At 61.1% G+C, this 55,878-nt stretch carries 41 protein-coding genes; 26 read left to right on the plus strand and 15 right to left on the minus strand.

Annotated elements, in window-relative coordinates; genetic code table 11:
• From DDD64_RS08750 to DDD64_RS04530, 4 genes are all read left to right on the plus strand, one after another.
• Positions 1-1,503 (plus strand): MiiA motif-containing surface protein (locus tag DDD64_RS08750; RefSeq protein ID WP_206435383.1); only part of this gene is annotated, 1,503 nt, incomplete at its 5' end.
• A 154-nt stretch (positions 1,504-1,657) separates the two neighbouring features.
• Positions 1,658-2,050 (plus strand): hypothetical protein, encoded by a 393-nt coding sequence (locus tag DDD64_RS04520; protein WP_126135225.1) that lies wholly within the window; start codon positions 1,658-1,660, stop codon positions 2,048-2,050.
• 45 nt (positions 2,051-2,095) lie between these two features.
• Entirely contained in the window at positions 2,096-2,362 is a 267-nt protein-coding gene (locus DDD64_RS04525; RefSeq protein ID WP_206435384.1) for a hypothetical protein, read from the plus strand.
• Positions 2,359-3,234, plus strand: coding sequence for a hypothetical protein (locus DDD64_RS04530; protein ID WP_126135226.1), 876 nt, complete (start codon positions 2,359-2,361; stop codon positions 3,232-3,234). Before DDD64_RS04525 ends, DDD64_RS04530 begins: the two co-directional genes overlap by 4 nt.
• 22 nt (positions 3,235-3,256) lie before the next feature.
• Here DDD64_RS04530 and DDD64_RS04535 read toward each other — a convergent pair whose 3' ends face one another.
• The 5 genes from DDD64_RS04535 to DDD64_RS04555 form a co-directional block, all read right to left on the minus strand.
• Positions 3,257-3,832, minus strand: a complete 576-nt coding sequence (locus DDD64_RS04535; protein WP_126135227.1) for an anthranilate synthase component II — start codon at positions 3,830-3,832, stop codon at positions 3,257-3,259.
• The gene (locus tag DDD64_RS04540) at positions 3,832-5,295 is read right to left on the minus strand and encodes an anthranilate synthase component I family protein (protein ID WP_126135228.1); all 1,464 of its coding nucleotides are present in this window, start codon (positions 5,293-5,295) and stop codon (positions 3,832-3,834) included. Before DDD64_RS04540 ends, DDD64_RS04535 begins: the two co-directional genes overlap by 1 nt.
• 153 nt (positions 5,296-5,448) lie before the next feature.
• Complete coding sequence (locus DDD64_RS04545) at positions 5,449-6,981, minus strand: ABC transporter ATP-binding protein (protein WP_126135229.1); 1,533 nt, start codon at positions 6,979-6,981, stop codon at positions 5,449-5,451.
• Positions 6,978-7,838 carry an energy-coupling factor transporter transmembrane component T family protein gene (locus tag DDD64_RS04550; RefSeq protein WP_126135230.1) on the minus strand — a complete coding sequence of 287 codons (861 nt, stop codon included), beginning with the start codon at positions 7,836-7,838 and terminating at the stop codon, positions 6,978-6,980. The genes DDD64_RS04545 and DDD64_RS04550 overlap by 4 nt, the downstream gene beginning before the upstream one ends.
• A 15-nt stretch (positions 7,839-7,853) precedes the next feature.
• Positions 7,854-8,420, minus strand: a complete 567-nt coding sequence (locus DDD64_RS04555; protein ID WP_126135231.1) for an MptD family putative ECF transporter S component — start codon at positions 8,418-8,420, stop codon at positions 7,854-7,856.
• A gap of 333 nt (positions 8,421-8,753) precedes the next feature.
• Here DDD64_RS04555 and DDD64_RS04560 point away from each other — a divergent pair, with 333 nt between their 5' ends.
• The 17 genes from DDD64_RS04560 (at position 8,754) to DDD64_RS04640 (ending at position 31,231) form a co-directional block, all read left to right on the plus strand.
• Positions 8,754-11,384, plus strand: a complete 2,631-nt coding sequence (locus DDD64_RS04560) for a Cna B-type domain-containing protein (RefSeq protein ID WP_164545913.1) — start codon at positions 8,754-8,756, stop codon at positions 11,382-11,384.
• 204 nt (positions 11,385-11,588) lie between these two features.
• Entirely contained in the window at positions 11,589-12,974 is a 1,386-nt protein-coding gene (gene codB, locus DDD64_RS04565; RefSeq protein ID WP_126135233.1) for a cytosine permease, read from the plus strand.
• Between the two features lie 45 nt (positions 12,975-13,019).
• Positions 13,020-14,300, plus strand: a complete 1,281-nt coding sequence (gene codA, locus DDD64_RS04570; RefSeq protein ID WP_126135234.1) for a cytosine deaminase — start codon at positions 13,020-13,022, stop codon at positions 14,298-14,300.
• 933 nt (positions 14,301-15,233) lie between these two features.
• Positions 15,234-16,046: a TetR/AcrR family transcriptional regulator gene (locus tag DDD64_RS04575; protein ID WP_164545914.1), complete on the plus strand. Its 813-nt coding sequence runs from the start codon at positions 15,234-15,236 to the stop codon at positions 16,044-16,046.
• Positions 16,043-18,514 (plus strand): YhgE/Pip domain-containing protein, encoded by a 2,472-nt coding sequence (locus DDD64_RS04580; RefSeq protein ID WP_126135236.1) that lies wholly within the window; start codon positions 16,043-16,045, stop codon positions 18,512-18,514. The genes DDD64_RS04575 and DDD64_RS04580 overlap by 4 nt, the downstream gene beginning before the upstream one ends.
• A gap of 100 nt (positions 18,515-18,614) precedes the next feature.
• Positions 18,615-20,489, plus strand: a complete 1,875-nt coding sequence (locus DDD64_RS04585) for an ABC transporter ATP-binding protein (protein ID WP_126135237.1) — start codon at positions 18,615-18,617, stop codon at positions 20,487-20,489.
• Complete coding sequence (locus DDD64_RS04590; RefSeq protein ID WP_241227375.1) at positions 20,482-22,356, plus strand: ABC transporter ATP-binding protein; 1,875 nt, start codon at positions 20,482-20,484, stop codon at positions 22,354-22,356. Before DDD64_RS04585 ends, DDD64_RS04590 begins: the two co-directional genes overlap by 8 nt.
• A gap of 184 nt (positions 22,357-22,540) precedes the next feature.
• Complete coding sequence (locus DDD64_RS04595; protein WP_126135238.1) at positions 22,541-23,809, plus strand: ATP-binding protein; 1,269 nt, start codon at positions 22,541-22,543, stop codon at positions 23,807-23,809.
• Between the two features lie 190 nt (positions 23,810-23,999).
• On the plus strand, positions 24,000-25,154 hold the full coding sequence (locus DDD64_RS04600) for an ABC transporter substrate-binding protein (RefSeq protein ID WP_126135239.1): 1,155 nt from the start codon (positions 24,000-24,002) through the stop codon (positions 25,152-25,154).
• Positions 25,138-26,286 carry a FecCD family ABC transporter permease gene (locus DDD64_RS04605; RefSeq protein WP_126135240.1) on the plus strand — a complete coding sequence of 383 codons (1,149 nt, stop codon included), beginning with the start codon at positions 25,138-25,140 and terminating at the stop codon, positions 26,284-26,286. The genes DDD64_RS04600 and DDD64_RS04605 overlap by 17 nt, the downstream gene beginning before the upstream one ends.
• The gene (locus tag DDD64_RS04610; protein WP_126135241.1) at positions 26,279-27,079 is read left to right on the plus strand and encodes an ABC transporter ATP-binding protein; all 801 of its coding nucleotides are present in this window, start codon (positions 26,279-26,281) and stop codon (positions 27,077-27,079) included. The genes DDD64_RS04605 and DDD64_RS04610 overlap by 8 nt, the downstream gene beginning before the upstream one ends.
• Positions 27,072-27,683 (plus strand): hypothetical protein, encoded by a 612-nt coding sequence (locus DDD64_RS04615; RefSeq protein ID WP_126135242.1) that lies wholly within the window; start codon positions 27,072-27,074, stop codon positions 27,681-27,683. The genes DDD64_RS04610 and DDD64_RS04615 overlap by 8 nt, the downstream gene beginning before the upstream one ends.
• A gap of 2 nt (positions 27,684-27,685) precedes the next feature.
• The gene (locus tag DDD64_RS04620) at positions 27,686-28,345 is read left to right on the plus strand and encodes a hypothetical protein (protein ID WP_126135243.1); all 660 of its coding nucleotides are present in this window, start codon (positions 27,686-27,688) and stop codon (positions 28,343-28,345) included.
• A gap of 187 nt (positions 28,346-28,532) precedes the next feature.
• Positions 28,533-29,570: an HNH endonuclease gene (locus tag DDD64_RS04625; protein ID WP_126135244.1), complete on the plus strand. Its 1,038-nt coding sequence runs from the start codon at positions 28,533-28,535 to the stop codon at positions 29,568-29,570.
• A 97-nt stretch (positions 29,571-29,667) separates the two neighbouring features.
• Positions 29,668-30,048 (plus strand): hypothetical protein, encoded by a 381-nt coding sequence (locus DDD64_RS04630; RefSeq protein WP_126135245.1) that lies wholly within the window; start codon positions 29,668-29,670, stop codon positions 30,046-30,048.
• A 68-nt stretch (positions 30,049-30,116) separates the two neighbouring features.
• Positions 30,117-30,689, plus strand: a complete 573-nt coding sequence (locus DDD64_RS04635; RefSeq protein WP_164545915.1) for a Panacea domain-containing protein — start codon at positions 30,117-30,119, stop codon at positions 30,687-30,689.
• Positions 30,674-31,231 carry a hypothetical protein gene (locus tag DDD64_RS04640; protein ID WP_126135247.1) on the plus strand — a complete coding sequence of 186 codons (558 nt, stop codon included), beginning with the start codon at positions 30,674-30,676 and terminating at the stop codon, positions 31,229-31,231. The genes DDD64_RS04635 and DDD64_RS04640 overlap by 16 nt, the downstream gene beginning before the upstream one ends.
• 31 nt (positions 31,232-31,262) lie before the next feature.
• On the opposite strand, the gene DDD64_RS04645 is transcribed toward DDD64_RS04640, so the two are convergent.
• The 9 genes from DDD64_RS04645 to DDD64_RS04685 all read right to left on the minus strand — a co-directional run bounded on the left by DDD64_RS04645 (position 31,263) and on the right by DDD64_RS04685 (position 46,951).
• Complete coding sequence (locus DDD64_RS04645) at positions 31,263-31,628, minus strand: SdpI family protein (RefSeq protein WP_126135248.1); 366 nt, start codon at positions 31,626-31,628, stop codon at positions 31,263-31,265.
• A gap of 195 nt (positions 31,629-31,823) precedes the next feature.
• On the minus strand, positions 31,824-33,581 hold the full coding sequence (locus DDD64_RS04650; protein ID WP_126135249.1) for an ABC transporter ATP-binding protein: 1,758 nt from the start codon (positions 33,579-33,581) through the stop codon (positions 31,824-31,826).
• Entirely contained in the window at positions 33,575-35,353 is a 1,779-nt protein-coding gene (locus DDD64_RS04655) for an ABC transporter ATP-binding protein (RefSeq protein WP_126135250.1), read from the minus strand. The genes DDD64_RS04650 and DDD64_RS04655 overlap by 7 nt, the downstream gene beginning before the upstream one ends.
• Positions 35,354-35,365: 12 nt before the next feature.
• Complete coding sequence (locus tag DDD64_RS04660) at positions 35,366-36,049, minus strand: TetR/AcrR family transcriptional regulator (protein ID WP_126135251.1); 684 nt, start codon at positions 36,047-36,049, stop codon at positions 35,366-35,368.
• Between the two features lie 111 nt (positions 36,050-36,160).
• On the minus strand, positions 36,161-36,988 hold the full coding sequence (locus DDD64_RS04665) for a Fic family protein (protein ID WP_126135252.1): 828 nt from the start codon (positions 36,986-36,988) through the stop codon (positions 36,161-36,163).
• A 166-nt stretch (positions 36,989-37,154) separates the two neighbouring features.
• Positions 37,155-42,497: a Rib/alpha-like domain-containing protein gene (locus DDD64_RS04670; RefSeq protein WP_126135253.1), complete on the minus strand. Its 5,343-nt coding sequence runs from the start codon at positions 42,495-42,497 to the stop codon at positions 37,155-37,157.
• Between the two features lie 706 nt (positions 42,498-43,203).
• Positions 43,204-44,244 carry a class 1b ribonucleoside-diphosphate reductase subunit beta gene (gene nrdF / locus DDD64_RS04675; protein WP_276330028.1) on the minus strand — a complete coding sequence of 347 codons (1,041 nt, stop codon included), beginning with the start codon at positions 44,242-44,244 and terminating at the stop codon, positions 43,204-43,206.
• 205 nt (positions 44,245-44,449) lie between these two features.
• Positions 44,450-45,001: an NADPH-dependent FMN reductase gene (locus DDD64_RS04680; protein WP_407706497.1), complete on the minus strand. Its 552-nt coding sequence runs from the start codon at positions 44,999-45,001 to the stop codon at positions 44,450-44,452.
• Positions 45,002-45,094: 93 nt separating this feature from the next.
• The gene (locus DDD64_RS04685) at positions 45,095-46,951 is read right to left on the minus strand and encodes a choice-of-anchor M domain-containing protein (RefSeq protein ID WP_126135254.1); all 1,857 of its coding nucleotides are present in this window, start codon (positions 46,949-46,951) and stop codon (positions 45,095-45,097) included.
• A gap of 125 nt (positions 46,952-47,076) precedes the next feature.
• Here DDD64_RS04685 and DDD64_RS04690 point away from each other — a divergent pair, with 125 nt between their 5' ends.
• From DDD64_RS04690 to DDD64_RS04710, 5 genes are all read left to right on the plus strand, one after another.
• Positions 47,077-50,133, plus strand: a complete 3,057-nt coding sequence (locus DDD64_RS04690) for a choice-of-anchor M domain-containing protein (protein WP_126135255.1) — start codon at positions 47,077-47,079, stop codon at positions 50,131-50,133.
• Between the two features lie 133 nt (positions 50,134-50,266).
• On the plus strand, positions 50,267-51,049 hold the full coding sequence (locus tag DDD64_RS04695; protein ID WP_126135256.1) for a carboxymuconolactone decarboxylase family protein: 783 nt from the start codon (positions 50,267-50,269) through the stop codon (positions 51,047-51,049).
• Positions 51,050-51,254: 205 nt separating this feature from the next.
• A complete protein-coding gene (locus DDD64_RS04700) occupies positions 51,255-52,016 on the plus strand; it encodes an ATP-binding cassette domain-containing protein (RefSeq protein ID WP_276330029.1) in 762 nt (253 codons plus the stop codon).
• Positions 52,013-53,230: a DUF7224 domain-containing protein gene (locus DDD64_RS04705; protein ID WP_126135258.1), complete on the plus strand. Its 1,218-nt coding sequence runs from the start codon at positions 52,013-52,015 to the stop codon at positions 53,228-53,230. Before DDD64_RS04700 ends, DDD64_RS04705 begins: the two co-directional genes overlap by 4 nt.
• Before the next feature lie 4 nt (positions 53,231-53,234).
• The gene (locus DDD64_RS04710; RefSeq protein WP_126135259.1) at positions 53,235-53,831 is read left to right on the plus strand and encodes a hypothetical protein; all 597 of its coding nucleotides are present in this window, start codon (positions 53,235-53,237) and stop codon (positions 53,829-53,831) included.
• Between the two features lie 203 nt (positions 53,832-54,034).
• Here DDD64_RS04710 and DDD64_RS04715 read toward each other — a convergent pair whose 3' ends face one another.
• Positions 54,035-55,711, minus strand: coding sequence for an MFS transporter (locus tag DDD64_RS04715; protein ID WP_126135260.1), 1,677 nt, complete (start codon positions 55,709-55,711; stop codon positions 54,035-54,037).
• Between the last annotated feature and the right edge of the window lie 167 nt (positions 55,712-55,878).

Genomic DNA, 55,878 nt, shown 5'->3' on the forward strand with positions numbered 1-55,878 from the left:
CTCACCGATCCGGAACGCGACCAGGTCAAGGATAAGGTCAAGAAGGCCAACCCGGATCTGCCGGAGAACACCGAAGTGACTGTCGGCAAGGACGGAACCGTAACCGTCACCTTCCCCGACGGCTCCGAAACCCAAATCCCGGCCGACAAGACCGTCCGCAAGCTCAAGGACAACGAGAAGACCAAGATCAACGACCCCGAGGTAACCGGCGTTGTTGATGTCAACAAGCTCACCGATCCCGAACGTGAACAGGTTAAGAAGGCCGTCGAAAAGAAGAACCCGGATCTTCCGACGGGCACCACGATCACCGTTTCCGAAAACGGAACCGTGACCGTGACCTTCCCGGACAAGTCCACGACCACGATCACTCCCGACAAGACCGTCCGCAAGCTCAAGGACAACGAGAAGACCAAGATCAACGACCCCGAGGTAACCGGTGTTGTGGATCCGAACAAGCTCACCGATCCGGAACGCGACCAGGTCAAGGATAAGGTCAAGAAGGCCAACCCGGATCTGCCGGAGAACACCGAAGTGACTGTCGGCAAGGACGGAACCGTAACCGTCACCTTCCCCGACGGCTCCGAAACCCAAATCCCGGCCGACAAGACCGTCCGCAAGCTCAAGGACAACGAGAAGACCAAGATCAACGACCCCGAGGTAACCGGCGTTGTTGATGTCAACAAGCTCACCGATCCCGAACGTGAACAGGTTAAGAAGGCCGTCGAAAAGAAGAACCCGGATCTTCCGACGGGCACCACGATCACCGTTTCCGAAAACGGAACCGTGACCGTGACCTTCCCGGACAAGTCCACGACCACGATCACTCCCGACAAGACCGTCCGCAAGCTCAAGAACAACGAGAAGATCACTCTCAAGGATCCTGAGGTAACCGGCGTCGTCGAGCCGAACAACCTCACGCCCGAGGAACAGGACCAGGTCAAGGACAAGGTCAAGAAAGCCAACCCCGACCTCCCCGACAACACCCAAGTAACTGTCGGTAAGGACGGAACCGTAACCGTCACCTTCCCCGACGGCTCCGAAACCCAAATCCCAGCCGACAAGACCGTCCGCAAGCTCAAGGACAACGAGAAGACCAAGATCAACGACCCCGAAATCACCGGCGTCGTCGATCCCAACAACCTCACGCCCGAGGAACAGGAGCAGGTCAAGGACAAGGTCAAGAAAGCCAACCCCGACCTCCCCGACAACACCCAAGTGACTGTCGGTAAGGACGGAACCGTAACCGTCACCTTCCCCGACGGCTCCGAAACCCAAATCCCAGCCGAGAAGACTGTCAAGCTTCTCGTCCCGGCCGATAACGGCAACAACGGAAATGCTGATAAGGGCGATAAGGGTAACAAGCCGGATGCCTCCAAGCCCACCAAGATCAAGAAGGTCAAGAAGCTGCAGCACACCGGTGCTGATGCGACACTTGGGCTCTTGGCCGCGGCCGCTGCGGTGGCTGCCGGTGGGGCCCTGGTCGCTGGGCGTCGTCGTCGCTAAAAAGTTTCACGAACGTGATCGTGTGATTACGTAGAAACGAAAACTAACGCTCCCCGGGATCGGCTGAAATTTCAGCCTTTCCCGGGGAGCGTTGTATTCACAGCCACATCCGCACCCGCATCAGTAAAATATCTCACGAGGAGTTTTCGCTACCATGCACACCGCAGCCCGCTACGGATCGCTCGCAAGTTCTTTCGTTTTACTCACGCTATGCCTCGGCACCCTAGCTCTCAACCTGACGGACACCTGGCACTTCACACCCGGAACCGCCACGCCCGCGGTTTTTGTTGCGGCCACACTCCTGCTGGCCGCCGCGGGCACCGGCTCCACCTTCGCCCTCGCCGGCAGGACCCGAGCCAGTATCGCCTACGCACTATGCGCGGTAGCGCTCTGCGCGGGCGTCGTTTCGTTGTGGCTCGCGAGCGGCCCCGAAACACTTAACCTCATCGGCGCCGCAGCCTGGATAGTCGGCTCCCTGGGCGTCTGCGCTTCAGCACTCCGCGCCTGCCGCTCCACTCGGCCCGGGGCCTGTGCACCGCGGGCGTAGTGTCCCTTGCCCCACACATTAGCGTCAGCATATACTGACGCCGCGGTGGTTGAGTCTCAGCAAAGCGTACGGCCGCAGGCGGGTGATTCCGCAGCAGTTTCCCCAGCCGATCCTGCCGTGATAGCGGAAAAGCTGCGCGCGGCCCACGCCATGCGGGTGGAGGCTGATCGCATCACGAAATACTACGTCGAGGAAGCGGTGCGCGCGGGCATGTCCTGGAGCGATATTGGCCGTTGCCTCGGGGTAACCAAACAATCAGCCCGTCGCAAATACGCGGCGGGGCTGCCGCGCGACCTAAGGAACCCGTCATGAAACTCCCCGCCGCCGCTGCCCTGCAGCTCATCCAAAACTCCGCTTTCGAAGCGCGCCGTGCCTGGCGTGAGGAAATCACCCTCGTTGATGCTTTCCTCGCCTTGCTCGCCAGTGGTGGCAGCGCCAGCCGCGTCTGCGCCCGTGCCGGCCTCACCCTGCGCGCCGCGCGTGAACACGCTAGTCAGCTCCACGCGCAGCGCCTCGAAGAATTTGGGTTACCGCCCGTGCAGTTACGTGAACGCACCCGAACTGAGATTTTCGACGACGCCGCAGAGCTCGCCCCACCCGCGGACCTACAGAAATTCCTCAGTGGAAAATTCCCGGGCAATGATTATCACTGTGGGGTGGCCGTCCGCTTGCTTCGCGATGAAGCATCGTGCCGCGAGATTGTGGAACGCGCTGGAATTAACCTTGAGCAACTCATTGCCGCGCTTGATGCAGCCGAACCTCTAGCCCAGCCCCACCGCGTGAGCGGCACACAACGGCTGCGGATCTACCTGCCAACCAGCGCCCGCAAAGTACGCGAATACGCCGCTTCCCTGGAATTCGCCGCATCCAATTTTGCTGATGTGTCCCACGATGGATCTGACTGGGTGCTCCGCTACGCGGGCGCGGAAGGACAGCCTACCGTCTGGGAATATTCCGGAACGCAGAAACCTCCCAAGCAACAGTCCCGCCGCTTCGCTCTGCTCGCAGAAAATGATCCGGAAGCAGCATCAAGTGCTACCGGTGAAGGCTGCTTCGTCACCCTGACAGAGAGTTTCGGGCAGCGCGGCTTTCTTTCCCGAATCCTCTTTCGGATGTTCCTCGGCACGATGATTCTTACAAACCAAGCTAATTACCTAGCAGATCGAGTGGCACGCTCCGAGTAACGGGCGGGGTACGACGCCGCAGCTACCGACACCGCGCGAGGAAATTCGCCATGATTGTGCGCCCGCAGGGGGTGAGGATCGATTCGGGATGGAATTGCACCCCGAATACCGGGAAGCGGCGGTGCTCCACCGCCATGACTTCCCCGTCCCCCACACAGCGCGCGGTTACGGCCAGGTCATTACCGAGGGTATCGTCCTTGACGGCAAGGGAATGGTAGCGGGCCACCATTTCTTTCTCCTCGCACCCCGCAAAAAGCGTGCTGGACGTATCCATGCGCGCCGGCCGGGCGATGCCGTGCACCACTTCCGCGGCGTAGGTCACGGTAGCTCCGAAGGCTTCACATATAGCCTGGTGCCCCAGGCACACCCCGAGGATGGGGTATTTTCCGGCCAGCTGTTCCACCAGCGGCATGGATACCCCGGCGTCGCGGGGGAAACCCGGGCCGGGGGAAATAATAATTCCGTCCGGAGCCAGCGCGTCAATCTCCGCCACACTCAGGGCGTCGTTGCGAACCACCTTGACATCCGGGCGGAAAGTTCCGACCAGCTGCACCAGGTTGTAGGTGAATGAATCGTAGTTATCAATGATGAGGATCATTAGCATTCCTCCAGCTGGGCGGCGTCGTGCAAAGCTTCCAAAACGGCCGCGGCCTTATTGAGTGTTTCTTGGTATTCGGTGGCAGCTACGGAATCCTGGACGATGCCCGCGCCGCTACGCGCGTAAACCGTGTTCCCGATTTTGTAGGCGATGCGGATACCGATGCAGGTATCGAGGTTCCCGGAAAAATCGAGGTAGCCGATGGCCCCGCCATAAATACCGCGTTTATTTCCTTCGAGGTCGTTAATGAGCTGGCAGGCGCGAATCTTCGGTGCCCCGCTCAGGGTGCCGGCCGGGAGAATTGAGGCGACGGCGTCGAGGGCATCGAACTCCGGGCGGATTTTCCCGCTCACCGTGGAACCAATATGCATCACGTGAGAGAAACGCACCACGTCATGGAAGCGATCCACATTGACAGTGCCAAATTGTGCCAGGCGCCCGATATCGTTACGCCCCAAATCCACGAGCATATTGTGTTCGGCTAATTCTTTCGGATCCGCCAGCAATTCCTCTTCCAAGCGGGCATCCTCCGCGGGGGTGGCCCCGCGCGGGCGGGTACCGGCCAGCGGGAAGGTGAAGAGGGTGCCGTCCTCCAATTTCACCAGGGTTTCCGGGGAGGCCCCCGCCACCTCAATATTGTGCCCGCTGAAATAGAACATATACGGAGAAGGATTAATAGTGCGCAGCACCCGGTAGGTATCAATAAGGGAACCGGTGAATTCCGCGCGCAAACAATTGGAGAGCACGATCTGGAAAATATCACCCTCGTGAATATAGTGCTTGGCGCGTTCCACCATCGCCACAAACTCCGCCTCGTTAAGCACGGGAGTGATCGGCCCGGTCAGCTGCCCGGACGTATCGGCCACCGGCTCACCGTGCAGAAGCAGCTGGGCCAAGTCACGTAATTCTTCAGTAGCGCGCGGGTAGTCTTCCTCGAGGTTATCGAGCCCCACCACTTTGATTAATATGATTTTTTGGCGGAAGTTATCGAACGCAATAACGGTGTCGAAAAGCATGAGATCGACATCATTAAAACCCTCGTCGTTAGGGGCATCGAGCCGCAGGGTCGGTTCGGCATATTTCACGTAGTCATAAGAAAAATATCCCACGAGTCCACCGGCGAAAGGCGGCATCCCCGGGATTTTCGGGCTGCGGTAGCGGGCGAGAACCTCACGGATCGCATCCGACGGGGAATCATACACAGCTGGTTGATCATTAATCCGCACCTGCCCATCCACGCAGGTAATTTCGAGTTTCGGGTCATAGCCGAGGAACGTGTAGCGCCCCCATGTTTGATCCTGGCCTGCCGATTCGAGCATATAGACGTGATCGGAAACGTTTTTGAGGATCTTCAGGGCGGTGACGGGCGTGAGGGAATCGGAAAGAATTTCGGTGGCGACGGGCGCCGCGCGGTACTCGGATCCGAGAGCGCTCAGTTCAGCGAGGGCAGGGTAAAACTGCATAATTATCCTTTGTGATAACACTGCGGGTGGTCGTGAATTCTGGGGTCACGTCAGGCACGGTGCGCTAACGTGCGGGGAAGAAAAATTAGGCGCGCCATCGACGCCAGCCGGCGCCCAGCGCCGCAAGCTTTGCACAACCCGTATCCATACCCGTCACTTTAGCAGGCCGAATAGCTCCGCGCGCTGCGTTCCACTTTCCGGATCGCGCGGTTCAAGATGCAGCTCGTTATCGGCCACTTCGTTAATGAACTCCGGATCGTGGCTGATCACCAGCACCGTGGCTCCGCGCGCTGCAAGCGCGCGGATGTGAGTGGAGATGGAGCGGAGGTGCCGATAATCCACCCCGGATGTCGGTTCGTCAAAGACATAAAAGTCGGCATGGGCGACCGTAGCATTGGCGACGACGAGGCGCTGCTTCTGGCCGCCCGATAACGTCGCCGGATGCCGATCCACCACCTCGCCTAATCCGAGGTCGGCCAAGACCTGCTCGATGCGTTCTTCACTCACCCCAGAATTCCCCAGCGCCACTTCCCCGCGCACGGTTTCCGCGAAAAGCTGGCGGGTCACATCCTGCATCACCAAACTGGAATGGCGGAGCCGCTCACGCCCCCGGCATACTTTCCCGCCGAAAGAAATTCGCGCGCCCGATTCCGGATGGGCCAGGCCGATGAGCACCCGCGCCAGGGTAGTTTTCCCGGCCCCGTTAGGCCCCGTTAGCGCAGTGACCTGCCCAGCCGGAATCTCCACCCGCTCCAGATTAAGCACCTCGTGGGGGCCGTAAGCAAAGCGCACCGCCTCGGCTACCACGCCCGGGGTGCTAGGCGCGCCGGCAGCCGCGCCGGCGTCGTCGCCCTTCTTCCCGGTGGCGGGCACGCGCGCCGCGCATTCGGGGACCCGCAAGGTCCGCAGGCCCAAGCCAATCCGTTCCGTTTCTTCCATCGCGAAGAAATCCGCGGCCGGGTAACGCCCGGTGATGCGCCCGCCGTGCATGACGACGACGCGATCAGCCACGCCGCGCAGCGGATACAGGCGATGTTCAGCGATGATTGTGGTCCACCCGCGGCTCTTGAGTGCGCGGACGACCCGGGCGAACTGGCCGACCATCTCGGGGCTGAGATTGGAGGTTGGTTCGTCGAAAAGGAGGATACGATGCGGGCCTACCAGCGCGGCAGCACTCGCCACCAATTGCAATTCACCGCCGGACAGCGCGGCGAGACGCCGCGGGAGAAAACGCTCGATATTCCAGGTGGTGGCAGCCTGGGCGATGCGTTCCGCGATAAGATTCGGGGCGTCACCGGCATTTTCACCGGCGAAGGCAAGCTCTTCCAACACTTTCGCGGTGAAGAATTGCGCGCGCGGGTTTTGGAAAACGGTGCCGGCCGCGCGCCCGAGTTCCTGAATCGGGGTGGCGGTGGTGTCATGCCCGGCCAGGCGCACCGTGCCGTGCAACTCGCCGGGGTAAAGCTCCGGGATAAGGCCGTTGAGGAGTTTGAGAATCGTGGATTTCCCCGAACCCGATGGCCCGGTAATAAGGGTGCAGGAGCCTTCCGGAAAGTCGAGGTCAATATCGCACACCCCGCAGTCAGCGGCGGGAAGTTCGGGATCGCTCTGGTAGGTGAAAGTAACACCGCGCAGGTAGGTGGCGGCGGCCGCGGTTTCGGGGGCCGGTTTTTCAGGCACGCTCATCGCACTCCTCCCGGGGTGAAGCTGATATTGACGAGGTAGTAGCGCGCCACGATGAGAGCCGCGATCACCGCCAGCCACAGCGCATCCACCCAGGAGAACCGCAGGCGATGCAGCGAGGTGGGGCGCGTGCGCGATCCGAGGCCGCGCAGAGTTCCCGCGGCGGTCATATCGTCGGCAATGCGGGCGCAGGAGGAAAGGAGCGGGACCAGGATAAATTCCAGGTAGCGCAGCGGGTGGAACAGGGCACTCCAGCCCATAGCCAGGCCGCGCAGTGCCATCGCCTCGCGCACCGCTCGGTATTCGGAAACCACGATAGGTAGGAAACGCAGCAGCACCGTGACCGGAGCGGTGACCGCCACCGGGATATGGAGAGCGCGCAGCGCGGCCACTAGCTCGCCGGGCACCAGAACCGTGAGAGCATAGCCGGCCAGGGCCGCCGCCGCGCACAGCTTGAACATCCAGAAGCCCAGGGCCACGAAAAATGCGCCCGGGGCGGACGGCCCGATCAAACTCGGGAGGAAAATAAGGAAGATCCAGAAAGATTCCACCACGAGGACGCCCAGGGCCAGTTTCACCCGGCCATTGCTGATAAGCGCGAGCGCGGCAACCATCACCACGATGACGGCGAGCAAGAAACTGCCGCGCGTCATGACCAGCGCATTGCCTACCAGTACGAGGAGGAGAACAGTGCGCGGGTCTGGCCGCCAGCGCCGGCGCCGATCCAGACTCAGAATCGCGCCGGCATCGAGAACCGCGGGCACCCCGGTGCCGGGCAGTGCGGAAACGCCGGTAGCGGAAGCGAGCGGGCCGCGAGCGCGCGGGCCCGCGGCGTCGTCGTTAAAAACTGTGGAATCCACCGGAACCTCGCAGCGTTAGCGCGCGACGCCGGACGTGCGGAAATGGCGGCGCAGCACCGAATCGCCGAAGAAACCGCCGATAATTCCGAGCACGAACACAGCCACGCCCCACGTGGCAATCATCCCTGGGGAAAGGAACCAGCGTAGGCCGTCCGCGTATTCGGTGCCCATGGAGCCGGCGATGTACTGGTAGTAGCCTTCCGCGTCGGTGAGCACCGGGAACCACGGGGCGACGTACCACAGCGACATCAGTGCGTAGCCGAGGATCTTGAGGTACCGCTTACCACGCGTGAAGAGGTAATCGCCCAGCATCCCCAGGCCGAAGGTGAGCAGCACGGTTACCCAGGGATGGCCGGTGAGCACCATGAGCGCGCCTACGAGCAGCGCCATCAGCCCCAGGGTGCCGAATTTCGGGGCGCGTGCTTTGAAGAGGAAAACGACGACGCCGTTGGCGATAATCCCGAGCGCGTAGCCCACGAACATCATCGCCGGGTTGATCACGCCCAGCATCCCAAAGCCGAAAAGAACAACGAAATAGATGGCGGTAAAAACGCCAATATTAATAAAGTCTTTGGTTTTCACGGTGAGTCACTCCTGAACGAAGTAGTGAAGAACAACGCGCCCTGAGATTAGGGCACCCTAACTTAAACTTTCGGGGATTAACTGTAGCGCGATCTGAGCGTGCGTCAATAGGACGATCTGACCTATGAGCGCGATGGCGAACGCGGTGCCGAGCGCACCGGCAAGCACAACGGGGCATTTTCGCAGCCCCTTGTGGGACCTGCCGCGAAACACACCACATCACCCGCACCGCACCCGCACCGCACCAAGCGGAAGAGTATTCTGAGATATGTATAGTTTTTATTTAGAACGCGACTGGCGGCGTTTTTTATGACCACTCCGAAGGAGGCAGCTGTGGTCAGAAAATTCTCCGGCGCCCTGAGCGCCCTTATTATCGGCTTATTAGCGGTGATTGCACCGCTTCCTGCCGCACTTGGGGAACCTGGATCGGCCACTCCATCCACGTGGGCGGAGCTGGTCACCACAGGTTCCCAAGCGGGTGCGGTAAGTGCCACCGTTTCCAATAAGTTGACAGTTGCCGCGGATGCACCCGTGCTACGAGTTCCGGTCGGCACCCACCTCACCCTCACCGGGAGCGGCGAGGTGACCGGGGCGGATCTACCGGCCGTGCAGGTGGAGAAAGGCGGCACCCTCACACTGGCCGGCCCTTCATTCACCCGCACCCAATTCGTGGTAGAGGGCACGCTTGAGGTGAACGCAGGGTCGATTCACGATACGGCCCTCACCGGCCCGGTGGTCTTCGTGAAGGGCGGGGAACTGAATTTCAGCGGCACCGCTGATTTCTCGCGGAATTCCAGCGCGCCCCAGGGTGGTACGCTCGGGCCGAACGGCGTTGCCGCGGAAAAGTATGCACCGATTACCGCTTACGGCGGGTCTGTCACCATCAGCGGCGGCACAATCAGCCAGAATTCCGGCTTGCTTCGCGGTGGCGCCATTGGGGTGTGGGGCAGCGCGAAGCAGCCCGCGAAACTCACGATCAGCGGGGGCACTCTGAGCAAGAACACAGTCAGCAACCCAAGTTCCAACGGCTTTGGCGGGGCGGTCTTCACCAAAGGCTCCACGGTGGAACTGAGTGGCGGCACGCTCAGCGGTAATACCACTGAATACGGTGGAGCGCTCGCCCTCATGCAATCCACCTTCACTATGAACGGTGGGGAAATCAACGGAAACTCCAATGGCGAATACAAGGGCTTTGGCGGCGGTATTCTTATCGACGGTGGCAAGGCAACGTTCACTGGCGGCACCGTCTCCGGTAACACCGCTAACGGTTTCGGTGGCGGCCTCAATATCCTGAACGCCACCGCCTCGATCTCCGGACTAACCGTTACCGAGAACACCGCGCTGAAATCCGGTGGAGGTATCTCCTTCGGAGGCACTACCCGTGCCGTCATCAACGCGGCAATTATGCGCGGCAATACCGCCACGGGATTCTGGGGCGGCGGTGCCATTTACAATGACACCAAGGCACACCTCACGATGCACAACACCGTTATTCGCAATAACCACATCAAGGATATGCGCTTGGTTGGAGCCGGAAACCGCCCGCCCGGCGCTCAGGGCGGCGGGTTGTGGAACTGCCCCACCGGCACCACCACCATGCATATCACCCGGGGCGTGGCTATTTTCGATAATTCCGCACCCGATGCGGGCAAGGACAAGCAGTACAAGGGCGCTGGCGATGACTTCTTCAGTGTTGCCAAGCACGAATTCGATAACCCAACGCCCGTGGCTGGCCAGCCTGTTACCGTGACCGAGCGGATGCTGGGTGGCTCGCCGCGCGCCTGGTTCCAGGACGGCTCCGCCTACGGCATTCACGCTAATTGGCCAGCGGAGAAGCAGCTGCCGCGCTACCAGGAAGGCGGGCAGAATACCGCGATCCCCTTCGGCCAACCGATTACTGATAATAAAGCCTTCAAGTCGGTTCCTAGCGCGGAAGCGAAGTCCCTGGCGGGAGTATTGGCAAGCGTCATTATCGAAAATAACAATGCCACCAATGTAGGTATTAGCGGCGGCGGCATCACCAATAACGGCGAGCTGATTTTCGGTGAGGATGACATCTGGAAGCTGCGTGTCACGAAGGCATGGGAGGGCGACGACGCCGCCACCCGCCCCGAGTCCATCACACTAGACGTGCTGGTAGGCGGGCATAAACTCCAGGAGGTCACGCTCACCGCCGCGCAGCAGTGGACGGCCGATATCCCCAACTTCCCGAATCCGGCCACGCTTATCGACGCGGCGACCGGCAAGCAGCTCCCCATCGAATTCCGCGAACACGGCGCCGAAAATTCCCCGTACACGCTGCGCACCACCGCCACCACGGCGGATGACGGCGCGAAGCTGTACACGGTGGCGCTCACCAACACGATGTCCACCGAAGTTTCGGTGGCTAAGAAATGGAACGACGACGCCGCGCCTGCCGGCCTGCGCCCCGATAAGGTCACGGTCGAACTCCTTGATGTCGGCCAGCCGGTGGGCCAGAGCATTGAGCTGAGCGCCGCGAATGGTTGGACCGGGACCTTCACTGATCTCCCGGTCTATCGCGAGGGCCGCAAGGCGGTGTACTCGGTGCGCGAGGTGCCGGTTCCCGGCTACACCACCGTAATCAGCGGTGATGCGGCCAGCGGGTACGTGATTACTAATACCCATACACCTCCACCTCCGACTACGGAGCCTCCGACGCCGCCGACCACTCCCCCGGCGCCGCCCACCACGGAGCCACCCGCTCCGCCAACAACGCCGCCGGCTCCCCCAACGACGCCACCGAGTACACCTCCGGTGACTCCGCCGGCCAGCACACCTCCGGCTACGACTCCGCCGAACACACCTCCGGTAACTCCGCCGGCCAATCCGCCGCGGATTGTGCGCACCGGCAGCGACGCCCGTTCCGGGGTAGCCCTGGCGGGCACAGCACTGCTAGCGGGCCTCGGAATCCTGGCGTGGCGCCGGCTCCGCGCTGAGCGCTAACGAGCCCTGCGCCTTACCCACGGGGGTGGTACATCGCACCGCGATGTACCACCCCCGCCGTCGTCGTACCTTTAAATGCCAGCCACGCTACTGAGAGCCGTTTCACGCCGAAAAAATTTCCCTCCGGCGCGGGAGAGGAATATGCTATTGGCAATTTGAGCCAAAATCAGGAAGGCTCAGGAAAATTCGGAGGCACACGCACTTATGTCCGTGACGGAAACGACAACCACGACCGCCACTTACCCGATTGATCACCCTATCGATGGGAATCTCACCGTTCCCGCCAGTTCCGGCGTTTCCGGTGTTCCTGATTCCGCAGGAGTTAACAACCGGCCGGACGAGGATTTCTCATTCGGAGTTGTTCCCACTTCAAGCCGACGTTCCTTTTGGGCCGTCGGCTTTGTTATGCTCGGCTTCACTTTCTTCTCCGCGTCCATGTCGGTCGGAGCGAAGCTCGGCATCGGCCTAGACCTGGGCGGCTTCGTGGCCGCCGTCTCCATCGGCGGTGCCATCCTCGCCACCTTCACCGGGGCGCTGGCCTACGTGGGCGCGAAAACCGGGATGGGCGTGGACGAACTCGCCCGCCATTCCTTCGGCCGCTTCGGCTCCTTCCTTCCCTCCTTCCTCATCGCCTTCACCCAGATGGGCTGGTTCGGCGTGGGGGTGGCCATGTTCGCCATCCCCACCGCGGAAATCCTCAATATTAGTCCCTGGCCGATCGTGCTGATCGCCGGCGGCCTTATGACCGCCTCCGCCTACTACGGCATCAAGGCCATCGAGATCGTCTCCTTCATCTCCGTGCCGCTCATCGCCGGGCTGGGCACCTACTCGATGGTGACCGCCACGGTGGACGGCGGCGGCCTCACACGCATCTTCGCCAACACCAGCGGCATGCCGGTGATGGTGGGAGTTGGCCTGGTGGTCGGATCCTTCATCTCGGGCGGCTCGGCCACCCCGAACTTCACCCGCTTCGCCGGCTCCGCGAAATCCGCGGTTATCACCACCGTTATCGCCTTCCTCCTCGGCAACACCCTCATGTTCTCCTTCGGCGCGGTGGGCGGTGCCTTCACCGGCAAGGACGACATCTTCTACGTGATGATCGCTCAGGGGCTGGCTATCCCGGCCCTTATCGTGCTGGGCGCCAATATTTGGACCACGAATAACAACGCCCTCTACACCACCGGCCTGGGCTTCGCGAATATGACGAAGCGCCCCAAGAAGCCGCTGGTTATTATCGCCGGCATCCTCGGCACCCTGTGCGCGCTGTGGCTCTACGACAACTTCGTGGGCTGGCTGAGTTTCCTCAACGCCACCCTGCCCCCGATCGGCACCGTGCTGGTGGCCGACTACTTCGCTAACCGCCGCGCCTACCACGCCATTGTGGAGGCGGTGGAAACCGGTCGGATCTGCGCCGCGGATACCTCGAACACTTCAGCGACCCGCGCGGTGGCCTGGCCTGCGGTTATCGCGGTGGCTGCCGGGGCCCTGGTGGGCTGGACCATCCCGGTGGGGATTGCCTCGCTCAACGCTATCGTTGCCGCGCTGGCCGTGTATTTCGCTGGCCGCGGCGTCGTCGCCACAATGAAGTAACCGCCCGCGCACCGCACTGCACCCGCGCAACCGAAAGGAGCATCCGTGAGCACCCAGATTTTCCGGAATCTGCGCATCGAAAACGCTGACCACCTGTCCGATATCACCGTGACCGACGGCATCATCACCGCGATCACATCCGCAGCTTCGGCCCCCGCCCCCGTGTCCGGTACGACGGCGCAGCCGGGTCACGCGCCAGCCGTGCAAGTCCGCGACTTCGGCGGGCGCCTGGCCCTGCCCCCCATCGTGGAATCTCACGTCCACCTGGACACCACGATGACCGAGGGAGATCCGCATCCCAACGAATCGGGCACCCTCTTCGAGGGCATCGAGATCTGGTCGCAGCGCAAGGCAAAGCTCACGGTGGAGGACGTCAAGGAGCGGGCCATGCGGGCGATCCGCCAGCAGGTGCGTTTCGGGATCCAATACATCCGCTCCCACGTGGATATCAATGACCCCAAGCTCACCGCGCTGCACGCGCTACTCGAATTGCGCGAGGAATTGCGCGACCACGTGACCTTGCAGCTGGTGGCGTTCCCGCAGGAGGGCATTGAATCCTATCCGCACGGGCGCGAGCTACTGCGCACCGCCGCCGAGCTGGGTGTGGACGCCATCGGCGCCATCCCGCATTACGAATTCACCCGCGAATACTCGGTGAGCTCGCTGAATTACGCGGTGGGACTCGCGCAGGAATTCAACCTCCTCATGGACGTGCATTGTGATGAGATCGACGACGGCGCTTCGCGCGGCCTGGAAACCTTAGCAACTCGGGCCTACGAGGCGGGTATCGGGGAGAAAGTCACGGCCTCGCACACCACGGCCATGCATTCGTATAACAATGCCTATTTCATTCGGCTGCTGCGGCTGCTCAAGATGAGCGGAATCAATTTCGTCTCCAATCCGATGGTGAATACCCATCTGCAAGGCCGGACGGATACGTACCCGAAGCGCCGCGGCGTGACGCGGGTCAAGGAGCTGACGGAGGCGGGCATCAACGTGTCCTTCGGGCAAGACGATATCGTCGATCCGTGGAATCCCCTGGGCACGGGGTCGCTGCGCGATGTCACCCTCATCGGCCTGTACGTGACCCAGATGATGGGGGCGTCCCAGATCGATCAGTCCTACCGCTTCATCACCCATAACGGAGCGCGCACGCTCCACCTGCCTGATTACGGGATCAACGTGGGCAACCCGGCCAATTTCATTGTGCTGGGGGCGCAGTCCTGGCGTGAGGCCCTGGCGTTCCACGCGCCGGTGGTGGCTTCGTACCGGCGCGGCGAGCTGCTTTTCGAGTCCACCGAGCCGGAGCGCGCCTGGCATTTCTAAGCGCTTGCTTTGCGCGTGCGTGCGCGTGTGGCGAGCGCGTGTGCGTGTGGCGAGCGCGTGTGCGTGTGGCGAGCGCGTGTGCGCGTGTGCGCGCGTGGTTTTCCCGGACCCTCGGCCAAGTGACAGGCCGGGGGTTCGGTGAATTTAAGCCGGTGGCCGGTGGCCGACGGCCGGCGGGTGCTGAGCCACTCTCGGACAGCCTGCGGGCTGCCCGCTGCGATTTTCTGCGAGCATGGCAGTCAGCAAGTGGCAACCGCCGACCTCCAGATCACAAAATGCAACGGCAACTACATTAACTTTTCTAAATCATGCGCTGGTGTTGCTTTCTGTGAGCCCCTGCCTTGAGGTGTTGCTTTCTGTGAGCCCCCACGCTGAGGCGTTACATTCTGTAAAGCCCCGCGCCGAGGCGTCGCATTCCGAAAAGACCCCGTGATAAGACGTTGCTTTTCAGGAGACCTCGTACCAAGAGGTTGCATCTTGCGAGCCAAACTGTCGAGACGTTACTTTTTACGTGGCCCCATGCCGGGACGTTGCTTTCTATTCACTATCGCCACAGTGCGTTGCTTTTTGTGAAACCGACGGCGACACTAACCACGCACCATCACCCCAACTCACAAAGTGGTACTGGAGCTACAACCAACACCCGATTCCCTGTCAGCTAGTACCACTTCATAAAAGCCGATGTCGTACAGGACCACTGTGCCCTCACCTCACGGACCAGAAGTCCAGCCACCCCCAGCACCCCGCACAACCAGCCCTCCACACCAACTCGACACACCAACTCGACACGCAACTCGACCCACCAACCCACCACACCAGCGAAGCAGAGTCTTTTTCCAGGGTGTACTTCGCATGTACGACATCCGCACTACACCCCAGACAACACATACCACCCCCTTGCGCCGCCTATTTTACATGTGTAAATTAGATAACATGACAAAGGTACACGCAGACATTCCACGTGGCGGCACGAGCGGAACGCCGAACGCAAACCAACACGATACCCTCGGCCCCGCCGGGGACGACCCGCGCGCCCGGCGCTCCTACGAGGCCCTGGTGCACGCCGCCGCCTCCCTCATTGATAGCGGCGCCGCTATTGACGACCTCACCGTCTCCTGGATTACGCGGGAAGCCGGGGTCACCCGCCCCACCTTCTACCAGCATTTTTCCGGGATCAGCCAGCTGGTGCGCGCCGTCGTCCTCACGCGTCTCCACGCGATTTTTGACGCTACCCCGGTTCCCACCTCAGAAGAACCTTCGCTTGACGTGCAGCGGCAGGTACTCCTCCCCATGCTCACCACACTGCTTGAGCACCGCAACCTCATTGTCGCAACCCTCACCAGCTCCGCAGCTCTCGGTAGCGCAGCTCCGATTATCGCGGCCATTCGTGATCGCCTGCTCAGCGCCCCGGCCATTCGCGCCCGCGGCCGCGTCATGTTCGGCGCGTCTGCACCGGAGGCGCCGCGTCCGAACGGCAACGCGCCAGCGCACATAAGCACGCCAGCGCGAACAAGCGCACCAACGGTCCCGCCCGCACTGCCCGCGCCGCCCGCGCCGGCTGCCCAGCCCGGCTCCTATCCTCCGCCCTCGAAAGCGGAGATGGACTTTGCTTCTATGGTGGCCGCCGGCCTGCTCTGGCGCGTGCTCCACTGGATGACCGAAGAACCCGCAGATCCCCGGGATCTTCCCCGCCTCGCCACCGAAGTGGGCAGTTTTACCCGCGCCGCCTATGGAGAACACTCATGAGCAAATCACGAAGCACCACCGCGCAGCCCGGCACGCCGCGCGCAGCAACCGAAACAGCACCAACTCCGCAGCCGCTCGCGCAGCCTGCCCCTTCCCGTAGCTGGCGGGAGCGCATCCGCCCGGCGATTATCATGTTCGGGCTCGCCATTATTCCCATGATCTACGCGCTGATTCTCACCGGCGCCTACGATGACCCCCTCGGCAACCTCAGTGAGATCCCGGCCGCGATTGTGAACGAAGACCGCGGCACACAACTGGATGGATCCGAGGTGAATCTAGGCGCAACGATCACCACCAAGCTCCTGGAAACCGAGGAACGCCAGAACTTCCAGTGGCGGGAATACTCGGCCGCGGAAGCCACCCAGAAACTTGCAAATGGCGAGGTCTACGCGGTGCTCAGCATTCCGGCGTCGTTTTCCAACGATGCTACCTCGGTGGCGCGCGGCCCCGGCGCTGCCACCCGTGCCCGGCTTTCCTTCGTCACCGACGATGCCCTTAACTATATTGTCGGCAATGTAGGACGCGTCATCGCCTCCACCGCCACGGCGGCGGTTTCGGAGGAAGTGTCAGCCGAATACCTTGACGGCATCTATCTCTCCTTCGGGACGCTGAGCGAGCAGCTCCGCGCCGCGGCAGGCGGGGCCGGAGAGCTGGGTGCCGGGCTGCACGATGCTAGCCGCGGCGCAACCCGACTCACAGCTGGGGCCGACGAACTGGCCGAGGGTGCCGGGCGCCTCGCCACCGGAACGGAAACCGTGGCTGCCGGCGTGGGGCGTTTGAACGACGGCGCAGCTCAGCTCGCCGCCGGAGCGGGCGATGCCGCCGGCGGGGCGGGCGCCCTCAGCGAGGGAGTATCCCGGGTAGCCGAGGGGGCCAGTACTGCAAGCCTTGCGGCCGGCCAGCTCCGGGACGGAGCTACGCGCAGCGCCGCGGGCCTCGATACCCTGGCGGCCGGTAGCCGCGATCTGGCCGCGGGCAGCCAGAAAGTTGCGGAAGGGAACGCCGCGCTGGCGGAGGGCACTAGCCAGGCCCTAGCCGGAGCGCAGCAGCTGAGTGCCGGATCGGAGAAACTTACCGGCGGCCTGAGCACCCTCAATGACGGCCTGAGCACCCTTATCGCTATGTTCGATGTACTGCCCCCGGAAGTGGTGAAAGCCAAACTCTCCGAAGCGCAGGCCGGCACCGCGCGCCTTCTTGAGGGATCCACCCAGCTCCAGGGAGGAATCGCCACCCTCGTCGGCGGCGGGTCTGACGCGGGCCTTGGGCCTGACGCGGGCGGCGAGAGTGGCGGATTGACCGCGCTTGCCAGCGGGGCGCAGGCCGCGAGCGCCGGAGCGGCACAGCTCAAAGACGGCGCCGCCCAGCTGGCCGCGGGCACGGAGCGCGCCGCCGCGGGAGCCCAGCAAGCTCTTGCTGCCACCACGGAATTTGCCCAGCAGCTTGATACTCTCGCCACAGGAAGTACCCGGGCGGCCACCGGAGCCACCCGCCTCGCGGACGGGACCGCGCTTCTCGCCACCGGAAGTAGCGAACTGGCCAACCGCGCCCCCGAACTAGCCGCCGGGGCGCGGGCCGCCCACAGCGGGGCCGCCCAGGTGAGCAGCGGCGCCACCGCGCTTGCGAATAACCAGGGAACTCTGCGCGATGGCCTGCATACCCTGCGCGAGGGTGCCGCCACTCTAGAAGTGAAACTCTCTGAAGGCGCGGAAAAAATCCCGGTCTACACCCCGGGCGAATCGGAAACGATGCAGCGGGTGGGCGCCACCCCGGTGGAGTTGAGTACCACCCGCGCTCATCCCGTCAGCGATTTCGGTGCGGCAGTCGCCTGCTACTTCATCGCGCTGGCGATGTGGGTTGGCGCTATCGGCCTCTACCTCATGAGGCCCCCTCTCTCGCGCCGCCTCGCGGCGGCGCGAGTATCAGGGCTGACGCTCGGACTTGGTTCGGTTGCTATCGGGGCACTTATGGGAATCGTGCAGGCGGGCCTGCTGGTTGGGATACTGCACTTCTTCGGGAATGTGGACCTCATCAACCCCGGCGCCACCTTCGCTATCTGCATCACCTCTTCACTGGTGTATATCGCGATTAACCAGGCCCTCATTGCGCTCTTCGGAGCCCCGGGGCGGTTCATTGCGCTTCTCATGATCGTGATCCAGTTGGGAGCGGCTGGCGGCATCTACCCGGTGGAAACCGCCCCGGGCTTCTTCCGGGCCGTCCACCCGCTGCTGCCCGTCACTCACACTGTTAACGCGCTGCGGGCCGCGATTGCGGGTGGCCCGATTGATACCGGTACCTATGCGGGTGTGCTCGGGTTGTGGTTCGCCGCCTCGGTGTTGGCCACCGTCCTCGCCGCCATCATCACAAGACGGCGCACCGGCCACCCCGACACGTCCCGGCCCCGCGAGGCGAAAGTCGGTAGCGGCGTCGTCGTACCAAAAAATGAGGAGGCCCTCGCTACTGCCCAGTAATTTCTGAGTCCTATTTACCGCTAGGTAAGGGGAGCCTAATATGGAGGTGCTCCGCGGATCGCCCGCGGGGCACCTCTCCTACTGTTCGCGGAGGAATGGGATGACGGCTCAACTCACCCACGCAGATGCCGGCACCGCCCCGAACGGCGGCGCCGCCACGCGTGTCGATACGTATAAAGAAAAACGCGCGCAAGGACAGCGCGCCCTCAAAGAACTCATGGCACCGATTGCCCCGCGCCTGGCGCTCGGCCGCTTCGTAGCGGTGTGCTCCTCACTCGTGGCCGTGGCGCCTTTTATTGCGCTGGTGCGCATCGGTGACATTCTGCTGCCGGCCTGGCGCGCGGGAACCCCGATAGATAACGCGGCGCTCAGCTGGAATGTCAAACTTCTTGCCGGGGCTTTTTGCACCCAGCTTTTCCTCTATTTCCTGGCGCTGAGCATCACGCATTTCGCGGATCTCAAACTCCGCGGCCTGCTCCAAGAGCGCATTATCGCGCAGATTTCGCGCGCGCCGCTCTCGTGGTTCTCCCGGGCGCGTTCGGGGCAGATCCGCAAGGCGATTCAGGCCGACACCACCACGCTACACACCCTGGTGGCGCACGCCCCGGTGGAAACCACGGCCGCGGTGGCCACCCCGCTGGCCCTCGCCATTTTTGCCTTTACCGTGAATTGGCGGCTGGGGCTCCTCACCCTCATCCCGCTGCCTTTCTATTTCGCGGCGCAGATTTTCATGATGCGGGATATGGGCGAAAAGACCGCGGAGATGGATGACCGGCTCGGCTACCTCGCCGCGCGCGGGGTGGAATTCGTGGAAGGCATCCAGGTGGTCAAGAGCTTCGGCAAAGTCGGCCACGCACACCGCGCTTTCGCCCGCGCCGCCGATGATTTCGGGAATTTCTACTGGGACTGGTGCGGCCCGATGCTGAAAGGCTCCGCGCTGGCGATGTCCTTCATTTCCGCGCCGGTGGTGCTGCTTGTCAATATGGGGCTCGGCTCGCTGATTCTGGCCGCCGGCGCCGCCACCCTCCCCGAGGTCATCGCCTGCTCCCTCATCGGCCTCATCGTCCCGCTCACCTTCGACACCCTCTCCACCAGCATGTGGTCCTACCAGCTGGCCGGTAATTCCGCGCTGCGCATTATCGAGGTGACGAGCGTGGAGCAACTGCCCCGGCTAGAGGCCCCTACCGAAGAATCCGAAGCCCCAGCGGCCGCACCCACCCGGGAGGCCGCGGGCGGCGTCGCCCCCGCGCACGTGGTGTTCGACAACGTTAGCTATTCCTATCCGCGCGCCGGGCGCACCATCCAGGCCCTCGACGGCGTCTCCCTCACGCTGCGCCGCGGCACCGTGACTGCCCTGCTCGGCCCGTCCGGTTCGGGCAAATCCACCCTGGCGACCATGCTCGCGCGTTTCCGCGACCCGGATAGCGGGCGGGTGCTCCTCGACGGGCGTGACCTGCGCACACTCTCCGAAAAAGACCTGTACGCGCGGGTGGCTTTCGTGCTGCAAGACGCGCAAATGCTGCGCATGTCCGTGCGCGATAACATTCGCCTCGCGCGTCCCGATGCCGACGACGCCGCCATCGAGCACGCGGCCCGCGCCGCCAATATTTGGGAGGATATCTGCGCCCTTCCCGCGGGGCTGGACACCGTGCTCGGGGAAGATACCGCGATGTCCGGAGGTCAATATCAGCGCCTGGCTATCGCGCGGGCGCTGCTGGCCGACGCCGATCTGCTTATTTTGGATGAAGCGACCGTAGCCACCGATCCGCAGTGCGAAGCGGAAATCCAAAGCGCCCTCAATCGTCTGGTGGCCGGGCGCACCGTGCTCGTCATCGCCCACCACGCCGAATCGGTGCTCGGGGTGGATCAGGTGTGCATTTTGGAACAGGGGCGGATATCCGCCCTGGGTACCCCGGAGGACGTAGCCACGCATCCCTTCTGGGTGCGGCTCATGGAAGGACGCGAAGATGCCTAACGCGAAGAATCCTCACAACTCCCCCGCTACGAATACGTACGGCGGGCACACGCGCACCGGGCATACCGGACACACGCATACCGGGCACACGCACACCGGGCGTTTCTCCGATCCGCTCCTCGTGCACGCCTACGGCTCGGTCCTCACCGAGGAAGGCCACGGCTACTACCGCCGCTCCATTGCCCTGGTCATTCTGTCCGGAATGATCGAAGGACTCGCGCTGCTCACCGTGGTGCCCCTGGCGCTGACCTGGTCTACCGGCACCCCCACCCTCGGCCTCGGCGTGGGCGGCTGGATCAGCGTACTCGCCGCGCTCGCGGTCACCGGGCTACTCACCGCTTACGTCCAAGCGGTGATGGCCTACACCGCCGCGATGGACGTGATCCGGCACAGCCTGAGCCTGCTAGGCGACCAGCTCTCCCGCCTACCGCTGGGATGGTTCCGCTCCGGCTGGGCCGGCACGCTCTCCCGCCTCGTCACGGACGGACTTATGGCTATCGGCCAGGGCATCGCCCATTTCACCACCCCGATTATTCGCAATGCCACCGCCGCGCTGGTGCTGCTGGTGGGCATGTGGATCTGGCAGTGGCAGCTGGGACTCGCCCTCACGGTTGCTTTCCCACTGCTGTGCGCGCTGGCCGCCGCGGCACGGGTATTACGACGCCGCTCCGAGCTGGCCACCAGCACCACCGAAAGCGACCTGGCGGACCGGATCGTGGAATACGCCCGGTGCCAGCCCATCCTGCGGGCCACCGGCCAGGCCGCCACGTTCGCGCCGCTCCATACCGCCGTCAAGGCGAATCTCGCCGCCCAGCGCCGTTCGCTGTGGCTGGGCATCGCCGCTAACCTCCTTTCCGGGGTGGGCGCGCAGCTACTGGTGGTTAGCCTCATCGCGCTCGCGGTGCATCTGTGCACGGGCGGGCTTCTTAATCCGGCGGCCACCCTCGCCTTCCTCGGGGTAGCGCTGCGCTTCATGCGGAATCTGGAGGATTTCACCTCTTTCGTTATGGCAACGGAGGTGGCCCGCACTCCGCTCGAATCCATGCACGAGGTGCTTGATGCACCTGTGCCCAGCGAGCCGGCCAGCGACGTCGCCCTTCCCACGCCCGGCGAAGTTGCCCTCACGGACGTTCGTTTCGGGTACCGCGCGGATACCCCGGTGCTGAACGGCGTGAGTTTCACGGCCCAGCCGGGCACCCTCACCGCGATCGTGGGGCCGTCCGGGGCGGGCAAATCCACCCTCTTCCGCCTCATGTGCCGCTTCTGGGACGTGGACGGCGGCAGCGTAAAAATCGGCGGCGTGGATGTGCGCGATCAAACGACGGCGCAGCTCATGGCGCAGCTGTCCATGGTGTTCCAGGACGTGTACCTCTACGATGACACCCTCGAAGCGAATATCCGGGTGGGCCGCGAAAACGCCACGGATGCCGAAGTGCGAGCGGCGGCGGATATGGCCGGCGTGAGCGATATTGCCGCGCGGCTCCCCGGCGGCTGGGAGAGCCCGGTGGGTGAGCGCGGCGGAATGCTTTCCGGCGGGGAACGCCAACGAGTCTCCATCGCGCGGGCGCTCCTCAAGCACGCTCCCATCGTGCTTTTCGATGAGGCCACCTCGGCCCTCGATCCGGAAAATACCGCCGCTATCCGGGCCTGTATTCAGCAGCTGCGCCAGGAGGCAACGGTGCTGGTAATTGCCCATAAGCTGGAAACGGTGCAGGGTGCGGACCAGATCGTGGTGCTCGACGCGGGCGGTACCGTGCGCGAAGTGGGCACCCACGCACAATTGCTGGAAAGCGGCGGGCTCTACCGGAAATTCTGGGAGGATCGACGGCGCGCGGCCGGCTGGCAGCTGGGCGCCCCTGCGGAGTAACGCTGACTAGCCCGGGCGTAAAGCTCGCAGCCAGGCGGCAAGGTTCTGCGCCGCCTGGCTGCGGGCCCGCGGACCTGAATCCTACATTTTGCAACGTAGAGCACCTACAAATTGCAACGTAACCGCCCTACATTTTGCAACATAAACACTCTACATTTTGTAACACAACCTCTAAACTGAGGATATGGACACTGAAATCGTCGCGGGAATTCCCTATCTTCCCCGCACCTTAGATCGCCTGGTCGTGCGAGCCCTTGCTTCCTCACGAGCACTTGTTATTGAGGGTCCGCGCGGCTGCGGAAAGACGATGACGGCTTTGCGACACTGTGCATCCTCTATTTTTCTTGACACTCCTCAGGCACAGCAGCTCGCACAAATAGCCCCGGAAGCACTTTTAGAAGGCGAACGCCCCCGCTTGCTTGATGAATGGCAGGTCAATCCGAACCTGTGGAATATGGTGCGCCGGGCGGTGGATTTTTCCCCAGGCTTTGGACATTTCATTCTCACCGGCTCTTCCGTTCCGGCAGATGATATTACCCGCCACACCGGTGCCGGGCGCTTCACCCGCGTTCGCCAACGCACAATGACCTGGCAAGAAAAGGGATGCAGCTCAGGTGCAGTCTCCCTCGAAAAGCTCCTCGCGGGGGAAGGCATCACTACCGATGTGAGCACCTCTTCTCTCGATTCGGTTATCGCTTCTGTGCTGCGTCCCGGCTTTCCCGGGATGCGGGAATTGGCACCCGAACCTGCCGCGTTCGCGCTCACCAGCTACCTACAGGAAATCGCACATGCCGACATTCCCCGGATTATCACCCTGCGCCAAGACCCGCAGCTCATTTTGCGTCTCCTCACATCTTTGGCCCGGTCGGTAGCAACCGAGGTTTCCATTAGTACTCTCAAAAAAGACCTCGACGCCATTTTCCCCTCGTCAAGCCGCCAAACAGTCGCCACCCTACTTGATGCACTACAGCGATTATTCGTGGTAGACGCGGTTCCCGCTTGGTCAGTCCGACTTCGTTCCAAAGCTCAACTACGACTATCACCCAAGTACCATCTAGCCGATCCAGCACTCGCGTGTGCGGCACTCAGCGCGGATAGCTTCGCACTACGCCATGATGTAGAAACGCTAGGTTTCATTTTCAAATCAGCAGTTGTGCACGACCTCAGCGTTTTCGCTGAAACACTGGGCGGTCACGTACGCCATTACCGCGATTCTTACGGCCATGAGATCGACGCCGTCCTGGAATTCCCCGGCGGTATATGGGCTGCCATCGAAGTGAAACTCGGAGGTGGACAAATCGCCCAGGGCGCCCACAGTCTCAAAAAAGCGGTGGAGCAGATCGCACCGGAACGCGGCGAACCCGCTTTCCTCGCTGTTATCACCGGCACGGGAATAACCGGGCCAGCTGGCGAAGGTGTCATCACTTTCCCGCTCAGCGCGCTGGGCCAGTAGCTCCCACCCCGCTCCGCCGCAGCACCGCCCCCACGCATACTCATACCAACCCCCGGATTTTCAAGCATTGACAAGGATTTTCACGCCACATAACTGTTGACACCCCGCGCTCCACTTCATAAAGTTAGGGCCACCTAACCACTAGGTCGGGAGCCGGTTTCACGCCCCGGCCGCTAACAAAGGAGCATTGGTGAAACGCCGTGTCATGACCGTTGCCCTGAGCGCGCTGTGCGCCGGGTTGCTGGCGAGCTGTTCCGCATCATCCACCTCTACTGAATCACCTACCAGTTCGAGCGGTGCCAGCGCAGCTGCGTCGTCGGCCTCACCTGCCGCGAACGATGCCGCAAGCGGGCCACTCACCGTAACCGATCAGCGCGGCCACCAGGTGGAAGTCAACCGCCCCGTGCAAAAGATCGCTTCCGCGGTGATCCCCGCGCCCACCATTATTGCTGCGGTGGACGGGTCCTGGGATCGCATTGTTGGCATTAATGAATCGCTACTGGTCGCCAATAAGCAGGGCATTATTTCAAAGATTTTCCCGGCCTCGGTGACCACCCCGGTGATTGCGGATCGCCAGTTCACCCCGAATATGGAAACTATCCTGGCGCAGGACCCCGACGTATTTATTCAGTGGGGTGACCGCAGCGAGGATCTTATTACGCCTATCGAGTCGGCCGGCATTCCGGTGCTCGGGCTCAAGTACGGCACCCAGGAAAACCTAGAAACCTGGATCAAGCTTTTCGGTGAAATCCTCGGCAAGGAAGATCGCGCCGCGCAGCTTATTGACTATATGCACAGCGAGCAGGATTCCATCTCCAAGCAGGTCGCAGCTTTGGGCAAGCCCAAGCCGCGCGGTTTGCAGCTGAGCTACTCGGCCGAAAAAATGTCCGCAAATACAGAGAAGAGCTACGGGCAGCACGTTTTTGACGTGGCCGGTATTCAAAATATGGCCACCTCCGACGTGGTCCAGGATGGGATTGTCTCCCCGGAGCAGATCCTCGCCTGGGACCCGGAAATTATTTTCCTCTCCGCTTTTGATAAAGCCGTGCCTGATGATCTGTACAACGATCCGCGCCTATCCGAAGTAAGTGCGATTAAGAATAAGCGTGTCTACCGCGCCCCGCTGGGGGTGTACCGCTGGCAGGTGCCCTGCGCCGAATCCCCGCTGTACTGGAATTACGTAGCAGCCCTCGCCTACCCGGGTGAGTTTAAGGTCGATATGCCCGCGCTCATGCGCGAAAAGACGAAGTGGATCTACAACTACGATCTCACCGACGAAGATATCGATCTGGTTCTGCGCACCGATATTAATAACGGCAGCGCCAATTATGACGTTGTTCGCTAAGCCCGCTAAAGCGGCAAGGCCCGCCAAGCCCGCCAAGCCCGCAACTCCAGCGCAAGCTACCCGCGCCAGCGCGGCGCCGGGAGAGGTCAGCACGCCTACCAAGGCCGTCAGCACCATCGCCCGGCGCCGCACCGCGGCCTTCGCGGTGCTCGTCATCACCACCATCGCGCTGCTCGGCGCGATGGTGGTGGCGATGGGCATGGGCCAGCTCTCCATTAGCGCTCCGGACGTGGTGCGTATTCTCTTCTCGAGTCCGGATGATGTGGATCGCTCGGCCCTCGTGGCTATTAACCAAATTCGAGCCCCGCGAGTCATTCTTGCCGTCGTGCTCGGCGGTTGCCTGGCTGTTTCCGGCGCGGTGCTCCAGTCCCTGTTCCGCAACCCGCTGGTCTCACCCGATATCGTGGGGGTTTCCTCCGCGGCTGCGTTCGGCGGGGTGCTGGCGATTCTGGTGGGCACCTCGAGTTTCATCCTCATGGGATCCACCTTCATTTTCGGGCTTTCCGCGGTGGTCTGCGTGATGCTCATCGGGCGGATCCGTTCTCATTCGGCCACGCTCACCATCGTGCTGGCCGGCGTGGTGGTTTCCGCGTTCTTCAACGCCATGGTTTCCCTCATGACCTACGTGGCCGACCCGTACAGTAAACTCCCCTCGATTACCTTCTGGCTCATGGGCTCACTAGCTGCGGCGTCGTGGGCAAAAGTCACCACCATTATTATTCCCGTCATTATTGGGCTTATCGTGGTGGTGGCGCTGCGCTGGCGTATTAATGTGCTCTCGCTGGGCGATGAGGATGCCCGAGCTCTCGGTATTAATCCGAGTGCGATGCGCTGGGTGTGTATTTTCGCCGTCGCCCTTCTTACCGCGGCTTCGGTGGCCGCCGCCGGCATTATTGGCTGGGTGGGCCTGGTGATCCCGCATCTGGTGCGCCTGCTGGTCGGGCACGATAATCGCGTGGTTATCCCGGAATCTTTCCTCATGGGCGGGATGTATCTCCTCATTATTGACACAATTGCGCGCAATGCGACCTCGGTGGAAATACCGGTGGGAATTTTGACTGCTACGATCGGCGCCCCGGTATTTATCGGGTTGCTCATTCGGCGCGCGCGAAAGGGGCGGGCTCTTGCTTAAGGCAGAAAATCTTGGGCACCACTATCGCGGCGGGCCATGGCTGTTCCGCGGGGTGGAGCTGGAGGCCCGCCCCGGCGAAGTACTCACGGTGCTCGGGCCGAATGCGCGCGGGAAAACCACCCTGCTGACCTGTTTGGCGGGGGTGCGCACCCCGGTGGAAGGCACCGTGCATTCGGACGGGCCCATCGGCTACGTGCCGCAATCCCACGCGGCAAACCACCAGTTCACCGTGCATGACATGGTCCTCATGGGTCGGGCCCGCACCATGCGAGTTTTCGCCAGCCCCTCGGCGGCCGATAGCGAGGCCGCCTGGGATGCCCTCGAACGGGTGGGGATCGCGCACCTGGGCGGGGCTACGTATGCCGAGCTTTCCGGCGGGCAACGCCAGCTCACGCTCATTGCCCGCGCGCTGGTCGCCACCCCGAGCACTCTCATTTTGGACGAGCCGACATCCGCGCTGGACCTGCGCAATCAACGCCGTGTCCTCACGATTATCCGCACGCTCGCGGCCGAGGGCCTGGCCATTATTATGACCACGCACGATCCGGCGCACGCCTTCCTGACCTCGCGTACCACCCTCGTCATGGACGCTGACGACCTCTCCATTGGCGCCACCGAACGCCAACTCACCGAAGCGCGGCTGAGCTCGCTTTACCGCACGCCGATTCGGGTTCGTGATGTTCCGGTTGACCGTGGCTCACAGTGCGTCGTCGTTCCGGATTTTAGTGCGAACGACGACGCCTCCCCTTCCGCTTCCACACCACCCTCGCAAAGAAAGGACCACGATGGGTAATATCCTCACAATTATGAATATGGTGCGCGACGCGAGCACGCCACCTGACCTTATTGACACCTACGAGCTACCCAGCACTGACCTGGGTAATTACCGCGGAATCGTGGTGTCCATGGGCGCCGACCAGGTATTTTTAGAGCGGCAGCGCGAGCGCCTGAGCGCCTGGGTGCGCGCGGGCGGGAAACTGCTCGCCAACGGCCTGCCGATGCGGCGCTGGGTGGACGGGCTACCCACCCACCGGAAAATGGAATTTCACGGCTTGGATGATGTGTGGCTAAGCGCTGTGGAACCGCATCCGATCTGGGAGGGTGTTGAGCGCCGCGATATGCTGCTGCGCACCGGCGTGCCCGGCGAGCATTCTTTTGAGGAATTACGCGAGATCGGGGTGGCCGGTTTTTACGCGCGTTCCTTCCTATCGGATCTGCCCGCAGGCGCGCGGGTGATCACCGGAATCGGGCCCGGCAAGCTGCCGGTGGACGTGAGCTACCGGCTGGGCGAAGGCGAAGTGATTGTCCACAACGGTAACGATCTCAGCGGTTTCGCGTTCCCGGGGACGTCCGCCGCCGGGCTGCGCCGCGCCATCACCGAGTACCTGGAGAAGTAACGATGAAGAAAATAGCATTTGTGCACACCGGTTCGTTTTTCCATCTCGCGACCGTGAAGGATCCCGCGGTGCGGGCACGCCCGGTCACCCCCGTGTACTGGCCGGACTATTCGGGAGATTTTTCGGAGTTCGACGCCGTCTACTTAGCCGCGCGCAATCACCCGGGTGTGGTGGCCGCGAAGCACGGCCAGGTGCTGGACTTCCTGCGGCAGCCCGGTAAAAAAGTATTTATCGACGGAATTAACCAGGTAGATAGCTGGCTGCCGGGGACATCCGAGACTCCGCGCGGCACGAATTTCTGGTCCTGGCGCACGGGTGAGGATCTGGGGCGGCGTTCGGTGAACACTGATCATCCGCTCTGGGAGTATCTTTCCGATGAGGCCGTCCACTGGCATTATCACGGGGTGCTCGCGCCTCCGGCGGGGGCGACGCCGTTGGTGGTGCTCACGCAGGTGGAGCAAACCGGGCCGGGTGTTGATCCCTGGGGCGGGTATTATCTGGCGCTTCCGGATCACCCGAATATGCTGCTCTACCACGATAATGTGACGTTCGCGGCCGAGCTGGTGGTATCCACGATGGATGCCACCTATCACCACGGGGCCGGTTTCATGCCTGGCGCCACCCAGTTGCTCTACCGCATGCTGGAGTGGCTCGGGGATTAGCGCGGGTGTGCTGCGGCGGTGCCGCCGGTGCGCGGCGCTGAGCCGAACGCGGTGGGTGGGCGCGCGAAATTTCGCGTGCCCACCTTTTTCATACCCGAAAAGGCCCGCTCCTCGCACACGGTAACCCGCTAATATTGACATACCCAAAGGGAATAACTCGCCAATCCACTAGATCGAGGAGGATCCCATGTTGGCTTCCGAATATGCTGCCCTCATCGCCCAAGATACAGGAACTCGCCGCGAACGGTTTAACGGTGCGAAGCCTCGCGGTAACGGCGGTGCCACCTCACAACATGCTTTTGAAACGTTTATGACGTACCCAGATTTCCCGAAATCAATGGGGATTCTCTGTGCATATCTGGAACTAACAGGTGGCTATAACGGTCCTATTCAGAATCTTGCGATAAGCGCTCTTCCGGAACGTGGTGGCGCATACATGGGCTTCGTGGCATCCGCAGGACTGGAGGAACAATTACTCACAGTATTCAATTCCGAGGGGCAGCTCCAGAGTTGGAAAGTGTCCCTTCGCATTGATGGAGACATTGAAATTGAACTTGCCAAAGAGCTAGAAGAGCTCCAAAACGAAGAATATTTCGAACTTGAATACGGCGAAGTTCCTTATAAGTCCGAAGCGCTTTTCTTATATAGCGAAGACTTCGAAAGCTTTGATTTTCTACTCCATTCACCGCTACTAAGTACTGGCGTCGTCGAACAATTCGATTACATGCACTCCGTGATCGGGTACCGCAAGCGGCGCATGCAATGGCATAACCCGTATCTGTGGGAATACCTCGGAAAGTGGCTCAACGATACCCCAGCAGCGATCCCGTCTACAGAACGACCGGGACGCGACCACCTCCAATCTTTAGTCAGCGATCCTGTAGACGAATGGCTCAACGAGCATGGTGACGACATTGTTGAATCAGAGTTCGACGTTACTGAGATCAGCGAAAAGATTCTACGCTGGGTGCGTGAACGTCCCACCCAGCAACAATTCCGGAAAAAGCTGCTGGAAACGAGAAAGACCTGCGAAGTGTGCGGAATGGACCGGCCGGAAATCCTCGAAGCCGCTCATATTGTTCCCAAGCACCTCGATTCACCTGACTCCAGCAGCAACGGATTACTGCTGTGCAGGAACCACCACCGCGCCTTCGACATTGGCTGGTTGCAATATGATGCCACAACGAAAAGCCTCCAATGGAACAATGACTGCCATCCTTTTTAAAGTCAACTCCTAAAACGCAGAATTTTTCTAGCCGGGCTTGACATGAATTTCAAGCCCGGCTAGAATTTCTTTAGCCACCTACAAGAAAGAAGAAAACATGAATAGACCCGTATTCAAAGCCAGTGCCGAACGTGCCGGTAAACAGTGGCACTTGGAATGTGCCGCGGTTGATCATGTTTCAGAGTGTCCAAAGCTTGATGAGGCTGAAGAAGTAATTCGCCGCGCTATCGCATCTCAAACTGGGCTGGCGGACGATAGTTTCGATACTTCTATTGACATCATCCTCCCCGAGAATTTCGATATCCGAATTGCAGAAACATACCGTCTCCGCCACGAGGCAGAAGAACTCACCCGGCAGGCTGCTGCGCAAACCCGCAGCATCGCACTTGACCTTAAAGAAAACGGACTAACCCTACGTGATATTGGCGCCATACTCGGAGTCTCGTACCAGCGTGCAGGTCAACTAACGAAAGGATAATTTCAATGCTCCATACCGCATACAAGCCACCTTCCTTATGCCAGAATGATAGGACAGGAGGTTCCGCTATGAGCGTTTTTGACGTAGCTCATTTTTTCGTTTCCCGGTCAGCATCCGGCAGCGTATCCGCACCTAAACTGCAAAAGCTGTGTTTCTATGCTTTTGGCTGGTATGGCTACCAAACAGGCGAAGCCCTCTTCGATAATGCCTTCTATGCAATGGAGAGCGGTCCCGCCGTGGGCGATCTCCTTACGACTTCTGCCTGCAGCGCAACTGTGGATCAAAAGCTTCTCGAAGAAGTCCATGCCGTTTGGGAAGAGGAAACCAAGGAGTTCGGTCCCTACACCAGCGATATTCTGGAGGCGGTCTGGAATCGATATGGCGAAATGACCATTCAGGAACTGACCCGTGCTACGCAGCAGGAGGAACCGTGGATTGAGGCATGGCAGTCTCGCCCAGATGAGGCAAAGCGCGCAGAGATGTCAAGCTTCGAGATCCTCGACTACTTCGTCACGAAAAAGAGCCCTGATTTTGTACTACCGGATCGCAAGATCATCTACGCTCCTTTCCCCTTCGAAGAAACCCCAACGCCGGCTTCGTTTTTTGAGAAACTTCGGGATTTGGGATGTCTTTCAATCTGACTCGCCTGAACGATGACATTTTCCTCGATTCTTTCATCACCAGAAAAGACAACGACTCGCTAGGAAAGTGGCTTCGCAACAAAGCCCGCAAACTCCAGGAAGAGGATACCTGCGTGGTATGGGTACTCTGCAAAGAGAATTCGAGCGAGCCACTCGGATATTTCGCACTTACCAGCACCTGCGTCCCTACTAGGAGCATCTTGAAGCGCGATCGATATCATTTCCCAGAGAATGGCAGCCTATTGGCGGCTTACGACCATCACCCCGCTTTACTGCTAGGTAAATTCGCACTCCATGCGGATTATGCAGGAAAAAGCTCGCTGGGCCCCTTGCTCATGGCACACGTATTTTCCAAGGCTGCAACGGTAAGCGAGACTATCGGAGTGCGTTATATTATCCTCCACACACAGCTAAAATCCGTCGCCAATTATTACCAGCGTGAGTATGGTTTCACCTCGCTCCATAGCAGCCAGGATTCCAACTTTCCGATGTACAAGACAATTAGTGCTGCACGCGAAGCCATCACCTATTTCTCACCCTAGGGAAAGTGACAGAAGCTTATTCGCGTCTCATTCATTGCTCTTGCTTGCAAAGAATCTGTTTCGCAGTTTTCTGGGCGCGGTGTGCACCTGCACATATACAAGCCAGCAGCACCACCATGCCGAGGATGATGATTGCGGCAAGTGCCTTGTCGGAAAGCGGGAGAAATACGGCGAAACCGCTGAGAATAAGGCACGCCGTGCTGGCGGCCGTCCACGGCCAGGCTGCGGCATGCGCTTCCCGCCATGTTTCCTGGTTCGTCATGATGATCTCGGTACGGTACCCGATGAGTTCGTTAAGCTTCAGGGTCTTTTTGCGGGAGGCATAGGCAAGCCAGCCACTGAGAGCTGCGGAGCCCCATAAAGTACCCACTACCACTACCGCGACCTGCCAGGTCATTGGCCCCTCCCATCGTCCAGCTTCGTCGCTGGCGGTGATTATCTCGGTGAACGGTGATTTTCCAGGTGCCAGTTTACTGAGTGGCAGCGTCGTCGTACCAGTACCCAGATAGAATTCGCGGCTGAAATAACCTGCCGGAAATCCCGACGGGGGCTCTCCTCACCGGGGCCGTCGCCTTACCGGGCACGCGCAAGTTTAGCGTGCCACGAGATACGAAAAATCAATCATCTGGTCCGCCCACGCAATTGTGGAGGGACGGTGCGCAACCATGAGCACCGTGCGGCCTTTGGCGAGGCGCCGTATTGCTTCACCAATAACCGCCTCGGTGATGCTGTCCAGCGCGGAGGTTATTTCGTCAAGAAGGAGGATCGGGCTGTCTTTCAAGAAGGCTCGGGCGATGGCGACGCGCTGTTTTTCCCCACCGGAGAGCGCATTCCCGCCCGGCCCAACCTGGGTGTCCAGCCCTGCGGGTAGCCTCTCGATAACCGGATCCAACCCGGCTAGATTTACCGCGGTGAGAATTTCCTCCTTCGTAGCATCCGGCTTGGCCAGCGTCAGGTTGTCCCGAATGGACCCGCTGAAGAGGTAAACATCCTGGAACACCATCGCTATGTGGCGCATGGGCTGGCATTCGCGAATATCGCGCCCACCGAGCGTAATACTCCCGCTTTGCTGCTGCCAGAAACCAGCGACTAGAGCCAGCGCGGTAGTTTTCCCCGCCCCGGATGGGCCAACCAGAGCGGTCACCTTTCCTGCAGGTGCTCGGAAACTAATATCGCGGAGTACCGGGAAACGCGGATCGTAGCCGAAAGTCACGCCTGAGAATTCAATAGAGCTATCGGTAAGCGCACCCGAAGCTGCGTTCGGGGGCGCACCGGAGTCCACGTTCGCGGTCGCACCCGTATCGGTATTCAGCGAAGCAGCAATATCGGGCTGTTCCGCAGCAGCCGCGATAATTTCATGCACTCGTCCGAGTGCCTGCATGGAGTCGGTTAGAGCCGTGGAGTATAAAACTGATTGCGATAGCGGCAGATTGATACGTGTCAGAACGACGGCGATGGCCAGGAAGCTCAGGAAATCCATGCTCCCACCGACCACCAACGCTCCGCCCCAGCCCAGGCATATGGCGAAAGCTAGTTCGACCAGCAGGAGGAACGCGGAGGCTGGGCGACTTTGGCTACGCAGCGTCCGCAGGATTCCGGTGGACTCGGCCGCGAGTGCCTCATCCAGGGGCTGCCACTGGGTTTGCCCGCTGCCGCGCAGGACTTGCTGGAGTTTCGCGAACTCGATAATTCGCCCGGCCACCCGGCGTGAAAGCCGGGCTTCGCTGGCTTGGGCCGCGCGGACCGCCCGGTGCATCCAGCCCCAGATGAACCACAACCCAATACTGGTGGCCGCGAGGACAACCCCGAGGCGCCATTCCACCGCTGTGACCGCCACGGCCATAACGAGGGGAACCGCCACCCCTGAAATTACCGCGGGAAATACCAGAGAAGCCAAGTGGGAAAGAGTATTGACATCTTTTGAGGTGGCATTAATGACCGCGGTGCGACGGGACGCGGTGAACCACCCCACCGGAAGTCGCACCACGGCCGCGCCGATTTTCTTCATGAGCTCATCGCAGATCGCGTATACGCTCACCCGGTAGGACCAGCTCATCGTCACCACGTAGAGGAAAAATGTGATGGCGCCGCTGATGCACACCGCAAGGAGCCAGGAGGCCAGCTGCCCATCCGCCGGCGCACCGCCGACCGCTCCGATACCAGCCCCACCGCCGGCCCCAATGCCGCCGTAAATTCCGGTGCCGCCTTCCACCAGCAACGCCCGCAGAAACCCGATGAGCATCGCTAAAGTAATTCCTTGCGCCACCGCAGCCGCGGTGTAGGCCCCGATCAGGATTTTTATGTGGCGCACATCCACTACGGTGCGCATGGCTTTCAGCATTCTCAGCATGGGATTCCCTGCTCTTTCAGCATCTCGCGGTAGAGGCCCGCAGTGTCCGCGAGTTCTTCGTGGCGGCCGGATTGCACGATCCGCCCATTATCGATCACCAGAATATGGTCGGCCTGCGCGAGTCCGCTCAGCCGGTGAGCGATCACCAACGTAGAGCTATGCCCGCGCCGTGCCGCGATAACCTGCCGAAGAGCCTGCGCGGTATGAGTATCTTGATGCGCGCTGGCTTCGTCCAAAATAAGGAACGGGGGATCAGCCAGCAAGGTACGGGCGATGCTCAGACGTTGTGCCTCACCGCCGGAGAGGACCGCATTCTCACCCAAAATAGTGCCGTATCCGGCCGGGAGCGCCTCGATGCGCTCGGCAATATGCGCGCGGGCCGCCGCCTCATGGATCTGTGCATCGGTAGCGTCCCGCTTTCCGAGCAGGAGGTTATCTCGCACGCTCACCGCAGCCAAGGAAACATCTTGGAATACCGTCCCTACCTGGCTGTAAAGCCCCGCGCGACTGTAATCGCGCAGGTCGCGCCCGCCGAGGGTAATGTAGCCGCTTTCCGGATCCCAAAAACGTGCCGCCAGCGCACCGATGGTAGTTTTCCCCGCTCCTGAGGGCCCCACCACCGCGGTTAGGGTTCCGGGTAGGAGGGTGAAGCTAATATCGTGCAGGACCGGGCGGCCCGGCACGTAACCGAAGGATACATTTTCGAAACGCAGTTCCGGGGCGGCCGCTGCCGTGGCACCCGAAGCCGTGACCGGAGCCTGATAGTTCCCTACTTCCTGCGGTTTTTCGGCCAGCAGGGCGGCGGTATCTTCCCCGGCCCGCAGCGAGCCTTGCAGATTCTGCGTGAGCGTGATGAGTTGCCCGAGGCCGGCCGGAAGCCCGAGCCAAATAGTGAAGAAAGCCAGACTGCTCGCGGGCGAGATCCAACCACTCCACACAAACCAGCAGATAAGCGGGGCGCTCCACGCGAGGATAACGCCCGGCTGGCTCAATGCGGATACCACCGCGATTCCTTTACCGGCTCCTGCCAACCACCGGAAGGACGCATCGGAATTCTGTTGCCGCGCCGTGGTAAAGCGCCCGCCGACTCCAGTAGCGGGGAGCTGATAATTTTTGATTTCCTTTATGCCATCGACGAGCTCCACGGTCGCTTCCGCGAGTTTTCGTTGGGCGACGTCGTAATCTTTAACGGCTTGGTCCCCGCCGCGGAAGGCAATCCCCATAGCCAGGCCAACAACGGCAATAAATACTCCACCCAGGAGGAGGGCCAGCCGCCAATCGAGGACGCACAGGTAGATGCCGCCCACCACCGGTGCCACCAGCGCGCTGGCGAGTTCGGCGCTGGCATGGGCGACTAGGGTATGGATAGCGCTGGTATCATCAACCACGATTTTCCGGATTTCGCCGGGGCCCAGCCGCCGCACCCGCCCTAACGGCAGGGACCCTAAATGCTCAACGATACGACGGCGCAAACGGTGCCGCAGCCCCGCCTCGCTGATATGGGTGATGCCAACTGCCCAGTTATAACAGATGTGATGTACCAGCAAGCTCACCAGCGTGAGCCCCAACCACCACCAGATACGTGCTGCTCCGTGACCGCCGAGCCAGTCATCAGCCATGCCAACTAATGCGATATAAGGAATAACCGAGGCACCGGAACCGATCCCCGCGATAATAAAGGAGATGAGCATTGAGGTGCGCACGGGAGCTACCAACTGCCAGGTACTCGGCTCGCAGGTGCGGACTGTGGTGTTCCCTTCATGGTGAGACATGGGATCTTCTTTCTACCTGGCCGTATACATTCCGGACGGTACCCGATCTTCCAGGAGCTTCCGCCAGCCGGCTTCCCGGAAACTCTGGAGTAAGCCCAGGTATTTTTTGGCGTTGTCACGGTTGAGACCCTGCCGGAGGGCACCGAAGAATCCGTACCATCCGGTTTCGCACATGACCTGCGCGAAGGCCGGCCACACCGCATCTTCCGGGCCAAGTTCGATATATAGGCGGGCTTCATATTCCGCAAGATCAGTTACGAAGCCCTGATAAGGAGTTCCGGCAGACCCCCAGAGAACTAGCTGGAATACGGTGAGGTTGTCATAAACATAATCGATCATCCACTCCGTGATGCTGGTGCCGATATCCTCACCGGCGCTGATGTTCTTACCGGTGCCGTTGGTGCTCTGCTGCGATTCTTCCGCGGGCGCTTTTTCAGCAAGCGACTTTTCCGTGAGAGCGAGGCTTTTCATGATTCCTTCGCGGTGCCGTTGGCGTAATTCCTGGCAACAGGGTTCCACGAGGGCCGCAAACAATGCTTGTTTATTATCAAAGTGGGTATATAGCGCGCCGGTGGTGACATTGGCTTCTTTGGCAATCACGCGCAAGCTAGCCGCTTCAAAGCCATGCTCGGAAAAATTCCGCAAAGCCGCGGTAAGGATCCGTTCCCGCGTTGAGCTATTTCCATGTACCACCATCGCAACCCACCTCACATAACAGTGTTATGTGATAAGGATAGCCACACCCTGGAGCGCTGGCAAGGGGTTCAACTCCAACGCTAGACCGCCGCAGGAAACCGCTACGGGATTCTAATCTTGGTCGGTATCTTGGTCGGTATCTTGGTCGGTCGACCGACCAAGTATGTCAGCCTCGGTCAAAGAATCACGGATTATCTCCAGCATAAGCTCAACGAATCTCGAACTTTCCCCATCTTTGCCTGCTTCCACAAAAGCTCGGTAATAATCTTGCTGCCGAGATTGGATACGTTCTTCAATAGGGAGCCAGAAGAATAGTTCCTTCCACCGCCCGAGGAGCAGGGAATGCCACAATCGACCCACGCGACCGTTGCCGTCTGCGAAAGGGTGGACGAATTCAAATTCATAATGGAACACTGCGCTTTTAATAAGTGGATGTAGAGCGGATTCCTGATACCACGCGAGCAAATGGGAGATATGTTGCGGAACCAAATCCGCTGGCGGGGCCGCGTGCACGACCACGTTCCATGCAAAGACACCCACACCGCCAGAGCGGAACCGCCCACTCTCCGATACCAGCCCTCTCATCATGGCTCCGTGCGCACGCAGCACATCACGGGCCGACATCGGATCAAGTTCAGGAAGTAAGCCATATGCGCAGCCAGCGTTGCGCACCTCAAGAACCTCGGCAGTCACATCCGAGGTGTAGTCGCCATCAAGAATTCTTCGAACTACTTCTGATGGCAAAGAATTCCCCTCAATGGCAAGGGTGGCACGGATCGCACGAATGCGATTCCTACGCCGCCCGAGCTCACCCACGTGATCCAGCCAAGTTTTCCCCACGGCGTGTGAGTATTCCATCGTTTCAACAAGGGTGCAGATCTGTTCGACCAGTGCATCGCAGACGGGTGTTACGCGCAGTGGTGGTTCGTAACCGCTCATCTTCCGATGCTATCCGCATGACGCTCCCACCACCTGTTCCACACACCGGAGCGACGTATACCTCAACTGCTCTACCTAGATTGCGCGCCACGCACAAAGGGGCCGCCCCTGATATTCAGGAGCGGCCCCTTGCGGATTGCCTTGCGGCTACCTCAGCAACTCTGCGTTACTTCTTGCGGCGGCGAATCGCCACGCTACCCGCACCGGCGGCCAGCAGAGCGAAGACTGCCAGCGATGCCACATCGGCACCGGTTGCGGTCAGGCCCTTAGCCTTCTTGACCTTCTTGGTCTTCGGTGCAGCCTTACCGGGATCGTTCGGGTTCAACGGGTCAGTGCCGTTCTTGATTTCGTCACCGTCGTTGATACCGTCACCATCGGTGTCGGCCTTATTCGGGTTGGTTGCCTTGCCACCATTCTTGGCTCCGGTCACCTCGTCACCATCGGTGAGTCCATCACCGTCAGTATCCGGGTTGAGCGGATCGGTATTACCAGGCTTGCCGTCCTTATTGAACTTATCGTCCTTGAACGGGTTCTTGGTGCCATTCACCTCGTCACCGTCGGTGAGTCCATCACCGTCGGTATCGGGGTTCTTCGGATCAGTACCGATCGCCTTTTCTTCACCATCCGTCAGGCCGTCACCATCGGTGTCACCCTTATTCGGATCGGTGCCATTGGCAATCTCGTCACCGTCATTGACGCCGTCACCATCGGTATCGGCCTTATTCGGGTTGGTCGGCTTGCCATTGTTCTTGGCACCGGTCACCTCGTCACCGTCGTTCACGCCGTCACCGTCAGTATCCGGGTTGAGCGGATCGGTATTACCAGGCTTACCGTCCTTATTGAACTTATCGTCCTTGAACGGGTTCTTGGTGCCGTTCACCTCGTCACCGTCGGTGAGACCATCACCATCGGTATCGGGGTTCTTCGGATCAGTACCGATCTTCTTCTCTTCACCGTCCGTCAGGCCATCGCCATCGGTATCGGGATTCTTCGGATCGGTCTTGGTGGCCTTGGAGTCGTCGACCTTCGGAGTGCCATCTTCGTTACGAGCCGGCTTGCCGTTCTCGTCGATGTCCGTGCCAACTTCCTCGCCGTCGGTCAGGCCGTCACCATCGGTGTCCGGGTTCTTCGGATCGGTGCCGAGGCCCTTTTCGCGACCATCGGAAACACCATCACCGTCAGTATCCGGGTTCTTCGGATCGGTCCCGTCCTTCTTTTCGTCACCGTCGTTCACGCCGTCACCATCGGTGTCAGCATTGTTCGGATCCGTGCCGTCCTTGATTTCGTCAGCGTCGGTGACGCCGTCGCCATCGGTATCGGCCTTATTCGGGTTGGTCGGCTTGCCACCGTTGTTCTTGCCGGTAACTTCGTCGCCGTCGTTCACGCCGTCACCATCGGTGTCGGGGTTGAGCGGATCGGTATTACCAGGCTTGCCGTCCTTATTGAACTTATCGTCCTTGAACGGGTTCTTGGTGCCGTTGACTTCGTCGCCGTCGTTGATGCCGTCGCCGTCAGTGTCCGGGTTCTTCGGGTCGGTGCCGATCTTTTCCTCTTCGGAATCGGTCAGGCCGTCGCCGTCTGTATCCGGATCCTTGACGGTCACCTTGGAGGTGTCCAGGGTCTTGCCACCATCCTTGATGGTCACGGTGATCTCAGACTTGTCCTTGGCATCCGCGGGTACCTTGACCACAACGTTGCCGTCCTGGCCAATGGTGCAGGTCGCACCGCCGGTCGCTTCACAGGTAGCCGAAGCCGGAATCTGGCCATTAGCCGGATCCTTCGTCAACGTCACATCAGCACCGGGCTTACCCTCGCCGTCGTTCCACGCCGGGCAACCATTATTGGAAGCCGGCCCAGCGATAGTCGGGCACTGATCCTGAGCATCGGGCACACCGTCATTATCACCATCCGGGTTCGGAACCGGATCCGGCGCCGTAACGGTCACCTTCGGCGTGTGCAGCGTTTTGCCGTCGTTCTTAATGGTCACCGGAATTTCGGTACCGGGGGTTGCCCCTTCCGGAACCTTGACGACGACGTTGCCATCCTGGCCAATGGTGCACGTGGCACCATTACCAGCTTCACAAGTCGCGGTCGTCGGAATCTGGCCGTTAGCCGGATCCTTCGTCAACGTCACATCAGTACCAGGCTTACCCTCGCCATTGTTCCACGCCGGGCAACCATTATTGGAAGCCGGGCCAGCGATAGTCGGGCACTGATCCTTATCCCCGGACACACCGTCATTATCGGGATCCGGGTCGGCGATGGTCACGGTAGCCGTATCGAGGTCCTTGCCGTTGGGGTCCTTGACCTTGACAACGATCTGGTCCTTATCCTTCGCATTCGCGTTCGGAGTAACCGTGATCGAGCCATCCTCGTTCAGCTTCGCGGTACCGGGGCCGGTGACTTCCACCGTGGAGCCCGCCGGAACCGGGCCGCCCGCGTTGGGCAGCTGCGCAGGTTCGGTCGGCTTGGTGGTCGTGTCATTCCAGGCCGGGTTATTCGGGGCAATCACGGTCACCTTGGAGGTGTCCAGGGTCTTACCGCCGTCCTTGATGGTCACCGGAATTTCGGTACCGGGGGTTGCCCCTTCCGGAACCTTGACGACGACGTTGCCGTCCTGGCCGATGGTGCAGGTCGCACCGCCGGTCGCTTCACAGGTAGCCGAAGCCGGAATCTGGCCGTTAGCCGGATCCTTCGTCAGCGTCACATCAGCACCGGGCTTACCCTCGCCGTCGTTCCACGCCGGGCAACCATTATTGGAAGCCGGGCCAGCGATAGTCGGGCACTGATCCTGAGCATCGGGCACACCGTCATTATCACCATCCGGGTTCGGAACCGGATCCGGCGCCGTAACAGTCACCTTAGGCGTGTGCAGCGTTTTGCCGTCGTTCTTGATTGTCACCGGAATTTCGGTACCGGGGGTTGCCCCTTCCGGAACCTTGACGACGACGTTGCCATCCTGGCCAATGGTGCACGTGGCACCATTACCAGCTTCACAGGTAGCCGAAGCCGGAATCTGACCGTTAGCCGGATCCTTCGTCAACGTCACATCAGTACCAGGCTTACCCTCGCCATTGTTCCACGCCGGGCAACCATTATTGGAAGCCGGGCCAGCGATAGTCGGGCACTGATCTGCGTCGTCGTTCACACCGTCATTATCGGTATCCACCGGAGCCGGAGTGGTGACAGTAACCGGAACCTTGACGGTATCGGTGCTGCCATCCGGGTAGGTGACGACAACCGGAACTTCGTAGGGGCCAGCAGCGGTACCCGCGGCCGGGGTCACCGTGATGGCACCGGTTTCGGGATTGACCGTGGCGGTAATCGGGGAGTTGTCACCGAGCTTGAAGGTGGTCTTCTTGCCCTTTTCCGTGGGAGCGGGGTCCTTTTCTACCTTCTTGGTAGAGAGCTTATCGAAGGTGGGAGCCGGGACCTCAATGGTCTGCCCCGCCTCAACGGTGTTGTCCTGCTTGTAAATCGGATCGTAGGTGTCGGTAAGTTGCGGTACAACCGTGACCGGGACCCACGTCTTCAGCTTGAGCTGGTTCTTGGGATTGAGCGGATCGGTCACCGTAGCAACCACCGGGATGCGGTAGTCGCAGGGGGCCACGTCCGCGCCGGGCTTGACGGTCACCACACCGGTGGCCGGATCAATGCTGGCCCAGCTCTTCGCGGTCTCGCCCAGCGCGTAGCTGGTGCCCTCGGGCAGCCGGTACTTATTGTTACCGGACTGCGTGAAGCCCTTGGCTTCGCGAGTCGCGTAAGGAGCCTTACTCTTCTCGGTTTGCGTCTTCTTCACCTTGACGGCGTCGTACTTCACCGGAAGCGCGCGCACGATGAACGAATCCGAAGAAACGACGTTATCGGCAGCGTAAAGAGTTGCCGTGTAGATTTCGCCGTCCTTCGCGTTCTCCGGAACGGTGAAGAAAGCCTTCTTGGCGTCGCTGAGCTTCTTCAGGTCGCCATTGGTTTGAACAACCTTGCCCTTCGAATCGGTCCACACGATCTTATTGGGGAGCGGGGAAAGCGCCTTGCCGGTGAGCTTGATTTCAGCGGTTTGACCCGGCAGCGCGTAGTTTTCCTGCGCATCGAAGTTCGTGATATCCAGTTCCACCTGCACGCTGAGAACCAGCGCCAAATTGACGTTGTACCAGTTGTTGGTAATCAGGTTCACCGCGGCGGAGGTCTGCGGAGTCCACGAGGCGTTCGAGTTGAACATATTGAAGGTCTGGCGCATGAAGGAGGAGTAGTTCGGAACTACCCGTCCGTTCGGATCCAGCACGTACATGTAGATCCGGTCCACGTCCGCACCGGCGTTCTTCGGCAGGCGGATCGTGTACATACCCTTTTCGTTCGTGGTGGCCGTGTAGGTGCCCTCGATGTACTCGGGGTGCTCGGTGAGCATGTCACGGACCTTGACCTCGCGGTCATTGACGGACGGAGTGGCGTTGCGCAGTTCCTGGAGCGCGGCCTTGCCGGCCGGGGTCAGCTGCGAGAGCACCACCGTGTAGCCAGAAGCTACCACGTCGCCGGAGGTGTTGAAATTCGGACCGGTTGCCGAGTTGGCAAGATCGCCCGCGCCGGATTCGAACCACACCTTGCCGGAAACGGAATCCCGGGTGGAGAGAGTCACGGCAGGATCGGGCAGCGCGCCCTTATCATCGTGAATCCACTCGTTCTTCGGGCGGGTGAGGTAATCATTCGGATCGGTGTACATGAACACCGCGGTACGCTGCATATTGGTACCGATAAGCGGGAACTGGCCAAGATTATTAGCCGTCACGCTATTGACGAAAGCGCCCGGGAAGAAACCGCCAGCCTGGCGCACCATGGTGACGGGGTTGCCGGCCGGGTTAGTGAAATCGTTGATCCACAGGCGGTAGTACTGGCCTTCAACAGCCTTGTACAGGTGCTGCTTTCCGGTGTTATCCACCCACGGAACGCGAAGATCGAAGGCGTAGGCGCCGGGGCCAATCTGGCTGCCGTCGCTCTTGTCGATCGTTCGGACGGTGGTGGAGTAAATCGGGGAGGCAGAACCATCGGTATCACGCCACTGCAGGTACACCTTTGTTCCATCCGGAACCGGGGTGGCACCGTTCGACGTGGTTGCCGGCGTGCCAACGCCACCGAAGAAAGCGCGCCCTGAGAGCGTGTTCTTGGCGTTACTGGCATCCGTTGTGGTCTTGATCCAGCCATTCTTGAAAGCATCGGCTTCGATGATGGCATCTTGCTTGGCAGGAATATCCGGTCGGTTAGCGCCGGGTTGGTTCGCGCCTGCTTCAACAGCGGTATCACCGACATACGTCGGACACTGCGCTGCGGGAGCAGTCGGCGCCGCACCGGAATTCCCTTGCGGTGCAGCGTAGGCGAATCCCGAAGCAAACGTCGTCATAAGCGCCGCGGCGGTGAGACCGGCCCACACTTTCGTGCGACGACGATGCCCACCCTTGCGGGACACAGACGCGGAGACTCCGGGCGCCGACTGAGTCGACTCCGTGTGTTGGGACATTATTCCTCCATTAGTAGGGATATGGATCGTTAGGGTGGATTGTGACGAGCACGTGAATGGTGAGAGGGCAGCGCTGGAGTGCACCCCCCCCCCCGCAATTCAACTGACTCGGTCAGCGAAATCGCCTAAACAGTTTCTGAGCCTAACACAAGAAGCCATATTCAATCATTCAGTACATAACCTTATATAAACCCAGGTGAAACAAGCCCGCCCCCACGGGAATAACTAACTTTTTATCAATCCGTTTCAAAGATATTCACTAAGTATTAACCCGCGGTAGCGCGCGGTTTTGAGCACCCCAGCCCCACTCCATTTACATATGCGGCACCGCCGCGCAGCGACTTTTCGGTATGTACAACGCGGCCCTACCCCGCCTCCCAGCGGCCTGAATAATAATACTTTCCGCTAGGGGCGATAGTGGCCAGATAACCGCCACCCCACCCAGGCGGTACTAAAGTCCCGTGCCGCAGGGGCGAAAGCACGGGCGCGCCGGCGGCTGCAAACCCGCGTAGCGCTACACTGCCCCGCGTGCATGCTTATTCAGAACCACGGCCCCTACCTGCGACTTCATTTGAGAAAATGTGCCCAATATCTCCTTTATGTCGCTTGTCGGGGTGGCCTCCCACGCGCGGCACCCGCGCCGGAGGCCACCCCGACGGCCGCACCCTCACTCCGGGACTTTAGGGCCGCGGCGCCCAGCACCCCTTTAGAACTCCCAGTCCTCGTCGGTGGTATCTTCCGACTCCCCAATAATGTAGGAAGAACCGGAACCGGAGAAGAAATCGTGGTTTTCATCCGCGGCCGGGGAGAGCGCGGTAAGAATCTCCGGACTCACCCGCGTTTCTTCCCCGCTGAAGCGCGCCGGATAGCCTAGGTTCATAAGCGCCTTATTGGCGTTGTAGCGGACGAAAATTGCGACGTCGTCCATAAGGCCCACCGGCTCGTACAGCTCACCCGAATAGTCGAGTTCCATCTGGTAGAGCTTCTCGAGCAGCTCAAAGGTGAATTCCTCCATCTCCGCGTGCCGCGCCTCGCTGCATTCCTCCAGGCCGCGCTGGTATTTGTAACCCGAGTAGTAGCCGTGCACCGCCTTATCGCGCAGGATGAGGCGAATGAGATCCGCGGTATTCATGAGTTTGCCGCGGCAGGACAGGTAGAGGGGCAGGAAGAATCCGGCGTACAGCAGCAGCGAGGAGAGCAGGGTGGAGGAAACCTTGCGCTTGAGCGGATCGTCACCCACATAGTGTTCCAGCACCGCCCGGGCCCGTTGCTGGAGCAGCGGGTTATCCACCGCCCAGGTGTAGGCCGCCTCAATCTGGGCGCTCGAGGCCAGAGTGGAGAAAATTGAGGAATACGAGCGCGCGTGCACGGCCTGCATGAAGGCGATATTGGCGTACACGGCCTGTTCGTGTTCGGTATGCGCGTCCTGAATCTGGCTAATTTCACCAATACTCGCCTGCACGGTATCCAGCAGCGTCAGCCCGGTAAAGACGCGCATAACGAGAGTCTGTTCCACGTCGTTCATCCGCTGCCAGGAGGGCAGGTCATTGGAGAGCGGTACCTTTTCCGGCAGCCAGAAATTCGCGGTGAGCCGGCGCCACACCTCCAAGTCCTTTTCCTCCGGGACGTAATTCCAGTTGATCGGACGGAAGGGCCCCTCGGGATGCTGGATGTACTGCGGCGGCATAAAAGAACGCAGGGTGTAATGCCGTCCATCGGGTGCGCTCATGACTTCTCCAATTTTCATCAAAACACTAGATATTGTGGTCACCTAAATTTCGACCACTAGATATAGTGTCGCATTGTGGACATCTAGGACTTAAGGCTCGCCACAGTGGTGTATGTCATAACGACGACACCGCTCCTTCCCCACCAACACCCGGCCACACAAAACACCCCCGAGCCGGCGGAGAGCCAACTCGGGGGTGCACTTTGGCGATTCGCGAGATTTACTACTTCTCGACGAGAGCCACGAAGCGGTCAATGTACCCGCGCACAAAGTCCGCGGTATCGGCCTTCAGCTTGCCGGACTCATCGAAGAGCTCCGGGGAGCGCCCCAGGAATACTTCGGGCTGCCCGGGCATGGGCATATCGAAGTAGGAGAGGGCCAGGCGCAGATTCTTCTGCGAGCTGTAGCCGCCCATGCGCCCCACCGAATGGCTGATAATGCCGGCCGGCTTATTCTTCCAGGCCACATCGCTATTGGGCTTGGAGCCGATATCTACGGCGTTCTTCAGGCAGGCCGGCACGGTGCGATTATTTTCCGGCGTGACAAAGAGGATGCCATCACTAGCCTTAATGGTTTCCCGGAAGCGGGTATAGCTTTCGGGCAGGGGTACGTCCGTCACAGCGGCGTCGTCGTAATCGAAGTTGTAGAGCGGTAGGTGACCGATCTCCACAATCTCCACCTCGTAGCCCTCGGGGAAATAGCCGGCCACTTCGCTCGCGATTTTGCGGGCGTAGGATCCGCGCCGCAAACTACCCACCAGAATTGAAATCTTCATAAGTATCCCGCGCTTTCCGCTCGTATCTTGACTGGGTGTTCCGCGCCCGGCCGCCGCCAGCGGCACCGACGCGGACGCTGCCCCTATCATAGGCTAGGCCCGTTTGCGGGTGTAGAGCACCACTCCGCCTACGCAGAACAGCGCCAGGGTGACCGAGAGCGGATCGATAACCTCGGAACCGGAATGGGCGAGGTTATTCCCGAGCTTCTTACCTTCGCGTTCCAACTGGGCGATTTGCTCGGGGGATAGCTCGCACGGCTGACCGTCCGCGGTGCGGCCTTCCCACACCGTTTCGGTCCCACCGCCGCTGGAACCGAACCACTGCTGGCCCACCAGCTGCCCGAAGGTACCCGATTCGAATACGGCCATCTTGCCGGGCCCGGACACGCTGGTCACGCTCAGGGTGAGTTCACCGGTGGTGGCCTCCCGGAAACTGGGATGCTGGGTATTCGCACCCAGCCACGGCACCCCGGAAACCTGGCTGGAGGAAATCATGTAGATGCGCTCGCCGGCGCCAGCCACGAAATCTATGCCGGCCGGGGCGGTGGTGGCCGCGGCCTCCCCCAGCCCGAAACTCAGGGAAGCCGGATCGAGCCACTGCCCGGAATTATCGTCCTTGACGGCGGCGCGCAGCTGCCCGCCGTCCACCACGGCACCCAGGTCGTAATGGCCGCTATTGGCGGTACCACTTCCCCCCACATTGAAAGTGAGGCTTGTGGTGGTGGATAGGCGGGTGCCGTCCTTCGCGGTGGCGTTCAGAGCCAGACCCACCGTGTAGGTGCCCGGCTGGGTGAAGACCCAATTGGGGTGCACGTGGGTATTGGCCGGGATCGTATGCGAACCACTGGCACCCCCGCTCGCGGCACGCTCCACCGGGGTGGGGATGCAGATCGGCGCGGCGGGTGCTTGGCCAGCGGGCGCGGCCGGGCCGGGCGCTTGGGGCGCTTGACCGGCTGGCCCTTGACCGGCTGGCCCTTGACCGGCTGGAGCCTGCGTGGTGCCGCCTGGCGCCTCGGTACCCGGCGCACCGTTCGCACCGCCGTTCGCACCGTTCGCACCGCCGGTTCCGGCCGTCGGGGTGCCGCTCGGAGCCGGGCCGGTACTCCCATCGCCCGCGCCCGGGGTGGATCCACTGCCCGGGGCGGCGGAGTCTCCCGGCGTACCCGCGGCGCCGTCGTTCCCATGACCGGAGCCGCTACCAGAATCGTTGCCAGAACCGCCGTGCTCGCCACCGCGAGCGGCCGCAATCGCGGCGTCACCCACCGCCCAGGTATAGGTGCGGGCGGGCGCGGTCAGGGTGCCACCGGGGGTGTCCACTTCGGCACGGACCGTCATGCGATAGGTGCCGGGCGCGGAGAAGAGCCAGTTAGCGTGCTGGTGCGCCGGTTCGGGTTGGGTAATAACGCTGCCTTGCCCCATCTGGAAACTCGGAGCGCCGGAGGCGTCGCGCAGGATCGGGTTGAGGGTGGCGAGATTCGTTTCCCATAGGAACACTTTTCCGGGGCCGTCGAGCTGTTCCACCACGAACCGCACCGCGGTGCCGCCCAGCTGGCGCGCCGCCCCGGAATCCCAGCCGGGCCAGACAATTCCGGCCTGCTGCACCTGGTCGAGCAGAAAGCCGGGTGTACCCAGCTGCGCAACTTCTGCGACTTTGGTAGTAAAAGCCTTTTCCGCCACACCGATCACGGTTTCTTCCGGCGCGCGTTGCACTCCGGTTCCGGTGGCGTCTTCTTTGAGGTTGAGGGAAATGCTGCCGTCCGCCCCCGCGGCAATATTGAAGAGATCCATATGTCCAGAGGTGAGAACGGTGGGCTGAGCCGCCCCCGCGGGCGATGCCGGCGGCGCATCCGGGGCGGCCTGCGCGGCAGGAAGGAATGCTCCCCACCCGGCCAGCAGCGCCGCCATTGCGCCCGCCAGCCCCGCCGCAGCACGCCGTGTGAGTGCTGTCATGACTTTCCTTTCCTTGCGGTACTTGCGCCCCCTAGCCTATTTGATAACAATAATGATTATCAATAAGGGTGTGATGTGGTAGTCGCCCGTTCGACTTACCGCACACCGAAACGGAAAGAGAAAGAATGGCACGACGCTTCCTCGCGGCCCTGGCCGCCGCCGCACTCACCGCCGGAATTGCCCCGGCAGCCGCGGCCGCCCCGGATGACGGAAAGATTGTCACGACGACGGCGCACGTGGACGCCCCCAAGGTTTTTTGGGAAAACGGTACGTTCGTGCTGAAAAACGAAGCCTATGACGAGCTGTACCCGCTGGAAAAGACCGTCAACTGGGTGGGGCGCGGCTACGCGCGCAGCGGCTCAAATAAGGGCGGGCAGCAGTATATTTTCCTCCCCCCGGATAACGAAGCTTACGGGCACCTGCGCAACGTGGCCGAACGCTGGTATTCCGCGCCGGGTATGCCCAGCGGCCCCTTCCCCATCTGGGCCGGATTCGGCGCGGACGCAGCCATTCCCGTGGAGCAATTCCGCAACGGCACCTTCGCACTCGAGCTGACCAAGTTCGACGGCCCGGGGCGCATGGAAGCCTTTATGACCAATATGGACCTCTACCTCCCGCTTTTCTCGAGCCACGAGCCGGGGCGGCGGGTTTCTTACCTGGTACCGGGCAGCCACACCCATAACGAAACTGCTTTCACCAAGCCGGGGCGCTACACCCTGACCTATCGCGCCATCGCGCGCGGAGTGGACGGCAATATCATCGCCTCACAGGAGATTCCTTTTGTGTGGCAGGTGGGTGGTACCCGCCCGGCCAAGGAGGCGGGCCCCGATCTGGCCACTGCTTTCAACGCCGCCCCCACCGGGGATACCTCCGGCTACCGTTTCTCCCTCACCCCCTACGCGGGGCGTGAGCACGACGGCGATGATCAGCTCACCGAGCTGCGTTTCGATGCCGGTTCGGAAACGGTGCAGGGGAAGGTCCAGTTCTTCCTGGACGGCTACTTCCTGGCGGAAGTCCCGGTAGAGAAGGGGAAGGCGCGCTGGGCGGAGATGATCGGCTCGGGCGCCTCGAATTTCCAGGCTGTTTTTGTGCCGGCCGCGGGAGGTGGCACTCCTGGCGGGGATACCGGCACCGCCTCCGCCACCCGCGCCGCAGCTAACACCGCCACTGGCGCGCGTTGGGTTTCCGCCCCGGTTTCCTACACTTTCGGGGCTGCCGAGGCCGCCACCGCGGAGAGTGCCGCGCAGCTGCCCGAGCCCCATTCGCAGGATCCGGCGCCGGCTTTTGTGAGCGGAGAGTATACGCCGTCGTCGTACGACTACACGGTCCGCACGGAAAAGACGGCCACCGGGAACGTAACCACCTCGGTTGCTTTCGCGGACCCGAAGGTGCGCGCGCATGTGCACGGCGGATACTACGCAAAAGCGGAGGATAAGTACCCGGATTGCGAAGTGAATATGGTGACGGATTCGCGCGGCGTGGCGAGCGTGACCCAGGGGGATTCCTGGTGCGAGGGTTACCATCTCAAGCTCAGTATCGAGCCGCATCCGGACGTGAATATGAGCGCGGCAGCCGATGTGCATTTCGGCACGATGGACCTGAGCGGCCCGCAAAGCTATTCCGGGCGTCTCGCCGCGGCTCCCGCAATTGGCACCGGTACCCAGCCGGCTCCCGGGCCGCAGCCCGATCCGGCGCCGGGTCCGCAACCGAATCCCGCGCCGAACCCGCCCGCGCCGGCGCCCACGCCTTCGGTGTCCCCTAGCGCTCCCGCACCGGCACCCATGCCGAATCCTGCCTCGTCGCGCACCATCTTGCGGCGTGGCCACGTGGATCTGCAGGCAGTGGCGGGCCAGGCCGGCCAGAATGGCCCGGGAATTACCCTCAAGGACGATACTCTTGAGCACGCGACCACCTCGGTGCAGCGCGATGTGAGTACCGTGGCGCTGGCGGTTCCCGATTCGGCCAAGTCCCCGCGGGCAAAGGGTGCGGTTTTCGATTTCCTCGGCGCGGAGGGCACCCGGCTCTACCAGCTGCCTCAGAACTGGGATCGTTCGCATATTTGGCCCGGGTGGTCCACGGAGAGCTACCGCAAGCCCACGCGTTTCCACGTGGAGCCGGAGTCGATTCCCGCCGGCGCGCAGTATCACGCCTACGCGCTGAGCGGTTTCGGGAACGTGGACCGGCTTTTCGATGCCGAGCGCACCGCCCTTGACCTGCCTGATCCCACACACCAGCACGCCGGCTGGGCTTTCACGCAGCCGGGCGTGTACGTGCTGCGGGTGTGGTACGACGACGCCGCCGCTTCCGCGGCGGAGCGCGGCACCGCGACGCCGGTAGCGGATCCCGGGGCTCGGGCCAAGCGCCTGGTGTTCTTGGTTGGAGATGAGACCATCTCCGGCTACGAGCAGGGCACCGTGAGTATTCCCGGCGATCCCACCGCTCCCGAACCGGGCGGTGCGGATCATCCCTCCGCGGATCCGACCCCGGGTGGGAATCCCGGTGGCGCGCCGAATCCTGGCGGAAACCCCGGAGGTAACCCTGGTGGCAACCCAGGCGGCACTGTCAATCCGGGTGGTGGGCCCACGCCGGGCACCACTCCCGCACCGCAGCCGTCAGCCACACCCGAAACCCCGGGGGGCGTTAGCACGTCAAAACCAAATCCACAGCCGGGTATACCCGGCACTGGAAATAATCCCGGAACCAAGCCGCAAACACCGGCCGGACCGCCCGCGCCCGCCCCGCTTCCGGTGAATCCCGGGGCGAAGGTGCTGCCGCCGAACGGCACCGCACCGCTCGGCCCCGGTGGCCGCGCCACCCTCACGGGTAACCGGGCTGGTGGCGCGCCGCAAGCAGGCGGAGGCGGGGCACCGCGCCCCCTCTCCCCCGCTCCGGCGAAGGCTGGCGGGCCGGGGGCTGGCAAACCTGCCGCACCCTCCGCTTCTCCTTCCGCGAGCGCCACGCCTAACGCCGGCGCACCGTCCGGTTCCGCCTTTGTGGGCATGCCGAATGGCGCGGTAGGTCCGGGCGGCTCCGGGGCTGCTGGCGCGAATGCCGACGCTTCGGCAAGCGGCTGGGATCGGAGCATTAAGCTGAGCACCCTGGCGAAGATCATGGGCGTTATTGCTTTGTGTGCCCTGTGCCTGGGCGGCGGCGTCGCCCTGGAACGCCACCGGCGCAAGTAACGCACCTATGAACGGACCGGGCCACTAAGGCCCGCCCCTACACCCCGGCGCACCCGCAAGCGGCTGCGCCGGGGTGTAGGCTGATTTTGGCTGGGCAAAGGCGTCGGCCATAGACGTAAGGAGATGATCTCGAATGAGCGAGAAAATTACCCAAACCGCGGGCCGTACCCAGCTGGGAGATTTCGCCCCACTTTTTGCCGAGCTTAATGACGATGTTCTTTTCGGGCAGGTGTGGAATCAGCCCGCCTTGTCTCTCAAAACGAAATGCGTGGTCACGGTGGTGGCGCTGATGTCCTCCGGCATCACGGATTCTTCGCTGCGCTATCACCTGGAGAACGCGAAGAATCACGGGGTGACCCGGGAAGAAATCGCCGCAATTATCACGCACGCGGCCATGTACGTGGGCTGGCCGAAGGCGTGGGCGGTTTTCAATCTAGCTAAAGACGTCTGGAGTGGCGATGCTGAAGCTGCCGGCACGGATGCGCTGAGCGCCAAGGAACGCCACGCGCGTGAATGCATCTTCCCGATTGGTGCCCCCAATGACGGTTTCGCCCAGTATTTCATCGGGCAGAGCTACCTCGCGCCGGTTTCCACCAGCCAAGTCCCCATGTACAACGTGACTTTCGAGCCGGGGTGCCGCAATAACTGGCATATTCACCATGCCTCGAGCGGTGGCGGTCAGATCCTTATCTGCGTAGCCGGGCGCGGCTACCACCAGGCATGGGGCCAGCCGGTGGAAGAAATGCTACCCGGGGATGTTATTAATGTGCCGGCGGGCACGAAGCATTGGCACGGGGCGGCGCCCGATAGCTGGTTCTCCCACCTCGCTGTGGAAGTTCCCGGCACGGATACCTCCAACGAGTGGCTTGAGCCAGTGAGCGATGCGGAGTATGCGCGGCTGACTGCACGCGATTAAAGCCGCGCGCTGGACGCGATAGATACGTAGAGCAGACTTACGCTCCCGTTTGGGCTGATTGAATCCAAGGAACAAGCCTTCTCCTCGAAGACGTTTATGTCGGAAATAAATAACCGACCTAAGCTATTGCGTGTATTCCACGTCACGTTGTAGGCTCAAAGAGTACACGAAACGTTCAATAGCTTTGGTGGCAGGGGTGGAGACTATGCTAACTACTCGTCATCTAACCCAGGGGTACTCCGCGTCGAATCCCGTCTTTAGCGGACTTGACGCGGAGTTTCCCTCCGGGGTCACTGCTTTATTGGGACCAAACGGTGCCGGAAAAACCACTTTATTGCGTACCTTAGCGGGGCAGTTACGGCCGCGCGAGGGCAGCGTTTATATTTCCGGGAAACCCCTCCAGAAAGCCAACTGGCGCGAATTGGGGCGAAGCATCGGCTACCTGCCGCAAAAAATCACATTTGATCCCAGGCTCACTGTTGCGGAATTCGCTTCGTATATCGGCTGGGTGCGTGGCGTGGCGCGCTCAAATATTGATACCTCGGTGCGCACAAACCTCCGTGATTTCGATATTGAAGAACTCGCCAATAAGAAAATGGGAAGTCTATCCGGTGGGCAATTGCAACGAGCCGGATTGGCCGCCGCCAAAGTGGGCGACCCGCAGGTATTACTTCTTGATGAACCAACGGCCGGCTTGGATCCGGTGCAGCGCGTAAAATTTCGAAAACTCCTCGGCGCACACCTGGCGGATACCGTCATCATCTCCACCCATCTCATTGAGGACATTGTTCATGTAGCCGAAACTGTTCTGGTCTTCGACCAGGGCACTATCCGTTTTTCGGGAACGGTGGCGGAACTGGAAAACCTTGGTAGCCACGCTGGCACTGATACGCGAGATATGAGCCTGGCGGAGGCGGGCTTTATGGCGGTATTGGCCGGACAAACTCCACAGGGGAGCACGTCATGATTTTCTGGCCCTACCTCAAACGTCACCCCCATCTCATCAGCGCGCTCCTCACCCTGATAGTCGGAGCGATAGCGTTATGGCTCCTACGTGATTCCTGGGTGGGCTATACGAGTGCCACGGCAAATTACGCTCTCTGTGGTTTTATTTTCGGGATGCCGCTGGTTTCTGCGATGCAGGCAATTCACTCCGAACGAATCCGTGCGGTAGATCTTACCACGTGGGTGCCGTATTCCCCGCGTCGCGTGCTCATGCAGAACGTCAGCGCGCTGATGCCGGGACTCGTCACCATCCTCTTCACGGGAGCGGTGCTCAGTGGCGCCGCACTAGGGGTAACTGCCATGGCACGCGAGGAGCTCGCGCCGGTCAATATTCATCCGATCATCGGGTACCTATGCCTCGGATTCCTGGGGGTACTTATTGGCCATATGCTCGGGCGAATAGATGCATCTAGCGCCGTACTCGCAGTGGGAAGCTTCGGGGTAATGCTGGGCATTGCCATGTTCACCACGCAATATACTGTGCTAGAGCCCTATATGGAGGTATCACTCCCCCAGCTCTACGCCCTTATTGCAGTGACAGCACTGGCCTTCATCCCCGCGCTTTTCCTTCCCCGGCGTTCCGGCTGGCATAAAAAGCAAAGTGTGGGCAGCTTGATATTTGTCTTTATTGCTGTTGCTACCCTCATCGCCGCCAGCACACTCTTCCCGGAGCCGAGCCAGCGCCGCGGCGCCGGCCAGGTATGCACCACGTCTCAACCTTTCCTGTGCGTATGGAAAGAACACGAACCCGCTTTGAGAACATTCACGAATATCAGCGACCGCATCCTGCCACTTATCCCCGAAGGGATGCCAGTCTTGGATACCTTCGAAGAATTCGCCCTCAACGGTAATCATGATGGCGCGCTAACCTTGAACTTTTCGAGCGCGGATATGGATGACGAAAGCATGCTCGTCACGGCGCTGGTATATCCCCTCACGAATCCGAGCTACGTTGAACGTTCGAATACCGATGCTGGCAAAGTTGCACGTGGAGATTTTACCGTGTGGCTCATGATGCGAGGCGCCCCGAATAAAACAGATAGTTCCTTTATTGCCGACGGTCATGATTCCGCGACAGTGGAACGCGCGCGAGCAATCACTGCGCTACCGGAGGCGGAACAGCGCGCCTGGGCTCAGGCGACGTATGCAGCATCTGTTGCTGATTTAGAGAGGTAGCACGATGCCCTCACACCCGTGGCTCATCTACTTTCGCGCTCACCGGGCTTTGAAGGCATTTGGTATCGCCCTTGCCGCACTCATCGCTATCTATTTACTCGGGGAAGACCACACCTTCCATTCGTGGGTCTCAGGTGGGACAACGCCGCTCGGCCGTATGCTCACCTTTTGCATACCCTTGGCCCTCCTCAGTATCATCGCCCCGCGTGAGGAAAAGGACTACTACGGCAAAGCTCCGGCAGGTATTTTGCTGACGGTAGGGTGCGGAATCGCCAGCGCTACTGCGGCATTAACCGGAGTTTTCGTGCTGCTCACTCACGACTCTGCCGGGCTCAGCCTGCTCCGCCTTCACGTTGCGTGGCTAGCACTTGGAATCGTGAGTGCCTACTTCTTCGGCGCACGCCTCATGTGGGCGCTTCCCCTGGTGCTGGTGTTCCTGAGCGCAGCTTTTGCGCCCGATCGTGAGAGCACCTGGAATCTAGTGCAATCGCGGAGCAATAGCCCCTCGCTGTGGCTTATCGCTGCCGGCATGTGTGTAGCGGCAGGATTATGCGCGGCACTGTACTGCCGAGGCATCCGGCCGCGGTACCTCAAGCGGTAGGTTGCTGCCGGATCGCTTCGAAAGCACATCAGCTTTAACGAGGTGTGGGTGCGTACCGCAGAATCTGCGATACGCACCCACACCTATGTAAATATGCCCGTGTACGGGCGGCAGTCACGCCCTCCGCCCGCCCGCCACCCGCACGTACGGCCCGCGCCGCTTGCGCACTCGCTTCACGAGCGCGCAGCGCGAAGCGCGAAGAACTACGCCTTCTGCTTCTCCACCAGGGCCTGCAAAGCCTTGGTATCCAAGCCGGAGAGTTCATCCACGAGCAGCTGGCGCTCCAGGCGCTGCAGATCGCGCAGCGGCAGCTCGGACAGGCGCGCGATAATTTCCTGGCGCTCGTCGTCCGGGGCGAGCTGCGGGGCCGGAGCCGCACTGGGAGCCGAAGCACCCGCGGTGGCAGAGCCCCCGCCCTTAGGTACCGTCGTCGTAATAGAAACAATGGCGAGCAGCAAGAACACCAAAGAAACACCCAAGGCGACCATCGCGGCCAGGCGAATCGAGGAGTTATCCGTACGCCCGGACATCGCGATCACGTCCGGCACCGGGGCACCCTGCAGCCCATAGAAGACCGCCAGCGAAATCGCGGTACCGATCGCCCCGCCCAGCGAGGAGGCCATCTTGTAGATACCCGAACCGGAACCGGCCTGGGAAGCCGGCAGGTTCGACAGCGCCGCGTCCGTGGACGGGGTGGCGTAGAAGGCCAAGCCCAGGCCGAAGAGGCAGTAGGCGATAACCGCCATGAGCACGTACTGGCCGATGAGCAGGTGCGTGGTCATGAGCAGCCCGCAGGCCACGATGGTGATGAGGCAGCCCCAGATCATGGGCTTGCGCGGCCCGAAGCGCTGGAGCAGCTTTTCACCGATGCGGATGAAGGCGATAATGCACACGCCGTAGCCCAGCGAAAGCAGGCCCGCGTCAAAAGCACTGTAGAGCGAACCGTCTGCCTTGTGCCCGGCCAGCTGGATAACCTGCTGGCTAATAATGAGCATGCCGATGGTGCCATTGACCAGGAAGTTGGAGATCGTGGCACCCGTGAACGTGGTGTTCTTGAAAAGCGCGAAATCAATGAAGGGATTGGTCTGCTTGCGTTCCCACCCGAAGAAGAGCGCGTAGGAAACAACCGCGAGCGCAGTCAGCAAGAGCGTGGCCGCGCTCCCCCAACCCAGCTTCGAGCCGTAGAGCAGCACGATCATGAGCCCGAGGGTGCCGGCGATGAAAAGCACCAGGCCGATAGCATCGAAACTCTTGCGCGGGCCGGTGCTTTCTACCCGGTTTTCCGGGGTGCCCAGGATCATGAGGAAGGCGAGTACGGAAATAATAATCGAGGCGATGAAAATTCCACGCCAGCCCACGAATTGCACCACGGTGCCGCCGAAAATCGCGGCGAGGCCGGAGCCGCCCCAGGAACCAATCGACCACATGGACACCGCGCGCTGGCGGGCCGGGCCGTCCCAGTAGGCCTTCACGAGGGCCATCGAGGCCGGCATAATGCAGGCCGCACCCAGGCCCTGGATCGCGCGCCCGGTCAGCAGCAGCGGCAGCGCCACGCCCCCGGCAGCGAAAATGAGCAGGAGCGATCCGGCTGCGTTGAGCACAATCCCGAGGAGGGTGATGCGCACGCGCCCGATTTTATCGGCCAGCCCGCCCATGAGAACCATGAAGAGACCGGAGAACAGGCCGGTAATGGAAACTGCGAGGTTCATCCCGGCCGCGTCTACGCTGCCGAGGTCCTCCATAATATTGGGTGCCACGGTGGCGGCAGTTCCGGCGAAGAGCCAGAAGGTCACAACCGCGAGGACGATGCCCCACAGAAGTTTTTCGGTGCCGCGGTAGCCGGCATCGGCCGGCGCCTGTGCGCCAGTAGTGGTAGCCATAGTTTTATCCTTTGTCATCGTGGAAATGTGGTCCCGCTAGTGCACCGTCCGCGATTTAGGTTTCCGGTTATGGGGTGGGGGTTTGTTCTAAGACTGTTCTCGCGCGTGCTATTTTCTCCAGGAGGCTATCCACGTCAGCTACCCACGTGAATGGTGTGGCGGTAAGG

The sequence above is a fragment of the Actinotignum sanguinis genome, assembly GCF_003957255.1.
GTDB classification, from domain to species: Bacteria; Actinomycetota; Actinomycetes; order Actinomycetales; family Actinomycetaceae; genus Actinotignum; species Actinotignum sanguinis.

Coding starts and splice junctions, on each gene's coding strand:
- DDD64_RS04520 (WP_126135225.1), top strand. CDS start 1,658: ATGCACACCGCAGCCCGCTACGGATCGCTCGCAAGTTCTTTCGTTTTA.
- DDD64_RS04530 (WP_126135226.1), top strand. CDS start 2,359: ATGAAACTCCCCGCCGCCGCTGCCCTGCAGCTCATCCAAAACTCCGCT.
- DDD64_RS04535 (WP_126135227.1), bottom strand. CDS start 3,832: ATGATCCTCATCATTGATAACTACGATTCATTCACCTACAACCTGGTG.
- DDD64_RS04540 (WP_126135228.1), bottom strand. CDS start 5,295: ATGCAGTTTTACCCTGCCCTCGCTGAACTGAGCGCTCTCGGATCCGAG.
- DDD64_RS04545 (WP_126135229.1), bottom strand. CDS start 6,981: ATGAGCGTGCCTGAAAAACCGGCCCCCGAAACCGCGGCCGCCGCCACC.
- codB (WP_126135233.1), top strand. CDS start 11,589: ATGTCCGTGACGGAAACGACAACCACGACCGCCACTTACCCGATTGAT.
- DDD64_RS04575 (WP_164545914.1), top strand. CDS start 15,234: ATGACAAAGGTACACGCAGACATTCCACGTGGCGGCACGAGCGGAACG.
- DDD64_RS04580 (WP_126135236.1), top strand. CDS start 16,043: ATGAGCAAATCACGAAGCACCACCGCGCAGCCCGGCACGCCGCGCGCA.
- DDD64_RS04585 (WP_126135237.1), top strand. CDS start 18,615: ATGACGGCTCAACTCACCCACGCAGATGCCGGCACCGCCCCGAACGGC.
- DDD64_RS04590 (WP_241227375.1), top strand. CDS start 20,482: ATGCCTAACGCGAAGAATCCTCACAACTCCCCCGCTACGAATACGTAC.
- DDD64_RS04595 (WP_126135238.1), top strand. CDS start 22,541: ATGGACACTGAAATCGTCGCGGGAATTCCCTATCTTCCCCGCACCTTA.
- DDD64_RS04605 (WP_126135240.1), top strand. CDS start 25,138: ATGACGTTGTTCGCTAAGCCCGCTAAAGCGGCAAGGCCCGCCAAGCCC.
- DDD64_RS04615 (WP_126135242.1), top strand. CDS start 27,072: ATGGGTAATATCCTCACAATTATGAATATGGTGCGCGACGCGAGCACG.
- DDD64_RS04620 (WP_126135243.1), top strand. CDS start 27,686: ATGAAGAAAATAGCATTTGTGCACACCGGTTCGTTTTTCCATCTCGCG.
- DDD64_RS04625 (WP_126135244.1), top strand. CDS start 28,533: ATGTTGGCTTCCGAATATGCTGCCCTCATCGCCCAAGATACAGGAACT.
- DDD64_RS04630 (WP_126135245.1), top strand. CDS start 29,668: ATGAATAGACCCGTATTCAAAGCCAGTGCCGAACGTGCCGGTAAACAG.
- DDD64_RS04635 (WP_164545915.1), top strand. CDS start 30,117: ATGAGCGTTTTTGACGTAGCTCATTTTTTCGTTTCCCGGTCAGCATCC.
- DDD64_RS04640 (WP_126135247.1), top strand. CDS start 30,674: ATGTCTTTCAATCTGACTCGCCTGAACGATGACATTTTCCTCGATTCT.
- DDD64_RS04645 (WP_126135248.1), bottom strand. CDS start 31,628: ATGACCTGGCAGGTCGCGGTAGTGGTAGTGGGTACTTTATGGGGCTCC.
- DDD64_RS04650 (WP_126135249.1), bottom strand. CDS start 33,581: ATGCTGAGAATGCTGAAAGCCATGCGCACCGTAGTGGATGTGCGCCAC.
- DDD64_RS04655 (WP_126135250.1), bottom strand. CDS start 35,353: ATGTCTCACCATGAAGGGAACACCACAGTCCGCACCTGCGAGCCGAGT.
- DDD64_RS04660 (WP_126135251.1), bottom strand. CDS start 36,049: ATGGTGGTACATGGAAATAGCTCAACGCGGGAACGGATCCTTACCGCG.
- DDD64_RS04665 (WP_126135252.1), bottom strand. CDS start 36,988: ATGAGCGGTTACGAACCACCACTGCGCGTAACACCCGTCTGCGATGCA.
- DDD64_RS04670 (WP_126135253.1), bottom strand. CDS start 42,497: ATGTCCCAACACACGGAGTCGACTCAGTCGGCGCCCGGAGTCTCCGCG.
- nrdF (WP_276330028.1), bottom strand. CDS start 44,244: ATGAAAATTGGAGAAGTCATGAGCGCACCCGATGGACGGCATTACACC.
- DDD64_RS04680 (WP_407706497.1), bottom strand. CDS start 45,001: ATGAAGATTTCAATTCTGGTGGGTAGTTTGCGGCGCGGATCCTACGCC.
- DDD64_RS04685 (WP_126135254.1), bottom strand. CDS start 46,951: ATGACAGCACTCACACGGCGTGCTGCGGCGGGGCTGGCGGGCGCAATG.
- DDD64_RS04690 (WP_126135255.1), top strand. CDS start 47,077: ATGGCACGACGCTTCCTCGCGGCCCTGGCCGCCGCCGCACTCACCGCC.
- DDD64_RS04695 (WP_126135256.1), top strand. CDS start 50,267: ATGAGCGAGAAAATTACCCAAACCGCGGGCCGTACCCAGCTGGGAGAT.
- DDD64_RS04700 (WP_276330029.1), top strand. CDS start 51,255: ATGCTAACTACTCGTCATCTAACCCAGGGGTACTCCGCGTCGAATCCC.
- DDD64_RS04705 (WP_126135258.1), top strand. CDS start 52,013: ATGATTTTCTGGCCCTACCTCAAACGTCACCCCCATCTCATCAGCGCG.
- DDD64_RS04710 (WP_126135259.1), top strand. CDS start 53,235: ATGCCCTCACACCCGTGGCTCATCTACTTTCGCGCTCACCGGGCTTTG.
- DDD64_RS04715 (WP_126135260.1), bottom strand. CDS start 55,711: ATGGCTACCACTACTGGCGCACAGGCGCCGGCCGATGCCGGCTACCGC.